The sequence below is a fragment of the Nocardioides sp. CER19 genome, from assembly GCF_029846275.1.
Lineage (GTDB): Bacteria > Actinomycetota > Actinomycetes > Propionibacteriales > Nocardioidaceae > Nocardioides.
In genome coordinates this window covers 681,712-737,087 of the sequence record NZ_JARVWS010000003.1, presented here as the reverse complement: position 1 = coordinate 737,087, position 55,376 = coordinate 681,712, and the positions used below count along the sequence as shown (strand labels likewise).

Here is a 55,376-nt window from a genome sequence, read left to right as displayed (position 1 = left end):
CCGCTGGCGGAGGAGGCTGGCCGGCTCGCGCCGGCCGGGACGACGTACACCTGGGTGCCGCGGGGCGCCAACAAGCACGCGGACCGGCTGGTCAACGAGGCGCTCGACGGCGTGCGCAGCGGTGTCACCGTCGCGGGTGGCGAGGACGCCTCGCTCATCGAGGAGCTCCAGGACCCCGCGCCCCCGCTCGCCCGGGAGGGCGAGGTCGAGCCCGGGGCGCCGACGACGCTCGTGCTGGTCCGGCACGGCGTCACGCCGCACACCACGGGCAAACGCTTCTCGGGCGGCCTGGCGAGCGCGAACCCGGGGCTGTCCGACGACGGCCGGTCGCAGATCCGGATGACGGCCGACTGGCTGGCGCCGCTGGCCGAGCGTGCCGCGGTCGTCGTGGCGTCGCCGGTCCGGCGGACGCTGGAGTCGGCGCAGATCATCGCCGAGACCCTCGGGCTGCCGGTCGAGACCGAGCCAGGGCTGGCCGAGATGGAGTTCGGTCGCTGGGACGGGCTCACCTTCGCCGAGGTCGCCGACCGGTTCCCCGAGGAGATGGAGCGCTGGCGCGGGTCGCTCGACGTCGCGCCCGAGGGCGGCGAGTCGTTCCGGGTCGTCGAGAAGCGGGTGGCCGACGCGGTTGCCCGCCTCCGGGAGCGGTACGCCGGCCGGACGGTCATCGTCGTCAGCCACGTCACGCCCATCAAGACGCTCGTGGCGCACGCGCTCGAGGCCCCGCTGGAGTCGCTGTTCCGGATGGAGCTCTCGCCGGCGTCGGTCAGCGTCGTCTCCTTCTACCCGAGCCCGGGCGAGCCCGACCGGGCCTCGCTGCGGCTCTACAACGCGCTCCCGCCGGGCCGCAGCGGGTTCGACCCGGCCACGACGACCTGGTGAGGCCGGTCAGAGCTCGCTGACGACCACGTCGAGCTGGGTGCCGGCCTTGCCCGGCCGGCCGATCTCGACGGCCCAGCCCAGGTCGCGCAGCGCGTCGGCGAGGGCTGCCGGCGTGCGCGGCGCGGCGCCGTCCTCCAGCAGTGCGCGCGTGATCCGGCCCTTGGTGGCCTTGTTGAAGTGGCTGACGACCTTCCGGGTCCCGTCGATCTCGTGCAGCACCCGCACGGTCGCGACCCGGCCGGCCAGGTCCGGAGCCGGCCGCCAGAAGGCGGCGTACGTCCCGGACCGCAGGTCGACGAGGAGGCCGCCGCCCAGCGCCTCGCGGGCCGCCTCGTCGAGGGAGGCGCGCCAGTGGGCGGCGACGCCCCCGAGGCCGGGAAGCGTCGCGTCACCGGACAGGCGGTAGGCGGGGATCCGGTCGGCGGGGGAGACCAGGCCGAACAGCGAGGACGTGACCAGCACGCGCGAGGACGCTCGCCGCTTGCCGGCCGGCGACAGCGTGGCGAACGAGAGGGCGTCGTAGACGACGCCGGTGTAGATGCGGTCGGCGCGCGCGGTCGGGGCGGTGCGCAGGGCGGCGTTGAGGCCGATGAGCTCCGGCTGGGTCTTCGGGATGCCGAGCGTCCCGGCCGCGACGTCGGGGTCGCCGCTGCAGTGGTCGACCAGGGCGTCGAGCACCGCCTCGCGGGCCTTGGCCAGCGTGGGCAGGGTGAGTGCGTCGAGGTCGAGCGGGGCGCCGCGCGACGGCGTCGACTTGCCCTCGGACGGCGGCAGCAGGATGAGCACGTCGATATCGTGCCGGTATGCCGAGCGGACAGGTCATCCGGGTCAGGACCGACGACGACGGCGTGGCGGCGGCCACGTTGCGCGACGGGATCGCCACCATCCAGCAGGAGCTGGGGGTGAGCGAGGAGTTCCCGCCGGACGTGGAGGCCGCGGCCAGCGCGGCCGCCGCGAACCCACGCCTGCCGGACCTCGACCGCACCGATCTCCCGTTCGTCACCATCGACCCGGCGACCTCGATGGACCTCGACCAGGCGCTCCACCTCGAGCACGCCGATGACGGCTACACCGTGCACTACGCCATCGCGGACGTCGCCGCCTTCGTGACGCCGGGCGACCCGGTCGACGTCGAGGCGCGCAAGCGGGGTGAGTCGCTCTACGGCGCCGACTCCAAGATCCCGCTCCATCCGAAGGTGCTGTCCGAGGACGCCGCGTCCCTCCTGCCCGACCAGGTGCGGCCCGCCCTGCTCTGGACCGTCTCACTCGACGCGACCGGCGAGATCACCGGCGCCCGCGTCGAGCGCGCCCGGGTCCGCTCGGTCGCCAAGCTGTCCTACGAGGGCGTGCAGCACATGTTCGACACCGAGGCCTTCGAGGGCCCGTACGCCGACTCGCTGCCGCTCCTCAAGGAGATCGGTGAGAAGCGGCAGCACCTCGAGGTGGCCCGCGGCGGCGTCAACCTGCCGCTGCCGGACCAGGAGGTCGCGATCGAGGGCGACCGCTGGCGGCTGGAGTACCGCCGCCTGCTGCCGGTCGAGGACTGGAACGCCCAGCTGTCGCTGCTCACCGGCTTCGGCGCCGCCGACCTGATGGTCTACGCGAAGGTCGGGGTGCTGCGCACGCTGCCGCCGCCGGACCCGCGCGACGTGCAGCGACTGCACCGCACCGCCCGCGCGCTCGGTCTCGACTGGCCGGCCGAGCAGCTCTACCCCGACTTCATCCGCACGCTCGACCCCGCCGACCCCCAGCAGGCGGCGATGGTCGTGGCCTGCACACGGCTGCTCCGCGGCAGCGGCTACGCCACCTTCGACGGGGAGCTGCCCGAGCAGACCGAGCACAGCGCGCTGGCCTCCGAGTACGCCCACGTCACGGCGCCGCTGCGCCGCCTCGTCGACAGGTACGCCGGCGAGATCTGCGTCGCGCTGTGCGCCGACCAGCCGGTCCCGGACTGGGTGCACGAGGCGCTGCCGACGCTGCCCGACACGATGCGCGAGTCCGGACACCGGGCCGGGGCCTACGAGGGCGCCATCCTCGACCTGGTCGAGGCCGGCGTGCTGGCACCGCACGTGGGGGAGACGTTCGAGGGGGTCGTCGTCGAGCTCGACGACCGCGACGAGGGGCGCGGCACGGTCACCATCCAGGAGCCCGCGATCGAGGCCCGTGTCACCGGGCCCGCCCCGCTGCCGCTCGGCGCCGACGTGTCCGTCGCGCTCACCCAGGCGGACGTCGCCACCCGGAAGGTGACCTTCGAGCTGGGCTGATCACTCCTGCCGGACGGTCCGCCGTCGACGTACGACGAGGACCTGCACAGCGACCACCACCAGCACGCCGAGGCCGACCGCCGCATAAGGCAGGTAGTCGCCCCAGTGGCTGGACGGCTCGTAGCGGAGCGTGCCCGTGATCTCGCCCTTCGTCGCGCCCACGAGGATCGGGATGTGCCAGGTGTTGATCAGGTGCGGCTCGCCGGGGTCGGCGGTGACGGCCGGCGGCTCCACGGCACCCATCCAGTGGATGCGGTGGTCGTGCCACTGGGCGCGGTGCCCGTCGCTCACCTGCGTCCAGTGCGGTGGCTGGCGGGCGTTGGCGTCGTCCGGGATGCTCCCGATCGTCTGCTCCTTGTTGAGGTAGACGGCAGGGGAGCGGTCGTTCTGCCAGACCCCGGCGCTGGTCACCTTGAGGTAGGGCTCGCCCTGGTAGCCCTCCACGATCACCGGCGCCGCCGAGGTGTTGCTCACGGTGATGGCCTCGCCGTTGGTCGGCGAGGTCGCCGTCACGCCCGCCGTCCCGGGTCGGAGGCCGGTCACGGCCGTGCGGTAGGTCGAGAACGTCCCGGCGTACGCCGGCAGCGCCGTGCCCAGGATCACCGCGGTCAGAAGCCCGACGAGCAGAGCGCGCCTGCTACGGTCCCGGCCGTGGACGACTGGACGCGGCTGGCGGTCGCGGCGCGCGACGGGCGCGACGAGCCGGCCGTGGAGGCCTTCGTCCGGGCCACCCAGGCCGACGTGTGGCGGCTCTGCGCCCACCTCGGCGACCGGGAGCACGCCGACGACCTGGCGCAGGAGGTCTACGCCCGCGTGCTGCGGTCGCTGCGCTCCTTCCGGGGCGAGTCCCCGGTGCGGCCGTGGCTGTTCAGCATCGTGCGCCGGGTCGTCGCCGACGACATCGCCGACCGCCAGCGCCGGCGCAAGGAGCCGCGCCCCGGTGTCCGCGCCATCCCCGACCACCAGGGCGAGGTGGTCCTGACCAGCCTGCTCGCGGGGCTCGACGAGGAGCGCCGACAGGCGTTCGTCCTGACGCAGGTGCTCGGCTACTCCTACGCCGACGCCGCCGAGCTGGTCGGTTGCCCGATCGGCACCATCCGCTCGCGCGTCGCTCGAGCGCGTGAGGACCTCGTCGGGATGGTCGACCCGGCCGCGCTCCGGCGTACCCGCCTGGCCTGAGCGCCCGCTCATGCGCGCCGGCGGACGACGGCGACGCCGGCCCCTGCGACCGCCACCACGAGCGCGACGATCGAGAGGATGAGCGGAGCCTTCGAGGCGCCCGAGTCGCCCGAGTCGCCCGAGGCGCCCGAGGCGCCCGCCGGGACGTCGGTCGACGTCCTCGCTGCGTCGTCGCGCGCGGCGGTGAGGCTGAGCACCGGAGCGGGGTGCTCCGGCTCGGGCTGGCCCGTCTGCGGCACTTCGATCCAGCGGACCACGGACCCGTCGGAGTAGGTCTGCAGCGCCTTGAAGGTGAGGCTGTCGGTCGTGGGCAGCGGACCGACCGAGATGTCGAACTCGTCGAACTCGCCCGGCCTGATCGCTGCGTCCTCGTCGGCCGTCCACGTGATCGCCGTGACCGCGTCGCCGGACCTCGACAGCGCGTAGGTCCAGCCGGCGTGCGGCTTCACCCGGGCCGAGGTCAGCTGCGCCGGCAGCATGACCTGGACCCGCGTCGTGGACGCGGTGTCGGACTCGGTCGGCACGCGGAAGGTCAGCTTCGTGTAGCTGCCCGGCGCGGCCTCGCCCGGGTTGACCGTGACGTGGGCGAACGCCGGACCGGCGAGCAGGACGAGACCGGCCGTGGTGGCGGCTGCTGCGACGGCGCGGACGGGGTTCCTCATGGTGTTCCTCTCCGGGGGTGGACTCGCTGACTGAGTGCCGTCGAGAGGCGCTTTGGTTCCCGCCGGGAACCAAGTGCCGAGCGAGGCCGACTCCTCCACCGTGGAGTGTTCTGAGGTACGGGAGGCGCTGTCGGCGTGGGCCGACGGCGAACGCGGCCCCGACGCCGGGCGCGAGGAGCCGAACGTCGAGGCGGCCGTGCGCGCCCACGTGGCCGGCTGTTCCGGCTGCGCCGAGTTCGAGGAGGCGATGAGGGGGCTGGTGGAGCTCAGCGGCCTGGTCGCTCAGGAGCCGGTCCCAGACCTGGCGGGGTCCGTCCTGGCCCGCCGGCGTCGACGCGGCGAGTCCCGGGTGTTCGTGCTGCGCTGGGGCATCGCGCTCATGGGCGGCGCCGAGCTGGTCAACGCGCTCTACAGCTTCGTCGCGCACGGCGGCCAGGAGGGCCACGCGACGCACGAGTCGCTGTCCTTCACCATCGCCATCTGCCTCGGGCTGCTGCTCGCCGCCTACCGGCCGGCCCTGGCGCGTGGCTACCTGCCGGTCATCGGCACCGCCGTCGGGCTGCTGCTGGTCACGGCCGTCCTCGACGTCTCGGGCGGGCGGACGTCGGCCCTCGACGAGCTGCCGCACGTCGATCTGCTGACCGGCTGCGTCCTCCTCTGGCTGCTGGCGCGGGAGCAGCCCGGTGGCCCCGCGCCCGCATGGCGCGGTCGGGTCCGGCGCCCCCGCCCGCCCACGTACGGCGGCCTGCGGGTCGTCTCGCGCTCGCTGGTCCGTCCCGCCCGGATCGGGCTCGGGACCGCGTTCGCGGCCGGGCTCGTCCTGCTGGCCGGCGGCCCGGCCTCCGCCCACGCCGTGCTCACGGACAGCGACCCGGCCCAGGGCGCGGTGCTGACCTCGGCGCCGACCCGGGTGTCCCTCACGTTCGACGAGAGCGTGACGACGCCGGCGGGAGCGGTGCGGGTCTTCGCGCCCGACGGGCATCGCGTCGACTCAGGCCGCGTCACGGCCGACGGTCCGCGGGTCAGCGTCGGCCTCGAATCCGCAGCGCGAGGCACCTACCTGGTCTCGTGGCGGGTCGTCTCGGACGACTCCCACCCGGTCAGCGGGGCCTTCACGTTCTCCGTCGGCGCGGCGAGCGCGGCCCCGACGGCGCCCACCGTCTCCACCGACGGCGGCGTCCAGACGGCCCTCGGCGTCGCGCGCTGGGTCGGCTACGTCGGCTCGGCACTCCTCGTCGGCGGCCTGCTGTTCCTCTGCGTCTGCTGGCCGGGCGGGTGGAGCACCAGGCGGGCGCCGCGGCTGGTGCTGGCCGGGGCGGTCCTGCTGGTCCTCGGGGCGGTGGCGTCGTTGCTCCTCAAGGGGCCGCTCGACGCGGGGCTCGGCTGGAGCGCCCTCGGCCGCGGAGAGCTGCTCCAGGAGGTGGTCGGGACGACGTACGGGCGGGCCACGCTGACGCGCGGGGTGCTCGGCCTGCTGCTCGGCCTGCTGGTGCTGGGTCGCGGGCGGCTGTCGGCTCGCGAGCTCGGCGTCCTGGGCGGCCTCCTCGGCGCCTGCGAGGCGGTGTCGTTCGCGCTCGCCGGGCACGCGGTCGCGGGCGACGTGAGGCTGCTGGCGATCCTGAGCGAGTCGGTGCACGTGCTGGCGATGAGCGTCTGGCTGGGTGGCCTGGCCGTGCTCGTCGTCGGCAGCGTGTGGCGCGACGACGGTGCGCGCCGCGTCGTCCTGCGCTTCTCCTCGATCGCGCTGGGCAGTGTCGTCGCCCTGCTGGCCACCGGGCTGTTCCAGGCCTGGCGGCAGGTCAGGTCGTTCTCCGCGCTGACGCCGACGACCTACGGCCGCGAGCTGACCATCAAGGTCATGCTCGTGGTGATGGTGCTCGGCGTCGCGGCGACGACGCGCGCCCTGCTGCGTCGACGCGGTGCGCTCTCGACCCTGCGCCGCGCGGTCGCCCTCGAGAGCCTCATCGTGCTGGCGGTGCTCGGCGTGACCTCGGCGCTCGTCGCGACCGAGCCGGCCCGGTCGGCGTACCGACCGACGGTCGCGGCCGACCTCTCGCTGGCCGGTGACGCCGTGCAGGTCTCCGCCGTCCCGGTTGGGGACCGGCAGTCGCAGCTGCACGTCTACGTGTTCGGCGCCGACGGGCAGCTCGCCGACCCTGCGGAGGTCCGGGCGAGCGTCACGCTGCCGGAGAGAGCGGTCGGCCCTTTGCCCGTGGCGCTGGGCACGGCCGGACCGGGCCACCGGCAGGCCCTGCTCAGCGTGCCCATGGTCGGCACGTGGCGGCTCGCGGTCACCGTCCGGACGTCCGAGGTCGACGAGGAGACCGGCTACGTCGAGCTGCCGATCCGATGACCTACTCGCCGGTCGCGACCGGCAGGTCGAGGTTGCTCCACTGCGACCACGAGCCGGGGTAGAGCGGGGCGTCGATCCCGGCGATGGCGAGCGCCGCGACCTCGTGGGCGGCGGTCACGCCGGAGCCGCAGTAGGCGGCGACGTCCCGGTCGCCGCCGACCCCGGCCGCGGCGAACCGCTCGCGCAGCTCCTCGGGCGTCCGGAACCGGCCGTCCGCGGCGAGGTTGTCGCTGGTCGGCGCGCTGACGGCGCCGGGGATGTGGCCGGCCTTCGGGTCCACCGGCTCGGTCTCGCCGCGGAACCGCTCGCCGGCGCGGGCGTCGAGCAGGACGCCGTCGAAGGCGGCAGCCTCCTCGGCGGTGATCGTCGCCAGTGCCCCGGTCGTGAGGGTCACCGTGCCCGGCTCGGGCGCCACGTCGTCGGTCGCGAGCGGCAGGCCGGCGGAGGTCCAGGCGGGCAGCGCACCGTCGAGCAGCCGTACGTCGGCCACGCCGGCCCAGCGCAGCAGCCACCAGGCCCGGGCCGCTGCGAGGTTGCCCTCGCCGTCGTAGACGACCACAGCATCGCCGTCGTCGATGCCCCAGCGGCGCGCGCTGTCCTGGAGGGACTCCCGGGTAGGGAGGGGGTGGCGGCCGTCGGTCGGGTCGCCGTGGGCGGCGAGCTCGGTGTCGAGGTCGACGTAGACGGCGGTGGGGACGTGGCCGCGCAGGTAGTCGCCGTGTCCCGGCGGGCCGCCCAGCCTCCACCGCACGTCGAGCACGACGGGCGGGCGGTCGGAGACGAGCGCGGTGGCGAGGTCGGCGGCCGAGATCAGAACGTCCACGCGACGCAGTGTGTCAGCCCTCACGGCGACGGGACGGGGGCCTGCTGGAATCCTGACCCCCGAGAACTGGTTACAGGACAGGTGTGGAGGCGATGACTGAGGTGCTCGAGGAGCAGTTCCGGGCGGCCATGCGGCATGTGGCGAGCCCGGTCGCGATCGTGACGACGTACGCCGGCGACCAACCGCACGGCAGCACCGTCAGTGCCTTCATGTCGCTGTCGATGCAGCCGCCGATGCTCCTCGTCTCCCTCGACAACCGCTCCGGGCTCCTGTCGCTGTTGTCCGTCGGGTCGCCGCTGGGCGTCAACATCCTCGCCAGCGGCCAGAGCGACATCGCCACGCTGTTCGCGACCCGCGGCGCCGACCGCTTCGGAACCGTCTCGTGGACGCTCCGCGACGGGTCGCCCGCGCTCGACGACACCCACGCGTGGGTCGCCACCCGCGTCGGCTCCCTCGTCGCGGCCGGTGACCACACGCTCGTGCTCTGCGACGTGCTCGGCGCCGCCCACGACACGCGCGCGCCGCTGGTCTACCACCAGCGCGTCTACGGCACGCACCTCCCGCACTGACCCGTCGCCCGGGTCGTGGCCGGGTCCTGGCCGGGTTCTGGCCGGATCGTGGCCGGATCGTGGCCGCTGGACTGGCGTGGCCGCTACCAGCCGATCGCCATCCAGATCAGCAGCTGGGTGACGAGGAAGCCGGTCACGTAGTTGAGCCACAGGAAGCGGCGCCAGCCGGCGTGCGCGCGCTCGCAGTCCTCGTCGCCGAGCCCGACATAGGGAGCGACGCTGGCGACGTAGGGGATCGCGAGCAGGGCCGCGAGTGCTGCGGGCAGCCCCACGGTCAGCAGCAGCAGTCCCGAGACGACGTACGCCGCCAGGGCGAGCCGGACCGTCCAGCGGGCGCCGAGCCAGGTGGCGACCGAGGCGATGCCGGCGGCCCGGTCGGCTCCGATGTCCTGGACCGCGCCGAAGGCGTGCGACGCCGCGCCCCAGACGAAGAACGCTGCGAGGGCGGCGGCGCCGGCCGCGAGGTCGCCGCCGGCCAGCACGACGCCGAAGACGGCGGGGCTGACGAAGTGGGTGCTGGAGGTGAGCGAGTCGAGCAGAGCGCGCTCCTTGAAGCGCAGCACGGGCACCGAGTAGGCGACCACGGCGAAGACGGAGACCGCGAGCACGGCCGTGGACGCGGCGTCGCCGAGCAGCACCAGCGCCCCGACGAACGGGACGTTGGTGAGGACGGCGAGGACGATCGTCAGCCGGTGGACGCGGCGGTCGAGCACGATGCCCTCGACGCCGCCCTTGCGGGGGTTCCTGACGTCGGACTCGTAGTCGAAGACGTCGTTCACGCCGTACATCAGCAGGTTGTAGGGGACGAGGAAGTAGAGCACGCCGAGGACGAACGCGAGGTCGACGCCGCCGCCGACGAGCAGGTAGGCAGCTCCGAACGGGTAGGCGGTGTTGACCCAGCTGAGCGGGCGGGACGTGCCGACGACCTGGGCGAGCGCCCGCGACGCACGCGGCTGCTGGACGGCGGTGGCGGTCATGCGGACCCCTCGTCGTCCGGCGCGCCGGACACGAGCAGGGCCAGCGCCGGCAGTCCGAGCGCTGCGGCCAGGGGCCACGCCAGGTCCTCCAGCGGCGCCCGGCCCAGGCGCACGCCGGTGAGCTGGGCGTCGTCGAAGCGGAACAGGCCGGCCGCGATCATCACGTTGTCGAAGACGATCGTGAGCGCGAGGAGCGCCACCACGGTCACCCCGGTCGCGAGCCACCAGCGGCGGCCCGGCCGGCGACGCACCGCGGCGACCAGGAGGACGAGGGCCGCGGCGCCCACGAACGGCAGGGCAAGGGTCGCGTAGCTCATCGGCGCACCTCCGTTCGCGCCCGGCGCTCAGGGGCCGAGGTGGAGGAGCGCCGGGCCAGCAGGAGCCGCGCCAGGCCGTGGACGACCATCGTGACGTAGCAGAGGAACAGGACGAAGACGATCTCCTCCAGCGGCAGCTCGTGGGCCACCTCGATGCCGGTCATCGCGGTCGAGTCGCCGCGCTCGTACATGCCCTGGCCGATCGCGACCAGGTCCCAGACGAGGAAGAACGCGGCGCCCGTCAGGAGCACCGTCCACGCCGTGCGGGGGCGCCCGGCGAAGAGGAACAGGCGCCAGCGGCGATCGACCAGCCCCATGCAGAAGGCCGGGATGAGCAGGCTGACGAGGTAGAGGAGGCTCATCGCGCCACCGGCTCGGGCAGGGCGCTCGTCGAGCGGTCGCCGCGGGTGCGCTTGAGCACCAGCTCGGCGCTGATCAGGCACATCGGCAAGCCGATCCCGGGGATGGTGCTCGCGCCGGCGTAGAGGAGGCCATCGATCCGCTTCGACGCGTTGCCGGCCCGGAAGAACGCGCTCTGGCGCAGCACGTGGGCCGGTCCGAGCGCACCGCCGGACCAGGAGTGCAGGTCGGTGGCGAAGTCGGCGGGACCCACCGTGCGGCGTACGACGATCCGTTCGGTGAGGTCGGGGACACTCGCCCACTCCGCGACCTGGGCGATCGCGGCGTCGGCGACCTTCTCGACCTCCGGGTCACCTGCACCGTCGCGACCCCCGTGACCGATGCCCGGGTCGGCGGGCACGGGGACCAGCACGAAGACGTTCTCGTGCCCTGCGGGCGCGACGGTCGGGTCGGTGGCCGACGGGCGGCACACGTAGGCCGACGCCGGCTGGGGGACGCGGCCGGGCCGGTCGAAGATGTCGTCGAAGTTCCGGCGCCAGTCCCGGGTGAAGAACAGGGAGTGGTGGGCCAGCTGCGGCAGCGTCCCCCGGACCCCGAGGCAGGCGAGCACGGCGCCGGGGCCGGGGTCGCGCGACCTCCACCAGGCGGCCGGGTAGGTGCGCAGGTCGTCGGGCACGAGCGTCGTCTCGAGGTGGTGCAGGTCGCCGGCACCGACGACGAGGTCAGCGGGAAGCGTGTCGGAGCGGCCGTCCTGCCCCGCGACCGTCACGCCGCTGACCCGGGCACCGGAGGCGCCGCGGTGGACCTCGACGGCGGTGGCCTCGGTGGCGAGGTGGAGCCGGACCCCGGCCCCCACCGCGAGCCGGGTGAGCGCGTCGACCAGGGTCCCGAACCCGCCGCGGGGGTAGTGGACGCCGTCCGCGAGGTCCATGGAGCTCATGAGGGAGTACATGCTGGGCGCGCGGTCGGGGGAGGTGCCGAGGAAGACGGCCGGGTAGCCGAGGACCTGACGGAGCCGGTGGTCGGTGAAGCGCGCGGCGACGTGGGACTCCAGGCTGCGGGTGAGGAGCGCGCCGAGCCGCGGTCCACGGCGCAGCACGTCAGCCGCCAGCAGGCCGGTCTTCGACTCGAACGTGCTGTAGAGGAACCGTCGCACGGCGAGCCGGTAGACCTCCCGCGCGTCGTCGAGGTAGGCGTCCAGCGCGGATCCGGCACCGGGCTCCAGGGCGTCGAACGCCGCCATGCTGGACGCCTGGTCGGAGCGCAGGTCGAGCGGGTCGTCGTACCCCTCGAAGAAGACGCGGTAGGCGGGGTCGAGACGGACCAGGTCGAGCTGCTCGGCCGTGCTGGTGCCGAGCAGGCGGAAGAAGTGCTCGAAGACCTCCGGCATGAGGTACCAGGACGGCCCCGTGTCGAACCTGAAGCCGTCGTGCTCCCACACGCCGGCGCGACCGCCGGGGCGCTCGTGCCGCTCGACCAGGTCGACCGACCAGCCGTCGTGGGCCAGGAGGGCGGCGCTGGCCAGCCCGGCGACGCCGCCGCCGATCACGACGGCGGCACCGGGGTGTCGGGTGGCTCGCCGGCTCATGCGACTCCCCGCACCAGGCAGCGAGCGACGACACGCGCCTTGACCCGCCCGGGTACGCGGACCCGCCGGCTGCGGATCTCCTCGACCGGGGTGGTCCGCAGGCGCCGGGCCAGCTCGGCGAAGAGGGCGTGCGCGGCGGCCACCGCGCGGCGGCTGTCGGCCGGCAGACCGGCGATCGCCGGGGTCGCCGCGAGCAGGTCCGCGTCGATGTCGTCGAGCAGGGCGTCCCGCTGCGCCTCGGTCAGTCGGGTCGGGTCGATGCCCGGGAAGTAGCAGCGGCTGAGGTCGTGGTGGTCGGCGGCGAGGTCGCGCAGGAAGTTGACCTTCTGGAAGCCGGCGCCCAGGCGGCGCGCGCCGGAGGCGAGCCGCTGGTAGTCGGCGGCGGGGGCGGGCCGGTGGTGGACGAAGGCGCGCAGGCACATCAGGCCGACGACTTCCGCCGATCCGTAGATGTAGTCGGCGAAGCTCTCGGCGTCGTGCTCCGTGCGGTCGAGGTCGACGCGCATGGACCCGAAGAACGGCACGACCAGGTCCGGCTCGATGCCGCAGGTGGCGGCGGTGCGGGCGAAGGCGTGCACGACGAGGTTCGCGCTGTGCCCGCGCTCCATGGCGGCGAGCGTCTCCTCCTCGAGGGCGCCGAGCAGTCGGCGGCGGTCGGCGGCGACTGCGCCGGGCCGGGGCGCGTCGACGATCTCGTCGGCCACGCGCACGAGGGCGTAGACGTTGCGCACGTGCGGGCGCACCGTCGGGCCGAGCAACCGGCTGGCGGTCCCGAACGAGGACGAGTACCGCCGGATCACGAGCGCGGCACTCTCGTCGGCGACCGCGTCGTAGCGGTCGGCGGCGGTGGTCGTCGTCGGCGTGCGGAGGTAGAGGAGGCTCATCCGGCCGCCGCCTCGGTCGGGACGGCGCACCGGTCCTGCAGCCCGGCCATCCACGCGAACATCTCCGGCCGGAGGCCGGCCGCGACGACCCGGTCGAGACCGGCGGCGAGGTGCTCGGCGGCCACCTGCTCGACGTACGCGCGCGACCCGCACCGCTGGAGCACCTCGCGCGCCGCGGCCGCGCGGGAGTCGGTGAGGTGCTCGTCGCCCCAGACGGGGGCGACCAGCGGCCAGGACGCCGTCGTGCGGGCGTGGGCGATGAGGAGCGTCGCCTTGCCCTCGCGCAGGTCGGCGAGGCTGCTCTTGCCCGTGGCCTCGGCCCGGCCGAACGTCCCGGCGAGGTCGTCGTAGAGCTGGAACGCAATGCCCAGCAGGAGCCCGCCCTCGCCGAGCTCGGCGACCGTCGCCTCGTCGGCTCCGGCCAGCAGGGCGCCGAGCTGCATCGGCAGCGCGAAGGAGTACCACGCCGTCTTGCGCTCGGCGACCGAGAGGACGTCGTCCGTGGACGGCCGTGCCAGCCTCGCCGCGAGCCGTACGTCGGCCAGCTCGCCGGCCGCCGACACCGCGATGGCCTCCGTCGCGAGGTCGAGGAGGCGGGCCCGCACATCGGGGCCCACCGGCGCCGTGGCGAACGCCCGCATGGCCAGGACCAGGGCGAGGTCGCCGGTCAGGACAGCGCCGGCGACGGCACGGGTCGCCGCCGAGCGGGGGTCGGCGTCCTCGGCCAGCGCGGCACGGCGGAACCGGCCGGGCACGCTGGGGGCGCCGCGGCGGACGTCGTCGCCGTCGATGACGTCGTCGTGGACGACGAACGCCGTGTGCAGCAGCTCGACGCCGGCACCGACCGCCGCGACGGCCGCTCGATCATCCCCACCCAGCGCGCGGTGCACGTCGGCCACCAGCCCGGGTCGGAACCGCTTGCCGCCCTGGCTCGCGGCGGCGAGGGCCGTCCGGAGGTCCTCACCGCTGGGCCCAGGGGGCAGGAGAGCCGCGAGCTCGTCGAGGTCGCGGGCCAGCCAGTCGTCCATCTCGCTCCGCCGAAGTAGAGTTCGCTAGAAAATCTAGCAATCGTTGATGGGACAGTACCCCCATGGACCAACCGGCATCCACCCCCGAGATGACTGCCTACGGGCCGGCCGAGCGCGAGCTCCTGCGCGCGCTGCGCGACTTCGTCGCTTCCGACGAGGCGGCGCGCCGGGCGACGGGACGGCGCATGGACCTGGGCGTGAGCGACCTGCGCGCGACCCGGTTCGTGATGACGGCCTGCAGCCGGGGCGAGCCGGTGACGCCCCGCGACGTGGCGCGCCACCTCGGTCTGACGACGGCGGCGACCACGACGGTCCTCGACCGGCTGGTCGAGGCGGGCCACGTCGAGCGACGCCCGCACCCGACCGACGGGCGCTCGAAGGTCCTCGTCGTGACCGACCACGCCAGGAACGAGGCGCACGACCTCCTCGCCGACATGCACGAGGAGATGCGCGCGGTCGCGGCCGCCGTGCCGGCCGACGCCCGGCCCGCACTGCTGACGTTCTTCGCGGACCTCACCGACGTGATGCGCCGGCACGCGTCCGGGCAGCAGGCCCGGGCGGTGCCCGAGGCTCACGCCCCCGGCAGCAGTACGCCGAACCCGTGACGTGCCAGCCGCAGCAGGACGAACCCGCCGCGGCTCAGGTCGCGCACCCGCTCGGCGCAGAGCGTCTCCAGCGCGGCGGTGCCGGCCGCCAGCGCGTCGTCGCCGCGCCGGCGGTCCCGGTCGAGCACCGCCGCGTTGCGCCAGACCTTCTCCCTGGCCTCGGTGAGGAAGCGCCGGCTGGCGGCCCGGTTCGCAGGCTGCAGGAGCCGGTCGAGCAGCGTCACCCGGGAGATCGCGTCGAGCTCGGTGCTCTCGGCGCCGACCCGTCCTTGCAGGACGGTGTCGATGTGACGGTGGTCGGCCTGCCGTGACATGAGAGTGCGCCGGTCGTCGAAGTCCTCCGGGCTGATCACCGCGAGGAGGGCCTGCGGGAGGTCGTAGTTGATGTGGGCGTTCAACCCCAGCAGGACGTGGTGCAGCGGAGCCGCGTCCGGCCGCCGGTCGGCCGTGCCGAAGGCGACCTGCCACGGTCCGGCCACGGGTCGCCCGTCCCGCTCGGCGTCCAGGGCGTCGAGGTAGAGCTCGGCGAACGCGACGTCCCAGCGGGCCACCCAGTCGGCGTCCGCGAACCCGCCGTGCTCGATCTCCGCACCGACCGCCTCGGTGGTGCGCAGGTAGGTCGCGTGGAAGAACCGGCGGGCGTCGCCGCGCGCGGTCAGATCCTCGAGGTCGGCGTACATCCGGGTGAGCAGGCCTGCCAGCGGGCCGGTGCGATCGGCCATGGCGTCATTGAAGCGGAGTTTGTGACCTGCGTCACCGGGCCACCGGAGAAGGCGGGAGGCGCACGATGACCACACGAGCACCGCAGAAGACCCGGTACGCGATCCGCACCGCCTTGGCCGCCGTACTCGGCTCGGCCCTGGCCATGACGGCGACGGGAGCGCCCGCCCAGGCGGTGGCGCTCGGCCAGCGCGCCGCACCAGGCGCCCCCGGCGCGAAGAGCACGTGGACCGAGGCCGACAAGGGCGGCTTCGGCACGTCCCGGACGCGAGGGAGCAACGTGTGGTTCACGCTCCAGCGAGGACGGGTGAGCGAGGTGTTCTACCCCGACCTCTCGACGCCCAGCGTGCGCAGTCTCGAGCTGGTCGTCACCGACGGGTCCACGTTCACCGACCGCCAGTCGCGGAGGACGGCGACCGTGACCCGCCCGGACCCGCGCAGCCTGCGCTACGTCCAGGTCAGCGGCCGTGCGGGCCGCTACCGGCTCACCGAGGAGGTCGTCACCGACCCCCGGCGCGCCACCGTCGTCCTTCGCATCCGGCTGCGGTCGCTCGACGGCGGACGGTACCGCGCCTACGTGCTCTACGACCCGGCGCTGGCCAACAACGGCATGGACGACACCGCCCGCAGTGCCGGCCGCACCCTGGTCGCCTCGGACGCGTCGGTCGCGAGCGCCCTGCGGTCGCGACCGGCGCTCGCCTCGCTCACCAACGGGTACGCCGGTCGCACCAGCGATCCGTGGCGCGACCTGAGCCGGCGCCACGGCCTGACCCGGCACTACCGCTCGGCGGGACCGGGCAACGTGGTGCAGGCGGCGCGGATCGGTCGGCTCGACGGCCGCCGCCGTCAGGCCGCGACCCTCGCTCTCGGGTTCGGCCGCACGGGCGCGGTCGCGCAGCGGGCGGCGCGTGGGACGTTGCGCTCGGGCTGGGGTCGGGCCTCCTCGGGCTACGACGCCGGCTGGCACGGCTACCTGCGGACGCTGCGGGTGCCGGCCAGTGCTGCGGCCGTCTCGCGGCAGTACCTCGCCTCCGCCCTCGTCCTCGCGGCCGCGGAGGACAAGCACCACCGCGGCGCGATCGTGGCCTCACCGACGGCGCCGTGGGTGTGGGGCGACGAGGTGCCCGACCTGTCGTCGCCCTCAGGCGCCTACCACCTGGTGTGGGCGCGCGACTCCTACGAGTTCGGCACCGCGCTGTGGGCGATGGGGGACCGGGCCGCCGCCCGGCGCGTCGTCGACTGGCTGTTCGGCGTGCAGCAGAAGCCGGACGGCTCCTTCCCGCAGAACTCCGACGTGAGCGGGACGCCGGTCTGGGGCTCGCTCCAGCTCGACGAGGTGGCGCTGCCGATCGTGCTGGCGCACCTGGTCGGCCGGACCGGCGCGCGCACCTGGCCCGGAGTCCGGAAGGCCGCCGAGTTCCTCGTCTCCTACCGCGACCCGGACACGGGCCGGGCGGCCCCGTTCACACCCCAGGAGCGGTGGGAGAACCAGTCCGGCTACTCGCCGAACTCCATCGCGGCCGAGGTCGCGGGCCTCGTGACCGCCGCCGACATCGCTCGGCGCAACGGGCACCCGGAGCTGGCGGACCAGTGGCTGCAGACCGCCGACCGGTGGGCGGCGAACGTGAAGGCGTGGACCGTCACCACCAACGGGCCGCTCTCGGCGTCGCCGTACTTCCTGCGGCTGACCAAGAACGGCGAGCCCGACACGGCGTCGCCCTACCAGATGGGGGACGGCGGCCCGACCTCGATCGACCAGCGTCGGGTCGTCGACCCGAGCTTCCTCGCGCTGCCGCTGATGGGCGTCCTCCCGGCCGACGACCCGGTCCTCGCATCGTCCCTGGCGGTGGTGGACCGGCAGCTCAAGGTCGTGACGCCCAACGGGCCGTTCTGGCACCGGTTCAGCTTCGACGGCTACGGCGAGACCCGGACCGGCGGCGAGTGGACGATCACCGACTCCGGGACCTTCACGACGCTGGGTCGCGGCTGGCCGATCCTGACGGCCGAGCGCGGGGAGTACGAGGTCGCGGCCGGCCGATCGGGTGCGGCCTACCTGGCCACGGTCGCCGCGGCGGCCAACGCGGGCGACATGATCTCCGAGCAGGTGTGGGACGGTCGGCCGCCGACCGGACGCCCCTGCTGCCGCGCGGGCGAGGGGACGAGGGCCGCCACCCCGCTGGTGTGGTCGCACGCCGCGCTGATCCGGCTGGCGTGGACGATCCAGACCGGTCGGCCGGTGGACGAGCAGGCGGTGGTCGCTGGGCGGTACGCCGGATGACGCTCGACGTGCCCGGCCGCGGCGCCCTGGCTAGGCCGACACCGGCGGGTCGGCAGCGTCCAGCGGCCGGCCACGCCGCCACGCCTGGTGGCGCAGGGCGTGGAGGATCCGGGACCCGTCGCTGCTGGCGGCGATCGGGAGCAGGTTGGCCAGCCCGTCGAAGAGCGCGAGCAGGCCGGCCCAGGCGAACGGCGAGGCCGAGCTGGTGCTGACCCCGAGGTAGGCCAGTCCGATCAGCCCGCTCGCGAGCGGTCCGCTCAGGGCCACCAGGCTCTCGGCCGGAGCGGTGGCGGCCCGGGAGCCGGGCGGCGCCTCCTCGATCCGGACCGCCGCACCCGCCTTCAGGACGAGCCCGACGGGCCGGCGGCCGAACGCCACGCCGACGAGGGCGTGCCCGAGCTCGTGGAACAACGCCGCGGTCACCGCCAGCACGGTGAAGGCGGCCGCGGTGGCGATGATCCCGTCGCGACCGGCGACGACGACGTGACCGCCCGCCGTCGCGGTGAGGATGCCTGCGACGGCGTACGCCGCCATGAGGCCCAGCCACGACCGCCTGACCTCGACCCGAAACCGCATGACGTCCACCGTGGCCGCCTCCCGAGCCGGCCCATGATCCATGTCTGGGAAGTTCCCCGAAAACGGGGTCGCGAAGCGCGCTTGTCCCGGGTCTGCGTCAGGTCTACCGTCCAAGGATGGGGTTCGGGCTCCCCGACGGCCCGATGCGCGGGCTGCTCGTGGTTGCGCTGATCACGCTCGTCGTGAGCGCGGTCCTCGGTGGCGTGCTCCACCTGGTCGAGGTCGGTCGCGGCCTGGCCCGCCTCGGGCGTCGCCTCGTCCCGCGCCCCGAGTCGCCGCAGGGCCTGCCGATCGAGCGGATCGCCCGCAACGCACGGCGGGTCCGTGCCGAGCTGGCGAGCGTCTCCTCGGGCACGCCCATGGCGCGGCGAGTCGCGCTCACCGGCGCGTACGACGACCTGCTGATCGACGCGTGCCGGGCGCTCGGTGTCCCCGACACCCTGAGCGGTGCGCCCGGCGGGCTGGAGCGGGACAGCGAGCGGCTGCACGTGGAGCAGGAGCTCGAGGCGGCCGGCCTGCGCCTGAGCGTCTGACCCTCAGCCGACGGTCCGGTGGGCGGTCTCGTGGCCTCGGGGGCGGATGCCGTTGGCGTCCTCGTAGTCCCACAGCGCCCACTCGAAGCCCGCGACGTAGGCGTCGTCCGCGCGCGGGTGGTCGAGGAGCCAGCCGTGCCCGGCGTCCGACGACCCGGTGCGGAGGCACAGCGCACGACCGGCCTCGTAGCCGGACAGGTAGCGCGCCTCGCCAGGTGTCGTCGTCACACCCCAAGTCGAACACGTGTTCGATCTCGGGTCAAGACGGGTCGGCCTCCGGAGCGCTCGGCGGACCGGTCGTCCCGCGCACGCGGAGCCGCGTCGGCAGGCGGAGCTCCTGTGTCGGCGGGTCCCCGTCGGACAAGAGCCGGAGCGCCAGCCGTCCCGCGAGCCGGCCCTGCTGCTCGACGGGCTGCTCGACGGTCGTCATGTCGAGGAGCTCGGCCAGCGGGTGGCCGTCGACCCCGACCACCGACACGTCCTCCGGGACGCGCAGGTGGGCGCGGCGCAGCGTCTGCACGATGGCCAGGGCCAGCTCGTCGGAGTAGGCGAACACCGCGGTCGGCGGCTCGTGCAGACTGAGCAGCCGCTCCGCCGCCTCCACGCCGCCGGCCAGCGTGTGGGGAACGGTGAGCAGGTAGTCGGGCCGTGGCTCCAGGCCGGCCTCGGCGAGGGCACGGTGGTAGCCGGTCGTCCGGTCGGCGTCGGCGAAGGACGTCTCGGTGGCGGGGTCGGTGCTGCGCACCATCGCGATCCGGCTGTGGCCGAGGGCGACCAGGTGCCGGACCGCCTGCAGCGCGACCTCGACGTCATCGATGAGCACGCGCGGGTAGTCGTGAATGCGCGCGCCGGTGAGGACGACACCCATGCCGAGGTCGGCGAGCCGCGCGGACTGGGCCTCGGTGAGGGGGAGCGTCATCGCGATCATCGCGTCGGCCTTGCGGCGTGCGGGGAGGTGGTCGAAGAAGGTGTCGCGGGCGGCGGCGCCGTCGACCTGGTAGACGAGCACGTCCGCACCGGCCTCCTGCAGCTCCGCCTGGGCGCCGGCGAGCATCGTGGCGAAGAACCAGCTGTCGAGCGTCGGCACGACGATCGCGACCCGTCCGGTCGACCCGCGGGACAGGTGCGAGGCCTCGGGGGAGACGACGTAGGACATCGACCGGGCCAGGGCCTGGATCCGCTCGCGGGTGGGCTCCGAGACGCCGGGCAGCCCGCGCAGGGCGCGGGAGACCGTGGCGACCGAGACGCCGGCCTCGCGGGCGACGTCGGCCATGTTGAGGTGCGCGGAGCCGGACACGGCGGCATCGTACTCAGGCCTGGCGGCGCAAACGGTTGAGGACGGCCGGATCGGGGCGCCCCGGCGTGGCCCGAGCCGAGCCTGGCTACAATCGCAGCGCAAACGTTTGCGTTGATGGAGGAGAGCATGCAGCACGAGACAGCCACCGCCGAGTGGTGGCGGACCGCGGTCGTCTACCAGGTCTACATCCGTTCGTTCGCGGACGGGAACGGCGACGGCCTCGGCGACATCGCCGGGCTGCGCGCCCGCCTGCCCTACCTGCACCAGCTGGGGATCGACGCGATCTGGATCAACCCGTGGTACCCGTCGCCGCAGATCGACGCGGGCTACGACGTCTCGGACTACCGCGCCATCGAGCCGGCGTACGGCACCACCGACGAGGCCGAGCTGCTCATCGCCGAGGCGCACGACCTCGGCATCAAGGTCGTCCTCGACATCGTCCCGAACCACACGTCGTGGGAGCACCCGTGGTTCGAGGCCGCGCTCGCCGGCGACGCGCAGGCGCGGGCGCGCTACCTCTTCCGCCCCGGCAAGGGCGTCGACGGCGAGCTGCCGCCCAACGACTGGGAGAGCATCTTCGGCGGACCCGCCTGGACCCGCTCGACGGCGCCGGACGGCACGCCGGGGGACTGGTACCTGCACCTGTTCGCCCCCGCGCAGCCCGACCTCGACTGGTCCAACCCGGAGGTCGTCGCCGAGTTCGAGGACGTGCTGCGCTTCTGGTTCGACAAGGGCGTCGACGGCTTCCGGATCGACGTCGCGCACGGGCTCGCCAAGCACCCCGAGCTCCCGGACGCTGGTCCGCGCACCGGGCGCAAGGACCGCAACGACCACCCCGGCTGGGACCAGGACGGCGTCCACGAGATCTATCGCGGCTGGCGTCGCGTCGCCGACGAGTACGCCGACCGGGTGTTCGTCGCCGAGGCATGGGTCGAGAGCAACGAGCGGCTGGCCCGCTACCTGCGTCCCGACGAGCTGCACACCGCGTTCCAGTTCGACTTCCTGCAGGCGCCGTTCGTCGCGTCGGTGATGAAGCAGACGATCGACGACGCCCGTGCCGCGGCCGACGCCGTGGGCGCGCCCGCGACCTGGGTGCTGTCCAACCACGACGTCGTCCGGCACGCGACCCGCTACGCGCGGTCGCAGCCGGAGCACGCCGTCTCCTCCATCTGGGAGCAGAGCCGCTGGCACGAGGGCGCCCCCGACCTGGCGCTCGGCCTGCGGCGTGCCCGGGCGGCGGCGCTGCTGACGCTGGGCCTGCCCGGGACGGCGTACGTCTACCAGGGCGAGGAGCTCGGCCTGCCCGAGGTCGAGGACCTGCCCGCCGAGGTGCGCCAGGACCCCGCCATCGCGCAGAGCGGCGGCGCGCAGATCGGCCGCGACGGCTGCCGGGTGCCGCTCCCGTGGTCGGGCGAGACGGCCCCCTTCGGCTTCAGCCCGGAGGGCGCGCCGGAGCCCTGGCTCCCGCTGCCGGACTCGTGGGCGCCCTACACGGCCGAGGCGCAGGAGGCCGACCCCGACTCGACGCTGTCGCTCTACCGCCGCGCGCTCGAGCTGCGGTCGAAGTGGCTGGTCGGCGAGGGCTTCGAGTGGGTCCCGTCGCCCGAGGGCACGCTCGCGTTCGCCCGCGGCGACGTCCAGGTCTGGCTCAACACCTCCGGCGCCCCCGTCGCCGTGCCCGGCGAGCTGCTGCTGGGCTCCGACCCGGCCGCGGAGGCCGGCACGCTGCCGAGCGACGCCGCCGCCTGGGTGCGCGTCTGACCGCTTCCGGTCTGACGACGTACGTCGCCCCCACCGGCGCTCGCTGGCGGGGGCGATGTGCGGGTGGGTGCCGGTGCGGGGCGGCGGTTGCGGCTGAGCGGTGAGTGGTCAACCGTCTGTTGTGGCTGCGGGGGTCATGGCTCACCGCTGGGCGGCAGCCCGCGGCGCGGGCTGACACGGCATCGGAAACAGATGGGCGGGGGCGACGAGAACCCGTCGCGAGATCGACCAACCCGTCGTCTTTTGGGGTTGCCCCAGGTCAGGCCGTGCTGCTCGGCACCGGTCGACTCATCGCCCATCGAATCGTGCCGGTCGCGCACGTGCCGAGCGCGCGGACGACGGTCCGCTCGGCGACCGGGAGCCACGGCAGCCCCAGCGGTCGGCGGCTCCAGCGCGGCATCAACCCGATCGCCGCAGACACGAGGACGCCGTACGGGACGCGTGCCGCCGCCGGAAGGGGCGGCCGCCACAGGAGGTAGCCGGTCGCCTCGCGCGCCTCGGGGGTGGCGCGCAGCTCGGGTCGGTACGACGCCAGCAGCTGCCGCAGCTCGCGCTCGGTCGTCGGCGGTTCGATGACACCGAGCCGCCGGGCGATCTCGGCCGTCTGGGCGACGTACTCATCGCGGCCGGCGGCGTCGAGAGGGCGCTTGCCGTAGGCCTGGTGCGCGACCAGGAAGCTGTCGATCTCGGCGGCGTGCACCCAGGCCAGCAGGTGCGGGTCGGTCGCAGTGTAGGGAGTGCCGTCGGGCATGGTGCCGTTGACGTGCTCGTGGATGCGCCGCACCAGGGCGACGGCCTCCTCGGCGTCGTCGGCGTGGCCGAACGTGGTCACGGCGATGAACCGGCTGGTGCGCGCCAGCCGCCCCCACATGTCGCCGCGGTAGCCACTGTGCTCGGAGACGCCGCGCATCGCCGCCGGGTGCAGCGACTGCAGCAACAGGGCGCGGATGCCGCCGATGAACATCGACGCGTCCCCGTGCACCCGGGTGATCGGGCTGCCCGGCTCGAACCACCGCGGACCCGGGCGATGGTGGATGCGCTGGTGCTCGCGGTCGCTGTCCGGCCCCGCCACGCGCTGCAGGATCGCGGTCGCGAGGCTCGTCCTGACCTGCTCCACGAGCGCCATGGCCCGAGCGTACGTCGGCGCGCCGGCGCGGCCCCGGCCCCGGACACGCGCCCGCCACGGCGTTTGGTTGGATCGGGAGCATGACGCCGCTCGGAGACCTGTCATGACCGCTGCCACCGACGCCGCCGAGCCGCTCGTCGACGCGCTGCACGGCGCGGTGACCGGCAAGGTCATCGTCGACCCGGTGAGCACCGAGCGGCTCAGCCACGACCGGGCCGACTGGGCGCCGATCGGGACCCCGGCCGCCGTCGTCGTCGCCGAGTCGGCCGAGGACGTACGCCGGGTGGTGCGGCTGTGCTTCGAGCGCGGCGTGCCCGTCGTGGCGCGGGGCGCGGGGACCGGGCTGTCGGGTGGCGCCAACGCCGTCGACGGCTGCGTCGTGGTCAGCCTCGAGCGGATGGACAAGGTGCTGCACGTCGACCCGGTCGAGCGCCTCGCCGTCGTCCAGCCCGGCGTCGTCAACGACCACCTGCGTGCGCGGGTGGCCGAGGACGGGTTGTGGTACCCGCCCGACCCGGCCAGCTCGCCCTGGTCGACCATCGGCGGCAACGTCGCGACCAACGCGGGCGGGCTGTGCTGCGTGAAGTACGGCGTGACCCGCGACTACGTCCTCGAGCTCGAGGTCGTCACCGGCAGCGGGGAGCTGGTCCGGCTCGGCCGGCGTACCGCGAAGGGCGTCGCCGGCTACGACCTGGTCAGCCTGATGGTCGGCTCCGAGGGCACGCTGGGCATCGTCACCGAGGTGACAGTGCGGCTGCGGCCGCTCCCCGCACCACGTCACACCGTCGCCGCCTTCTTCGACTCGGTCGTCGCCGCCGGCGACGCAGTCCGCCTCGTCGCCGAGCGCGGTCTCACGCCGGCCGTGTTCGAGCTCGTGGACCGGCACTGCCTCGAGGCGGTCGACGCGTGGAAGAACATGGGGCTCGCCGTGGACGCCAACGCGGTCCTCCTCGCCCAGGTCGACGAGCAGGGCTCGGCCGGCGAGCAGGCGGCCGACGGACTGCTCGCGGCGTTCGAGGACTCCGGCGCGAGCTGGGCCGGCCGGTCGGCCGACCAGGCCGAGGCGGAGGCCCTGTTCGCGGCGCGTCGGCTGGCCTACCCGGCGCTCGAGCGGCTCGGCCCGGTCCTCACCGAGGACGTGTGCGTGCCGAAGCAGGCCGTCACCCAGATGCTCGGCCGCATCGACGAGATCGCCGGCCGCCACGACATCCGGATCGCCAACATCGCCCACGTCGGCGACGGCAACCTGCACCCGCTCCTCATCGTCCCGACCGACGACGCGGCGGCGCCGCGGCGCGCCCAGGCGGCGTTCGACGAGATCCTCGCCGCGGCCCTCGCGCTCGCCGGTACCGTCACCGGCGAGCACGGCGTCGGCCTCCTCAAGCGTGGCGGCCTCAGCCAGGAGCTCTCGCCCGCGGTCCTCGACATGCACCGCGCGGTGAAGCGGGCCCTCGACCCGGCCGGCATCCTCAACCCCGGCAAGGTCTTCGAGACGGCCCCCGCCGCTGGTTGAGGTTCGAGCACCGCGAGCCTCGAAACCGAGGCGCCCAGACAGGCGTTCGCCCCTCCCGCACTGCTTCCAGCGCGGGAGGGGCGAGGTCGCCGACCTGGCTCAGGAGAGGGAGAAGGACGCCAGGCGGACGTCGTTGCCGAGCACCAGGTAGACGCTGTGCCGGCCACCGACATGGGCGAGCGGAGCGCTCACCGAGGTGTAGGTGTACTTGTCAGTGGTCGCCGGGACGTCGGCCGTCCCGAGCAGCCGGCCCGTGGGGGAGTCCAGCCGCACCTCGACCGTCGAGGCGGCGCCGGACGAGTTGGCCACTCGGGCGGTGAATGCCCGGGGGACGCGCAGCTGCGCGTCGGCGTACTTCACCCACTGGCCCGCCGCCGTCGCCCCCACCGCGGTGCCGCCGGTCTTCGACTCGTCGACCAGCGTGGTGCCGGAGTAGTCGTCGAAGTTCTGGGCCTGCGTCGTGCGGGAGAGGTCACGCGCCGGGATGATCTCGCCGCGCACGTTCACCGCCGCCGACTGCCGGATGGCGGTCGCCGACTCGCCGACCAGCAGGTCGTACGTCGACCGCTCGACGACCCACTTGCTCCGGGTGACGTCCCAGTGCGCCAGCTTGCTCGCCGGGAGCGCGAAGTGGACGACCGTCGAGCCTCCTGCCGCCAGGTGGACCCGCTGGAACGCCTGCAGGCGCTGGATCGGCTGCTGGTCGCGCGACGTGCGCTGGTGGGAGTAGAGCTGCACCACGTCGCCGCCGGCGCGCGTGCCCGTGTTGGTGACGCGCACCGAGACGTCGATCGTCCCGTTCTTCGCGACGGAGTGGTCGGCGCTGAGCTGCGAGTAGCGGAAGCTCGTGTAGGAGAGCCCGTGGCCGAAGGGGTAGAGCTCCCCACCCTGGTGGTAGAGGTAGGTCGCGCCGGTCTTGGCGATGTCGTAGTCGAGGATGCTCGGCAGCTGCGTGTCATCCGTCGTACCACGTCTGGGTCAGGTGACCGGACGGGTTGACGTCGCCGAACAGCACGTCGGCGATGGCATGGCCGGTCTCCTGACCCGCGTGCGTGGTCCACACGATGGCCGGCACGTGCTGCTGCTCCCAGGTGATGGTGTCCGGATAGCTCGTCTGCAGCACGAGCACGGTGTTCGGGTTGGCCGCCTGCACCGCCTTGACCAGCGCCTCCTGCCCCTCGGCGAGCGCCGTGCTGGTGCGGTCGTCGGCCTCGCGGCCGTTGATGAACGGCATGCTGCCGACCACGAGCACAGCGGTCTGCGCCTTCTTGGCGGCGGCGACGGCCTGGTCGATGCCGCTGCTGATCGTGTCCTTGCTGAAGTGGGCGGCCTTGGCGGCGGTGTCGGCCCCGACCACCAGCTTGCCGCCGGCACCGATCGTCACGTAGGTGTTCTTGCCGAACCAGCTCTCGTGCGTCTCGTTGCCCGCGTAGTGGAGGACATAGCTGCCGTCGGGCTGCCGCTCGAGCTTGAACTGCTGCTGGACGTACCAGCCGTTCGGCTGGGCGTCGTGCGTGACGAACCCGCCGCCGCCGGAGCCGACGACGTTGCCGTTGCCGGCGTTGCGCAGCGTGACGATGCCCTGGCCCCAGTCGAAGACGTCGAACTGGGCGTTGGCGTCGGGCTGGGCGGCGGTCGCGCTCACCGTGTTGCTCGTGCCGGTCCCGGTCGCGGTGACGTACTTGCCGGTGGCGACGTCCTTGAGCGCGATCCGGTCGACGCCCTCGGTACCGGTGACGTTCGCACCGCTGCCGAGCCGCTCCTTGATCCCCTGCAGCGCCGTCACCTTGTAGGGCAGGTTGCCGCCGTACCAGTCGCTGTAGACGGAGTCCTCGAGCTGGCCGATGACCGCGACGCTCTTGGTGCTGCTGGCGTTGAGCGGGAGGGCGTTCTTCTGGTTCTTGAGCAGGACCATCGCCTCGCCGGCCGTCTTGCGGGCCAGCCGCTGGTTGGCCGGGGTGTTGACCGCGTCGGCGCCGATCTTCCCGTACGGGCCGCCGTCGGGGTCGAACTCGCCGAGGCGGAAGCGGATCGAGAGCGCGTCCCGGTCCACACGGTCGATGGTGGCCTGGTCGATGAAGCCCTGCGCGAGGGCCGCCTTGACGTCGGCGATCATCGTGGCCGGCTTGTTGTCGTCCGCGACGTAGGAGTCGATGCCGGCCTTGAACATCGCGCCGTCCGCCTCGGGTGCGGTCGCGTAGTAGTGCTCCGAGCCGGTCAGGTTGTGCGGCGCGAAGGCGTCGCTGACGTTGAAGAGTGTCTTGCTGGACCAGTGGCGGATCTCGTTGAGGAGCGGGCTGACCGTGTTGGGCCGGCCGTTGACCAGGTTGTAGGAGGCCATCACGCCGGTGGCGGCGTCGGCTCGCAGCGTCGGCTCGAACGCCTGCTCGTCGTACTCGTGGAGGGTGCGGGGCGTGAGGTTGGAGGACGACGTGTCCCGGTTGACCTCGTTGTTGTAGGCCAGGAAGTGCTTCAGTGTCGGCGCCGCCTTGAGGTACGTCGGGTCGTCGCCCTGGATTCCGGAGCCGTACGCCGTCGCGATCTCGCTCGTCAGGGTCGGGTCCTCGGAGTAGCCCTCTTCGTTGCGGCCCCAGCGCGGGTCGCGCAGCAGGTTGACGACCGGTGCCCAGAGGTTGAGCCCGAAGACGTCGGGGTTCTTGGCGTGCATCCCACGTGCCTCGTCGCCGACGGCGGAGCCGACCTGCTCGATGAGGGCGGGGTCCCAGGTGCTGGCGAGGCCGACCGCCTGCGGGAAGGCGGTGGCGGTCGCGGTGACGACGCTGTTGTCCTGATAGCTGTTGGACCACGCCACACCGTGCAGGGCCTCGGTGCCGGCCTTGAAGAGACCGATGCACAGCCGGGGGATCGGCTGCTGGTACTGGTGCATCAGGCCGATCTTCTCGTCGAGCGTCAGCCGGCCCATCAGGTCGTCGAGCCGCGCCTGCATGCTCCGCGAGGTGTCGCGGAACGGAAGGCTGTTGCAGGTCGACGGGTCCGGGTCGGCGGCGACCGAGGTGGCCGTCGGGGCGAGAGCCGTGGCCCCGGCGGCAAGGGCAGCGGCGACGACGCCGAGGCGGCGTAGACGGCGGTGATGGCGTGCGGACATGAGGGCGCATCCTCCCGAGAATCGAAGCGCTTCGACGATGTGGCACACGTGACCGCAGTCACAACGTCGCGGATGGGGAGATGTTCGCCCGCCACCGGCGGCCGTGTCAACGGTGATCGGTGGCCAATTCGGCGAAGCGCTTCAACGCGCCTTGAGATCAGGCGTCGTGTCGCGGACGGTGAGGTCGGGGGCGAGCAGCCGGGTCTCGGCGGAGTTCTTGCCGGGCAGTCGGCTCATGACCATGTCGACGGCAGCCGTGCCGAGCTCGTCGGCGGGGATCGCGATGTTGGTGTAGTCGATGCCGTGGCTCGAAGCCATGTCGTCGGGGCAGATCGCCACGACGGCGACGTCGTCGGGCAGCCGGCGCTCACGCTCGAGGAGGACCTCGCGCAGCGCCGGCAGCACCGACTCGTTGTGCACGATCAGGGCCGTCAGGCCGGGCTGCTCGTCGAGCAGCTGGGTGACACTCGCACGGAGTCCGGCCATCGACGACTCGCAGGGCGCGACGGAGAGCGTGACGTCGTGCTCGGCGGCGGCGGTGTGGAGGCCGGTGAGCAGCCGCTCGGCGTAACCGGTGCCGCGCTCGTAGACCTTGGGCGGCTGACCGATGAAGCCGATCCTGCGGTGTCCGAGCTCGGCGAGGTGTTCGATGGCCCGACTGCCGGCTGCCGCGAAGTCGAGGTCGACCGCGCTCAGCCCGGTGGACCGCTCGGGGACGCCGATGAGCACCGCAGGCGTGTCGAGGCTGCGCAGCGCCGTCAGGCGCGGGTCCTTGGCCTGGACGTCCATGACGATGAGGGCGTCGACCAGGGCGGAGGCGGCCACGCGACGCAGACCGTCGACACCCTCGTCCTGGGTCAGCAGCAGGACGTCGTGGTCGTGCGACCGCGCCCTCGTCACGACCGCGGCGACGAACTCCATGACGACCGGCACGTTCTGGCCGGCGCGGAGGGGCACAACGAGGCCGATGATGTTGGTGCGTGCGCTGGCCAGCGCCCGGGCTCCGGCGTTGGGACGGTAGTCCATCTCCCGGATCGCGCGGTGCACCCGATCGGCCGTCTCCTTCGAGATCGTCCGCTTGCCGCTGAGCACGTAGGACACCGTGCTCGCGGAGACGCCGGCCGCCTTCGCGACGTCTGCGATGTTGGCCATCCCACCTCCGGTCGAAGCGCTTCGCTGCCTGAGTGCTGGGAGTCTAGTGGCCGCGCCACCGGCCCAATTCCGATGCGCGCCGGGGAGCGGCCGCCTAGCGTCGCCTCGTGGAGATCCGAGAGGCGACGTACGCCGACCTGCCCGCCGTCGAGGCGGTCGTGGCCGCGGCGTTCGACGAGGAGCTCGACGGCCGGACCGTCCTGATGATGCGTGCCCTCGCGGCCACGGGCGCCGAGCGCGCCAGCCTGGTCGCGGTGGAGGGCGACGAGGTCGTCGGGCACGTCGGCCTGTCCCGGGGGTGGGTGGACGCGCGCCGGGAGCTGGTCGAGGTCCTGGTGCTCTCGCCGCTGTCGGTGAGCCCTGACCGGCAGGGCGGCGGCATCGGTACGGCGCTGGTCGACGCTGCGCTGCGGAGCGCCGCCGAGCGGGGAGCGCCGGCGGTCTTCCTCGAGGGCGCCTGGTCCTACTACGGCGCCCGGGGATTCAGCCCGGGCGCGTCGCTCGGCTTCGAGCGCCCCTCGACACGGATCCCGGAGCGGGCCTTCCAGGTCGCGCTGCTGCCCGCGCACGAGCCGTGGATGACCGGCCGCCTGGTCTACTCGGAGGCGTTCTGGGCGACCGACACCGTCGGGCTCCGGGATCCGCTGCTCGCCCGTGTCGAGGAGCGCTCGGCACGCGAGCTGCCGTAGGTACGCGTTCGCAGACGGCGACCGCGCCGGTGAGCCCGACGCGGCCGCCGCTCCATCCTCCGGCGCAGACGAGGATGGTCATCCGGTGACGCCAGCCACCGCCGCTTCGATCAGCGCGACGACCTCCTCCGGGTGGGACACCATCGCGACGTGGCTCGACTCGATCTCGATCGTCTTGGCGCCCATGCGCTCGGCGAACGAACGCTCCGCGTCCGGCGGGATCGCCTCGTCCTGCGCGGCGACCAGGTACCAGGTGGGGAGGCCGCGCCACGCCGGCACGCCCATCACGTCGGTGAACGCCGACAGCGCGATGGGCTGCTGGACGGCGTACATGATCCGGGCCTGGGCCGGGTCGACGTCGGCTGCGAAGTGCCCGACGAAGTCGTCCTCCGGGAGCCAGCCGAAGCCCTCCTCGTCCGGTGTGAGGTGGGCCAGGGCCGCGCTCGGCGGACCGCTGCCGAGCAGGGCGCCGATCGACTCGCCCTCGTCGAGCCCGAAGGCGGCGACGTAGACGAGACCGGCGACGTTGGGCGCGTCGGTGCCGAGGGCGGTCATGATCTGGCCGCCGTAGGAGTGCCCGGCCACGATCGTCGGGCCGGTCTGTCGGTTGAGGACCTCGCGCAGGCGCGCCACGTCGGCGGCCAGGGAGGACTCGGGGAACTGCGGGGCGGTGACGTCGTACCCGCGCTCATGGAGCCGTCCGATGACGGAGCTCCAGCAGGAGCCGTCGGCCCAGGCGCCGTGGACGAGGACGATGTGGGGGAGGTCGCTCATCGGTTTCCCATCTCGAGGGGGTGGCGCCCGCGGCGGGCACCGTCTTCGACGCTAGCGGCGGTGGACACGCTCCCACGAGCCCCACATTTGGGGACGCTCGGTGAACCGTCGCCTCGATCTCGGTCGGTCCGAGACGAAGCGCCCCCGCACATCGGCCTCAACGGCCGATGACCTCGATGACGTACGCGTCGGGTCCGACGGCCGATCCTCGTCGTGACGCGCCGAATGCCGAGCCACGGCGCCAGGTCCCCGTCACGATGCCCGTTCCGGAAGCTGTGCCGCTAGCTGCCCAGCGTTTCGGCGGCACGCGTGGAACGTCGAGCTCGGCGCCTCCGCGTGTCCCGGGCCACGACGACGGCACTCACGCTCGCCGCGAATGCCTGCTCCGGGGTGCCGAGTCCGAAACCGCCCGCGAGCAGGCTCATCACCAACAGGACGGCGCACGTGAGAACGAGCCAGAGGACCAGCGACCGGAGCACGCGTGAACCGTAACTGCTGAAGACGCTCCGCCGACGTCGGATCGCCCGGCCGTGACCCCGCCCTCCTTGCGGCGCGTGGAGGCGCCTCCGGCGAGCGCGACTCGAGGCAGATCCGGTCGCTCCATCGATCGTGTCCCAGGCCTCAGCGTGTCAACGTCCGGTCGAGCGCCGCGAGCGCGTAGTCCCAGGAGTCGTCGCTCGGTGGGTCGCTGTGCGCGAAGCCGCCGCCCAGCTCCAAGGAGACGAAGCCGTGCACCACGCTGCCGATGAGCCGCACCGCATGCACCGTGTCGCCCTCCGCGACGGGGTAGTGGTCCAGGACGTTGCGCAGCAGGTCGGCGTGTCGTCGTCCCGCCCCCAGCGCGGCGACGGCCGCATCCGTACCGGACGACGGCACCGCCTGCCGGGTCGCGGCGTAACGGCCGGGGTGCCGTCGGGCGAACTCGCGCCACGCGTCGGCGAGCGCCGCGAGTGCCGTGCGTCCCGACAGCGACGCGATGGCCGCGGTCGCGAGATCCGCCGCCTCGTCGAGCGCCAGGGCGGTCACCCGCAGACGTAGATCAGCGTTGCCGTCGACATAGGTGTAGAGGCTCGGGGTCTTGACCTCGAGACGCCGGGCCAGGGAGGACACCGTCAGTGTCTCCAAGCCGTCGTCGTCGGCCAGGTCTGCGCCCGCGCGCGTCACGACCTCGACACTCAAGCCGGCACGGCCCATGACGATCCCTCCCATTTGCCTAACACCATTAGGCAGCCTATCGTCGCAGACATGTCGCCGTTGTCCGAGTCGCAGGTACGCAGATCCTTCGTGAACCTGACGGCGGGGGAGGCCAAGCGCGCCAACCTTCCGGGCGACCTGGCGACCAGGTCCTGGGATCAGCTCGACTACCTCGGCTGGCGGGACCCCAAGTCGCCGCAGCGCGCCTATCTCGTCGTCGAGCGCGCCGCAGGCGTCTGCGGCGTGGGACTGAGGCGATCGACGCAGCCCGCTGGGCCTCGCAAGACGATGTGCTCGCTCTGCCTCACGGTCGGCGACGTCGCACTCATGGTGGCGCCGCGCGCCGGCCGATCAGGGCTGGCCGGGAACTCGGTCGGCACCTACATCTGCGCCGATCTCGTCTGCTCCCTGTATGCCCGCGACCTGCTTCGCACCGGCGATGCCATCGCCTACGAGACGCTGGGGGTCGAGCAGAAGGTCGCGCGGCTCAGGGCCAACCTGGACGCGTTCATCGGCCGCGTGGTCGGCCCTCGCTGAACGCGGCAGGCCCCCCAACGCTTCCAGACGCCGTCGAGCGGCTCCGTCAGAGTCGGTCGTCGACCTCGCCGTGGAACGTCCGGTACGTCGCGCCGCAGCCCTGGGCGTGCTCGGCGGTCGCGGCCCGCTCCGGGGTGCCGGCCGACGCCTTGAAGGCGGCCTCGTCGTCCCACCACAGCTCCGCGACGAGGTACGGCGTGCCGTCGCCGCCCTTCGGGTGGCTCAGCGTGAACCGGGCGAGACCGGGGATCTGCTGCACGAGCGCGACGTGCTCGTCGGTGTAGCGGGTCTCGAACGCGGCCACGTCGGCGGGGGCGTCGTACTCGACGGTCAAGCGGTACACGGGACCTCCACGGGCCGGGATGTGACCCGCTCACGCTAGCGGACCCCGCCGAGATCGCCGGGCCTACTGGTCCGCCGGTCAGACACGGCACCCGAGAGCGACATCACGCGCTCCGTGGCGGCCGGAATCCACAGCGTCGCCGCAGCCAGCAACAGCAACGGCGCCGTGACGGCCTCTGACCAGGGTGCCGTGTCGTAGGAGCTGTAGCTGGCGGCCGCGGGTCCGAGGATCAGCAGCGTGGGTAGAGGCGTCGCGCCTGCGACCAGGAGCGCAGACGCGAGGTCGCCACGCGACCTCCCACCCGGTTGTCGGAGCAACTGCGCACCAGCCCACATCGTCAGCGCGAACGGCCAGGCCAGCAGCCAGACCGCCACCGCCCACGGGAGGAACGGCACTCCGACAACGTGTCCGGCCCGCCCGGACAGGAACGTCTGCGCTCTCACGAGCGCGAGGCTCGCCGCGGGCACGAGGGCGACGAGCGATCGCAGCACCCGGTGCGACGGGGGCACGAGGGCCAGGGGGAGGAGGAGCGCTGCGCCGGCCAGCAGGATGAGCCCGATGCCACCGAGCTCGGCGGCGCCCCCGACCGGGGTCCACGGATCCGACGGCACCAGGTAGTCGTACTCGTGGTCCTGCAGCCGCACGCAGCGGGCCACGTCGAACCGCCCCCGATGGCAGGCGGGCCACCACCGCTGCCACGCCGCCGCGAACGTCGCCGAGGCGGACGCGGTCAGCAGCAAGGATGCACCCAGCCTCGCCGGTGTGTGGACCACGTCCCGACCGAACCACCGAGGTCGTGGACGTGGTGAGGCCCGGACGGCGGATCTACCCGAAACCGGTCAGCTCCGCGGGAGCGGGCCGCGGCCGCCGGGGGCGCGCGGGGGCCCGAATTCCAATCATTGACAGGTATGTGACGCACGCCATACGCTCGGTGTACCAGGTCGTTGAATCGTTTCAATTCGGCGTGGATCCACGGTGTCGGGTCGCGGCACGTGGAACTCGGGCGTCGTCGGCATCGCCGGCGCGGCAGGAAGTGAGCATCACGTGCGCTCTCTCGGACCGGCGTTGGTCGCCGGAATCGCAAGTGTTTCGCTGCTCGGGGCGGGCCTGATCGCGCCCTCGAACGCACAGGCGACGGGCGGGGCGCCTCGCGCGACCGCGCTCAGAACCGATCATCTGATCGATCCGATCGGGATCGATGACAAGGCGCCACTGCTGAGCTGGCAGACCATCGGAACGTCTCGCCAGTCGGCCTACGAGATCCGGGTGGCCGACTCGGTCGGCGATCTCCGCCGGGGGCGCATCGAGGGCACGACGGGCAGGGTGGTGTCCGGCGAACACGACAACATCGCGTTCACCGGCCTCGACCTGGAGTCGCGCCAGACCGTGGCCTGGCAGGTCCGGATCTGGGACGACCAGGGCCGGATCTCGGCGTGGAGCAGGCCGGCCACCTGGGAGATGGGCCTGATCGGTAACGACGCGTGGACTGCTCGCTGGATCGAGAACCCCCACTACGACTACACCCAGCCCGACGGCACCGAGACGCCGCTGCCGGTTTTCGGCACGTCGTTCCACGTCGACAAACCGGTCGCTCGAGCGCGGCTCTACATCACGGGCCTCGGGATGTACGCCGCCACCGTGAACGGAAAGCCCGCCGGTGAGGCCGTCCTGGAGCCCGGGCAGACCACGTACGCCGACGAGGTCGGCTACCGCACCTATGACGTCACCAGCTCCCTCGAGCGCGGTGCGAACGTCGTCGGCGTCGAGACCGGCAGCGGCACCTACCAGAGGGTCAAGACGCCCGGGCACTACTTCTTCGGCGGCGGACTGGAGAAGTACACCGTCTACGGCGAGCCGAAGGTGATCGCCCAGCTCGAGATCACCTACGCCGACGGCCGTCGTCAGGTCGTCGCCTCGGACGGGAGCTGGAAGACCGCGCTCGGGCCGACGACATACTCCTCGTGGTGGAGCGGCGAGGAGTACGACGCCCGCCGCGCCGCCACCGACCCGAGCTCGGCGGCGAGGCTGGCCGGCCACGACTGGACCAACGCCGCCCCGGCCCCACTCTCCGGCACGACGACTCCGCGCACCGACACGCCCTTGGTCGCCAACCCGCGCCCGCCTGTGACCGTCGCCGAGCGGGTCCGCCCGAAGGCGATCTCCAAGGTCGGCGACTCCTGGGTCCTCGACTTCGGCGCGAACCGGTCCGGGTGGCCCGACGTCTCCCTCGAGGTGCCGGCCGGCACCACCGTCACCATGACACCGGCCGAGCAGCTCAACCCTGACGGCACGATCAACACCGCCAGCACCGGCGCCAGCGCCACCAAGGGCGCGATCGCCTACAAGTACACCGCCGCCGGCCACCGGAGGGAGACGTGGCACCCGCAGTTCACCTACAGCGGGTTCCGCTACCTGCGCGTCGACGGCCTGGCGCAGCGGCCGAGCCGGGACACGGTGACCATGCTCGTCGTCCACGCGGCCAACCCCCGGGCGTCCTCGTTCAGCTCCTCGAGCCACGTGCTCAACGACATCCACGCCATGACGGTGCGCTCGACGGAGAGCAACATGATGTCGGTCCTGACCGACTGCCCAGACCGTGAGAAGGGCCCCTACACCGGGGACAACCTGCACAACATCGACGCCCTCCTCACCCAGTTCGACATGTCCGCCTACGAGCCGCAGCTGGTGCGCAACATGGCGACGGCGCAGCGCAAGGCCGGTGACGAGTCGCCCGGCCTCATCGCCAACATCGCCCCGGAGTTCCACCGGGTCGCGCCGGTCAAGCTCAACTACCCGCAGGGCGTGATCGAGTTCCTCGACGAGGTCAACTGGGGCGGCGCGATCATCCGGATCCCGTGGAAGCTCTACACCACCTACGGCGACACCCGCACCATGTCCCGTTACTACGACAACATGGTGAAGTGGCTGGACTACGAGGCCGCCAACCGCGCCGAGAACAACGGCGACATCCCGGGTCTCGGGGACTGGTCGGCCTCCGACAACACCACGCCGATGCAGCTCGCGATCTACGCCGGCTACTACACCGCCGCCGATGAGATGTCGAAGATCGCCGGCGTCCTCGGAAAGCAGGCCGACCAGGCGAAGTACCGCGCGCTCGCCGACGAGCTCGCCCAGACCTTCAACGCCCGGTTCCGGCACACCGACGTCACCGGGGTCTACTACGGCAGCGACAGCGAAGCATCCAACGCGATGGCTCTCGACGCCGGGCTGGTCGCCGACGCAGACCGGGAAGCGGTGACGGCGCGCTTGGTCGCCGCCGTACGCCGTAGCGGCAACCACATCACCACCGGCTCGGTCGCCCTCGGCCCCCTGTTCCGGGCACTGCAGACAGCCGGGCGTGACGACGTCGTCTACGACATGGTCACCAACAAGACGGCGCCTGGCTACGGCTACCTCGTCGCCACCGGTCACACGACCCTGTCGGAGGACTTCAGCGGTGGCGGCTCGCAGAACCACCACTTCCTCGGGCAGGTCGACAGCTGGTTCGTCAGCGGCCTCGCCGGCATCCAGCAGGCAGCCGGGTCGATCGGCTATCGCAAGCTCGTCATCAAGCCGGCATTCGTCGGTGACCTGACCGATGCCAGGGGCACCTACGAGACGCCTCAGGGCCGCGTGGCCAGCTCGTGGCACAAGTCGCGTTCCGGACACATCACTCTGCGCGTCGACGTGCCGAGCGGCACCACCGCATCGGTCGAGCTGCCCCGAGCGGCGGTCACACACGTGACCGGCGACGCGCAGCGGGCGGGCACCGCTTACACGGTCGGCGCCGGGAGCCACGTCTTCGACGTGCTCCTGCGATGACCTGACGAAGGGGCGATCGAGCTCGGCGCGGCCACCTGTGCGTGGCCCCGCCGAGTTTCCCGTCTCCACAGCGTGCCGGGACGCGCATCTTCTACGATGCCGGAATGTCAGCGCGAGGCTCGTACGCCAAGGGCGCTGCCACGCGTGAGCAGATCCTCGACGTGGCCATCGAGACGTTCGTCCGCAACGGCTACGACAAGACATCGTTCCGGGAGATCGCCCGGGAGAGCGGTCTCAGCCAGGCCGGCCTGCTCCACCACTTCAGCAGCAAGCAGGAGCTTCTCGTCGCGGTGCTGCGTCGCCGTGACCGCCGCGACCAGGATCGCTACGACGCGATCACCGACCGTCGACACACGGCCGAAGGGCTGATCGCAGCCGTTCGGCACAACGCGGAGGAGCCTGGCCTGGTCCGTCTCTTCGTCGCGATGTCCGCTGACTGCATCGACGAGGAGAGCCCGTCTGCCGAGTTCCTCGCCGACCGATACCGCTCGATCATCGGCGACGTCGCGGACGACATCGGGCGCCGGCAGGCCGACGGTGAGGTCTCGAAGCAGCTCGACGCCGAGACGGTCGCCTCACTCCTCGTCGCTGCAGCCGACGGCCTCCAATTGCAGTGGCTGACCAGTGACGCAGGCGATATCGACATGGGCGAGCGGCTTGGCCTGCTGTGGAGCCTGCTCCGCACGCTCCCCTGAAATGACGCGCCGCCAGGCAGATGCTGATCGTCCGCGCTCCACTCCGGGCGCGCGGTGGGTACTGAAGGCGCGTGACGACGACTCAGATCCAGACGCTGGTGGTGCTGGGCGCGGACGGAGACCTGACGGGCAGGCTGCTCTTACCGGGCCTCGCGTCCCTGCTGGGCAGTGACTGGAACGAGCGCAGGTCCATCCACCTGCTCGGTGCCGGGTTGTCGGACCTCAGTGACGAGCAGTGGCGACAGCGTGTCGAGGACGCCTTCGCGTACGGTGGCAGCGGCCCACGGGTATCGACCACGGCGCGGCGCAGCCGCTACCGGAGGTGCGACGTGACCTCGGGGGAGGAGCTGAGGTCGCTGCTGGCGGAGTGCGACGGGGCGCCCGCACTGTTCTTCGCCCTGCCGCCGGCGATCACTGCTCGTGCCTGCCAGGCGTTGCAGCTGGTCGAGCTGCCGGAGGGGACGGTGCTGGCGTTGGAGAAGCCGTTCGGCACCGACCGTGCGAAGGCTCGTGAGCTCAACGAGCTCGTCACCACCCTCGTGCCGGAGAACCAGGTGTTCCGGATCGATCACTTCCTGGGGCGCAGCGACGTCCTCAACATCCTCGGTACACGCTTCGCGAACAGGCTCCTCGAGCCGGTGTGGAACAACCAGCACGTCGAGTCCATCGAGATCGTCTACGACGAGTCGCTCGGGCTGGAGGGGCGTGCCGGCTACTACGACAAGGCGGGGGCTCTCGTCGACATGCTCCAGAGCCACCTGCTGCAGGTCATGGCTCTGCTGATGATGGACCCGGTCAGCCGGGTGGACGAGCGAGAGGTTCGCGACGCGAAGGGCGAGGTGCTGCGCGCCACGCGGCTACGAGGTACGCCGCGGGAGGCCTCGCGTCGCGCCCGCTACACGGCCGGCGTCCTCGGCAACCGCAAGCTGGCGGCGTACAGCCGCGAGCGCGGAGTCGACGCCTCCCGCCGAACGGAGACCTTGGCCGAGCTGACCGTCGAGGTCGACACCTGGCGCTGGGCCGGGGTGCCCGTCACGCTGCGATCCGGCAAGGCGCTCGGTCGACCACGCAAGGAAGCCGTGGTCACGCTCAAGGCGACCCCGCACCTGCCCGAAGGGCTCCGTGGCAACGACTCCAGGGACCAGATCACGATCGGTTTCAAGCCGGCTCGGCTGGCCCTCCACCTCGACGTCTCCGGGCCCGGTGACCCGTTCGACCTCGAGACTGCCTCCCCGGTCGCCGAGCTGGCCGATGGGGATCTCCTGGCGTACGGCGAGGTCCTGGCCGGCATTCTCGACGGTGACCCTCTCCTCGCGGTTCGGGGCGACAACGCCGAGGAGTGTTGGCGCATCGTGGAGCCGGCCGTCGACGCCTGGCGCGAGGGCAAGGTGCCGCTGGACACCTACGCCGCCGGCTCCAGCGGGCCCAGCTCCTGGAAATGATCGATCCTCCCGGCCCTGAAGGCGCACGACCTGGGATGCGCCTTCGACTCCTTCCGGCACCAGGCTGAGCACTCGGCTCAGCCCGGCCGAGCAGGATCACCGCGCCACCACGGCTCGGCTGTACACCTGCGGACCTGGCAGGGGCGTCTGAGGTCAGCGGATGACGATGGCGTCCCCGACGGGCCGCTCTCCGGTCGCATCGGAGGGGTGCGAGACGACGCCGCCGTCGACGACAGCCGCCGTCGATCCGCCACCGTCGAGGTTCATGGCGTCGACGAGACCGAGCGCCCTGGCGACGTCGGCCGTCTCGGGGATCGAGAGGCCGTCCTGGTCGAGCTGGCGGCCGTCGACGGTGACGAGGACGGTCCGGCCCTGGCGGTCGACGCCGGCGAAGGTGCGTGGGTTGCGCTGCAGCACCCATCCGTAGGCGAACGACGGATCACCGGGGTGCACCATCCCGTCCGCGGCCTGGGTGATCCGCTCGCGGCCATGGGCGAGCAGCAGCGGCCCGCCGTTGACGACGGAGACGCCGGGTCGGTCGAGCCGGCGTCCCGTTCCCGAGTACAGGTGCGTGCGCGGGTCGAGCCGGTCGCCGACTGCGAGGCCGGCGAGCTCGGGGACCCGGTCGCCGGTGGCCTGGAGCGATCGCTGGCCGGGCTTCAGCGCGATGCCGCGCACGTCAGCGATCGCCACCACGCGCCCGCGCCGGTCCGTCACGACCTCACGTCCGGGGCCGCCGGGCGTGCGCGCGCCGAACTGGGTGTCGAACGCGACCAGCTCGCCGGCGTCCGTGCAGGTGGTGTCGTGCAGCGGGTGGTCGGTCGGGGAGTCGCCGATGCCGCCGCAGTTGCGGATCAGGCCAGGGACGCGGTCGAGGCCGTCGAGCACGGCCGTGCCGCCCGCCAGACGCACCGTGCCGCGCCACACCGGGCGGGTGATCTGCGTCGAGCGGGCGTCGTCACGCAGCGCCAGCACGGGGCGGCGTCCGACCGGCTCGGAGGCCAGTCTGCCGTCGTACACCCCGGCGCCGGCGGGGTCGCCCTCGGCGCCGGCGGCAGGGTCGAGCACGAAGAATCCGGCGTTCACGGCGGCCGTCGCATGCTCGTACGCCGCCAGGGCGGACGTCGTCTCCCGCTTCTCGATGTCCGGGCCGTAGGTCGCGCGCAGGTCGCCGCGGAAGCGGTGCGGGTCGATGGTGAGAACCTCCAGCGACCAGTGACCGGCCGCTGGGTTGCCGCCGTCCCAGCCGGCGTACCAGCTGCGCGAGGTGAATCCCTGGCCGCGGAGCGTGGCGACCTGGGCGTCCGCCTCTGCCTTGGTGGCGTAGGTCGCGGCCAGGCGGACGCGGAAGCCGATCACGCCGGCGGGCACGTCGGCGGTCGCGGGCTGCTCGACGGGTTGGGTCCGGGCCGACACGCCGGCGGCGGCCAGCCGGGCCACCAGGGCGTCGGCCGAGGCCCGGTCCTGCACGGAGCGCGGGGGAGCGTCCGGGTCGGGGCTGGACTCGGACGACGGGATGCTGAACTCCACGACCCACCGCACGTCGGGACTGACCGCGCCCCGCTCGATGTGGGTCCACGTGACTCCGCGCTCGAGCGTCGTGGTCGTGCGCGTCTCGGGCAGGCCGGTTGGTCCGAGCGGCAGCCGCGAGACGCCGTGGTGGGTGGCCGTCCCGCGGGACGATGCCGCGCCGCTGGCGGGCGGCGAGGCCCCGGGGCCGAGGCTGAGGGAGGTGACGAGGCCGACGGCGGCGAGTCCGGCCGCGGCGGTCCTCGCAGAGCGGTGGTGGGACGCGTACCCGAGAAGGTCCATGTGGTCAGGCTCGTCCACGTGGGCCACGTCGGCAAGGGTGCGCGGTGGTCGATCTGCTGAAGAGGCGCCGGCGGACAGACGCACGTGGGCGGGGTCGGTCGCAGCGGCCGCGGTCCTGCCGAGTCGGCTGGGTGGGTGGGGACGGAGGTTCGCGGGATCCGCTCCGTCGAGCATGGAGGGGTCACAGAGTGGTGATCAGGCCGCCGTCGATGACGAAGTCGCTGCCGGTGATGTTCGCTGCCCGGCGACTGGCGAGGAACAGCGCGAGGTCGGCGATCTCGTTCGGGTAGGTGAAGCGGCCGGTGGCGGCCTGCGCCTCCTGCTGCCGGATGATCTCGGCGGGGTCGGCACGGTTCTCCTGGCCGACGGTTGCCGCGACGCCGTTGCTGCCGAGCCACAGGTCGGTCCGCACGGGCCCGGGACTGATCGTGTTCACACGGATCCCTGGTCCGAGTTCCTTCGACAGCGACTTGCAGAGATTGGTCAGCGCGCCCTTGGCGGCGCTGTAGTCGATGACCCCGGGATCGGGAAGGAACGCGTTGACCGAGCTGATGGTGACGATGCTGGCGCCCGGCCGGCCGACCATGTGGGGGATCGCGCTGCGCATCGTGCGGACGGCGGCCAGGAAGTTGATGGTCAGGCTCCACTCCCAGTCGTCATCGGTCAGCGCGGCGAACCCCTGGAGCCGCGGCCGGACCGCGCCGACGTTGTTCACGAGGATGTCGATGCCGCCGTACGTCGTCGCCGCCGCTGCGACGAGCTCCTCAGGGCCGGCGGCCGTCGTGAGGTCGACCGAGACCGCGTGCACGTCGGCGGTTCGAGTCAGCTCGTCGAGCTCGCTGCTCCCTTTCAGGGCCCCGGCGACGACCGATGCGCCCTCGGCGGCGAGGGCACGCGTGATGGCGAGCCCGATGCCCTTGCTGGCCCCGGTGACGAGGGCGGTCCTGCCCGCGAGCTCGAGGTCCATGCTCACAGCCCCTGCTCCTTGAGCCACGAGAGGCAGGTGTCGGCGATCTCAGGCCAGCCTCGGTCGATGGTGAGCGAGTGCGCGCGGTCGGAGAACTCCAGGAGGTCGGTGGTCGCCGCGCTGTGGCGATACTGCTTCAGCGTGGCCTTGGTGACCGCCTCGGGGACCGTGTGGTCCTGACCGCCCATGATCAAGAGCAACGGACCTCGGCCCGCGTTGTCCGTGTCCACCTTGGCGGGGGAGTGGGGGTTGAAGTTGGCGGCCGCGGCCTCGAAGAGGGGCTTGCCGGGCGCGGGGATCGCCCATCGTTCGAAGAGCTCGTCCGACTCCTCGGACGCGATCGCGTTCCCGAAGGCGAACCGGAACTGCTCGGCGGTCAGCGAGACAGCTCGACGCCGGTTGGCGGGGTTCTTGAAGACCGGCAGCGTCGCCCTGAGCGCGGAGAGGGGAAGGGGGAGCACGCCCTTGATCTGTGCGGCGTCGATGGCGACGGCCGCAGCCGCCAGGTCCTCGCCAAGAAGGCGCTGGGCGATCATGCCGCCGAAGGAGTGCCCGATGAGGATGGGCTTCGTCGGGAGTCCCTTGATGATGTCTGCGTAGTGGGCGACGACGTCGTCGATGCCGTGATCGGCGATCGCCTCCGGGTGCGCCCGCGCCTCGAGCACCGTGTCCGGGTCGCCCGGCCACCCGGGCGCGGAGGCGACGTACCCGGCGGCGGTGAAGTGATCGATCCAGGGATTCCAGGACGTGGCATGCAGCCACAGGCCGTGGATGAACAGGACGGGCGCGTGCTCGGGCATTCGCATTCTCCGCTCGACTGGGTAGACCGACCGATCTACCTACCTGCGGGCTAACCTAGAACCGCAGTCGACGTCCTGACAAGGGTCGGGACAGCGTGAGATGGGAGCTGAACGGCGTTGAACGACCCCGCACCCGCACCTGCCCTCGGACCGTCCGCGTCAACCGGTCGGCGCCGTACCTCGGCAGCGCGGGAACGCATCCTCCTCACGGCGGACCGGCTGTTCTATGAGGAGGGCATCCACGCGGTGGGCGTCCAGCGCATCATCGCGGAGTCGTCGGTCACCCGCGTGACGCTCTATCGCCACTTCCCGTCGAAGGACGACCTCATCGCGGCCTACCTGGATCGACGCGCCACCGCCGACCACGCCCAGGTCGACGCCATCATCGACGCTCACCGCGACGACCCCCGGCGGGCGCTCTCCGAGCTCGCTGCCGTGCTCACCCGCGACGACTTCGCCGCAGTGCGGCGCGGCTGTCCCTTCATCAACGCGTCGGCGGAGTTCACCGGATCCCATGCGGCCCGCGTCCGCGCCCGAGAAATCCGTCGCTGGGTCACCGCGAGGCTCGAGGAACTGCTGCGACTTCTCGACCACCGCGACCCGCGGGCCGCGGCACAACAGCTCATGATGGTACGCACGGGCGCCGTCGTCTCGGGTGCACTCGACGACAACGGCCACCTCAACGAGGACTTCCTGCACTGCTGGGAGCAGCTGATCGACGACGGCCTGCCGTCCGAGCTGCGCCGGTGAGGGCAGCCCGACAAGAGCCACGGCGTACGTCGACCGGCGACCGGCCTCGCGCTATTCCGTCGATGAGAGCGGAGAGATCGAGTTCAGTGGGGGCGTGATACGCGGTCCGGTGAGCCCATCTCCTGTTCGGACGGTTCTGTCGCAAGTGCCCGGCAGCGGCGACCCCCGACGCATGCGGCTCGACGCCGAGGTCGATCGACGGTAGCTCCCTCGACCCGTTGGCGCCGTCCTCGGCGGTGCCCGGAGATGGGCACGCCGGTCTGGCGTTGCCCGGCGGTTGCAGGCGGCAAGCGCCACGAGCCCCACTTGATGGCCGCTTGATGGCCGCGGGCAAGATGAGGGGAGCCGTCGGGTACCGCCCCAATGTCCGGTCCGAGGAGAGAAGGCAGTTGATGCGCGCCATCGTGCACGAGTCGTTCGGGGAACCGTCCGAGGTCCTGACCGTCCAGGAGGTCCCCACCCCCGAGCCCGGGCCGCGCGAGGTGCGGGTCCGGACGTTGGCCTCTCCGATCCACAACCACGACCTGTGGACGGTCCGGGGCAGCTACGGCTACAAGCCGGAGCTGCCCGCCCGGGCCGGAACCGAGGCGGTCGGTGTCGTGGACGCAATGGGCGCGGAGGTCACCGGCCTCCAGGTCGGCCAGCGCGTGGTGACGGGCGGGACGTTCGGCGTCTGGGCCGACTACTTCGTGGCGAAGGCGGCCGCGCTGATGCCTGTGCCCGAGGGGCTCCCGGACGACACGGCCGCACAGCTGGTCGCGATGCCGTTCAGCGCGATCAGCCTGCTCGACACACTCGACCTGCAGCCCGGGGACTGGCTCGCCCAGAACGCCGCCAACGGCGCCGTCGGTCGCCTCGTGGCCCAGTTGGCGCGGGCACGTGGTGTCAACGTCCTCGGCCTCGTGCGCCGGGCTGCCGGCGTCGACGAGCTGCGGGCCCTCGGCATCGACGACGTCGTGGCGACCGACAGCGACGACTGGCGTGATCGCGTCACGCAGATCACCGGTGGCGCGCCCGTGCGCGTCGGGATCGACTCCGTCGGAGGCAGCGCCACTGGCGACCTCGTGTCCGTGCTCGCGGAGCAGGGCACGCTCGTGGTCTTCGGCGCGATGGCGTCGTCGACCATGCAGATCCCGTCCGGCGACGTGATCTTCAAGGACGTGACGGTCAAGGGCTTCTGGGGCAGCAGGGTCAGCGCGGCCATGGATGCCGACAAGCGGGCGGCGCTGATGGCCGAGCTCTACCAACGCATCACGAGCGGTTCGCTCACCCTCCCGGTCGAGGAGAGCTACTCGTTCGAGCAGGTCGCCGACGCGGCTCGAGCAAACTTCGCGCCCGGCCGGTCTGGAAAGATCCTGCTGCATCCTTAGGCACAGACCGCAACGACAGGACAGTGCACTCGTCGCGGCAGATCCGGTCGGTCGGCGATGAGATCTTCGCTGGTCAGCCGAGCGTGATGCCGGTGATCGGCGCACCCGGCGGGAGGGACCTCACCTGGTCGTGGATCTGGCCAGTGAGGCGCGCCGCCCGGCGTGCACCGGCGCCGATCCGCAGCGGGACCGGCGCCGGCACGCGCGTGGTCAGTCGGCGATGAAGGCGAGGAGGTCGTCGGTGAACTGCTCCTCGTACGCGCCATGGAGGCCGTGGGGCGCACCCTCGTAGACCTTGAGGGTGGCGTCCTTGACGATCTCGGCGGTCTTCAGGGCCGAGGCCGCGATCGGGACGATCTGGTCGTCGTCTCCGTGCGCGACGAGCACGGGGACGACGATCTTCTCGAGGTCCGCGGTGAAGTCGACCGCCGAGAACTGCTCGACGCAGTCGTACGCCGCGGCGAGACCCGCCTGCATCCCCAGGCGCCAGAACTGGTCACGGGCGCCCTGGCTGACCGTCGCGCCCTCCCGGTTGGCGCCGAAGAAGGGGACGCTCAGGCCCTGGTAGAACGCCGAGCGATCGCCGAGGACACCCGCCCGGATGTCGTCGAAGGCCGCGAGCGGTGTGCCCTCGGGGTTGCCGTCGGTCTGCAGCATGAGCGGCGGCACAGCGCCGAGCAGGACGGCCTTGCGCACGCGGGCGGACCCGTGTCGCCCGAGGTAGTGCGCCACCTCGCCGCCGCCGGTCGAGTGACCGACGAGCACGACGTCGCGCAGGTCGAGCGCCTCGAGCAACGCGGCGAGGTCGTCGGCGTAGTGGTCCATGTCGTTGCCGGCGTAGGTCTGGGTGGACCGGCCGTGGCCGCGGCGGTCGTGGGCGACGCCGCGGTAGCCGGCGTCGGCGACGGCCTTGAGCTGGCGGTCCCAGGCGTCGGCGTTGAGTGGCCAGCCGTGGCTGAAGACGACGGGGCGCCCCGAGCCCCAGTCCTTGTAGAAGATCTCGGTGTTGTCGGAGGTGGTCACGTACGGCACGGGATGCCCTTTCTCGTGGGGAACTTGCCGGACGAGTCTTTCCGGTTCCGCGTGCCCCGCGAATCAGTCACCTCACTGCACTTCGTCGTCGGTTCCCCACTCGTCGACGACGTCACGGAGCTGTCCGCGCCCGGTGATCCCGAGCCGGGGAAACGCCCGGTAGAGGTGCGATGCGACCGTGCGCGGCGACAGCACGAGCCGCTCGGCGATCTCCGGGTTGGACAGGCCACGGGCAGCCAGCCGGACGATCTCCTGCTGCTGGGGCGTGAGGTCTGCGAGACGGCCGCCCATCGTCGCGCCACGTACGCCGAGGGCCCGGAGCTCGGTGGCCGCGGTCCGCTCCCAGGGCGTGGCGCCGATCCGCGCGAAGGCGTCGTGGGCGTCGACGAGGTGCCGTCGGGCCTCGGTCTTGCGACGCTCCCGGCGTAGCCAGATGCCGAGGTCGAGCTGTAGGCGGGCGCGCTCGAACGGCCACAGGGCGCCGTCCGGCGCGTCGACCGCGCGTCGGAACGCCTCCTCGGCCTCGGCGCGAGCGTCGGCGGTGCCCCGCGAGGCCGCGACCAGCGCGGTGGCGTGGAGCACGTGCTGGCGTAGGCGCACGGACCCCTGGCCCGCACGATCGCGCAGCTGTTCGGCGACGTCGGCGGCCTCGTCCGGCCGCCCGGTGCGTAGGGCCGCGGTGACCAGGTCGGCCATCACGTAGAGGGCCTGCCGACCGTGCAACGGCGCACCCTTGTCGTCCACCACGCCGCGGAGCGAGTCGTACGCCTGGTCGTGGTTGCCCTCGCCCAGCGCCGCCAGGCCGCGAGCACCGCGGGCGAGCACCGCGACCGACAGACGTGGGTCGTGGTCGAGCCCGGCGACAGCCCGGTTCGCCAGCTCCGCGGTCCGGGCGTGGTCGCCCCGACCGGCGGCGAGCTGCGCGAGCCGCGCCACGCTGACCCTGCGCACCATCTCCATGCCGTTCGCCTCGGCGATGCGCGCGGAGTCGCGGAACGACGTCTCCGCCTCGTCCCACCTGGCCAGGTCGAGCAGGACCGACCCGAGCGTTGCGGTGACCAGCGCGTGTGCGCCCCGTTCCGGTGCTCGGCTCTGCCGGTCCAGGAAGGCGCGCAAGGCGGTCAGCGCGAAGTCGGAGCGGTCGATGATCCACGCCGCGCCGCCGAGCTGGTTGAGCGTGAGCTGGTCGAGGTCGGCGATGTCCTCGACGGCGTCCAGCGCCGCCCCCACCTCGGCGGCCGCGCCGACCGGGTCGAGCGAGGCCGCCAGCCAGTACCGCTGCGGCCGGGCGTCGATCGAGGTCTCTGCCAGTCGCACGACGTCGTACGCCGCCGCCACCTGCTCGTGCAGGTCGGGTCGGCCGGCGTAGTAGGCGGCCACCGCAGCAGGTGCGAGCGCGGACCACGCGATGTCGAGCTGGCCGGCGCCGACGGCACGGACGGCGTTCGTCGTCAGCAGCGCCACCGCCTCGGTCTGCCGCAGGGTGCAGGCCATGGCCCATCCACGTCCGACCGACGCCTCGAGCGAGACCGACGGGTCGTCCGCGAGCTCGGCGGCCCGGTCGCCGAGCCGTGCCACCCAGGCGCTGTCGCCGGCGTACCTCGCCGCGCGCGAGGCCAGGACGTAGCGCCGCGCCGCCACGCTGCGGTCGACCGACAGGTCCGCGGCCCGCTCCAGCATCTGCGCCTCGGCCGGCCAACCGCCGTAGCGCCGGCCGACCTCCGCGGACTCCTCGAGCTGCGAGGCCACCTCCTCGTCCGGCCCCAGCTGCGCGGCAGCGCGGTGCCATGCCCGCCGGTCGGGACGGAGTGCCAGGGCGTCGGACAGCGCAAGGTGGGCCTTGCGCCGGTCGACGAAAGGAGCAGCGTCTCGCAGCGCCGCTGGCAGACCAGGGTCCGCCCAGCGCAGAGCAACGCCGTCGGGTTCCCCGAGGCGGACGAGGCCCGCGGACTCGGCCGCGACCCAACCGGCCATCTGCTGGTCGTCCATGCCCGAGAGGAAGAGCCGCAGGTCGTCCGAGCCGTTGGCAGACGAGGCGCACGCCGCGACGAGGAGCAGGTGCCGCGTGGCCGCCGGGAGACCACCGATCTGAGACATCAGGTCATCGATCGGCACGACCGCATTCTGTCCCGTCGGTTTTCGGGCGTAGGCGACCGGGGTAGGGGCAAGGCTGACGCCGGGGCGGAGGCGTCAGGCCGCGGTGGGCTGTGGGGGCAGAGTCGGCAGCGCCCGCCGGCACAGGGCGGCTGCGGTGTGCGCGTAGGCGTCTTGCATGGTGGCGGAGTCGACGACGCTCAACGCGTAGGCGCCGAGATTGAGCGGTGCGTGGGTCTCGAGCTCGATGGTGCGCCCCATGAAGTCCCGCAAGCTGCCGACGCCGAGCTCGGCGAGGTGCTCGGTCAAGACGTCGATGGTGTCGTCGTCGGTCTTGACCTGACGCACGGCGGCCTGGATGGCGTGGACCGCTTCGGCCTCGGTGACCTGGTGGGTGGCGGCGATGGTGTGCACGAGCGGGAGCGCGTCCCACAGGCGGTAGTTCAGGCCGTTGCCTCGGTCGCGCGGCTCCCAGCGCTGGGTGCGAGCGGGCGCTGTGCCGAGCAGATCGCTGAGGAGGTCCAGCGCGGTGGCGACCTGTGCCGCCCCGGGTGCGAGGGAGCCGAGCGGGTCGGTCGCGAGGTTGTCGAGCTCGTCCATGAGGGAAGTCCTTTCGGCGCTGGCGTGCGGGGTGCGGATGCGACGTACCCAGGCCCGGGCGTGCACACGCCCAGGCCCATGGGGACGTTCACCGAACCAGGGCTCCGGTCACGTGTAGCCACCCGCATCGGGTGAACCCGCCGCACCCGTCGGCAGGCACGCTCGAGGAGGTAAAGCGCCGTGACGGCCGGCTCTCCAGCGGCAGGTCGCGCGGACGAGACGACCAGGCACGAGAGGTGAGGCGCGGTGACGAGCAAGAGCGACTTCGATGACGAGGCTTGGGCGCGCATCGTGCGTGCGCCGTTCGTGGCAGGGATGGCGATCTCGGTCGCCGACCCGGGCGGCCCGTTCGAGGCAGGGAAGGAGACGATGGCGACTCTCAGGGCAGCAACCAACCCGCCGACCCGTGAGCAGCTCCTCACGGACGTCGCCTTGGACCTGCAGACGATGACGCAGCAGCACCACAACCCACTGAAGGGGTTCAAGCCCAACGCAGGCAGCCCGGTGGGGGACCAGGTCGTCGACGAGCTCCGGACCGTGTCGACGATCGTCGCCGCCAAGGCCGACCCCGCGGAGGCGGAGGCGTTCGGACGCTGGCTGGTGCAGGTCGCTCAGGCAGCGGCTGACGCCGCCAAGGAAGGCGGCTTCATGGGCTTCAAGGCTGAACAGGTCAGTGCTCGCGAGAAGGACATGCTCGACAGGGTCGGGGAGGCAGTGAGGCCCGGGCCCGGGTGAGACGACGCCCAGCGGCCCTCGCGGAGACCCAGCCGTCCTGGTCCTGTCGGCCACCGTGCCGTGCCTAGTCTGGGGGCGTGCCCGACCCCGCCGAGATCGATGAACGGATCGACCGCGCGAGCGCGCGACCGTTCGGACAGCGGTTCCACCTGCGCGGGCGCGAGCGGGCCACGGCTGAGCTGCGCGGTCCGCAGACGATGCGGGCTCACGCCGCGGAGATCATCGCGGAGCGGCTGGCGCCGGCCGAGCCGCGCAACGACGGCCGGCAGACCCCCTACCGCAACCACCCTGTCTTCGTGGCCCAGCACGCCACCGCGACCTGCTGCCGCAGCTGCCTGGAGACGTGGCACGGCATCGCCAAGGGGCACCGGCTCGACCGCGGCGAGCGGGCCTACGTGGTCGAGGTGATCGGCCGCTGGATCGACCGCGAGCTGGCGGCGCCCCTCGAAGGTCGGGACCCCGGGAGCTCACGCTCGCGGCTCTCGTCGGCTCGAAAGCACCGCGGGCCATCGAGCACTAGGAATGGGGATGTTCCTCGGTGATGGTGAGGCCGGCGAGCTTCACCGGATCGAGAACGAGGTCGATCTCGATGATGCGTTCGCTGATGACGGTCATGCCGACGACCGCCAGCACTCCGTGCGGAGTCGTGGCGATCACTCCGGCTGCGCCGTTGACCAGAGCCGGTCCGCACAAGGTGGCGAAACGCGGACCGTGGAGAGCAGCATGCTGGGCGACGTCGGCCCGACCCCGCAGCAGTGCCGGCGCCAGACCCGAGCGCGCCCCGGCATCGACACGGAAGACCACCTCGGGATCGAGTACCTCCAAGAGCGCCGCGAAGTCGCCCGCCCTGGCGGCGACCAGGAACGCATCGACGACACGACGCTGCGTCGGCAGGTCGGCATCACTGACTGCCGATGACCCGCGAAGCCTGCGTCGCGCCCGGCTGGCGAGCTGACGAGCCGCAACGGGGCTGCGGCCGACGATCGGGCCGATCTGGTCGAAGGGGACGCCGAACATGTCGTGAAGCACGAATGCGAGACGCTCATGAGGGTCAAGGGTCTCCAGCACGACGAGCAGCGCCATGCCGACCGAGTCGGCGAGCAGGGTTGCATGCTCGGGGTCGAGGGTGTCGTCGGTGCTGACGACTGGCTCGGGCAGCCACCCGACGACGTCCTCGCGACGCGCGCCACGCGAGCGCAGCATGTCCACGCACACGCGCCCGACCAGGGTGATGAGCCAACCATCGACGTTCTCGATGGTGCTCCTGTCTGACCTGGTGGTTCGGATCCAGGCTTCCTGCAACGCGTCGTCGGCGTCGGTCAGCGACCCGAGCATCCGGTAGGCGACCGCGCGCAGGCGCGGCCGATGCTCCTCGAACCTGTCCGCGAACCACTCCATGCCACCGGTCTCGATGCGAGCGCGCTCATCGGGCACCTCGAATCACCTCAACCTGGTGGCGTTGCGGTACGTCGGCTCCCACCGCACCCGGTAGAGGAGACGTGCGGGCGCAGGCAACATCCTCAGCACCTGCTGCTGGATCTGGTCGGTGGCCCCGTCGAGCACCCACGGAAGATACTCCGATGCGCCTTTGATGCCGCCCTGCTGGTGGCGGATCTCCTGGGTGAACGCGGTCCAGCCTGCCTGCCCCAGACGTCGTTCCAGGAGTGGAAGCGCCTCGCTCTCCTCGTGCACCATGTGGGCTGCCAGCTCCTCGGCCAGCGTCTGGAGCGCGTCGGCCAGCTCAGCGTCGCTCGCGCGCTTCATCGAGGCCTCGATCTGGTCGAGGCGCGGGTCGATGGAGGCGTGCTCGGTCTCCATCTGCGCGAGCACGCGACTCTCGGCGGGATCCGCGACAGCACCGGCCAGACGAGGCCACAGCGCCTTGTCTTCCGCATGGTGATGGGTCTGCAGGTGCTTGGCGAAGCTGCGCCACGTCGCCTGCGCCGGTGGTGAGCTTCCCTGGCCGGCGTCGGCGGCGGCGATCAGCCGCGCCATGTCGCGGTTGAACGCATCGTGAGCGATGTACATCATCGTGAAGTCGACCTCGCCGACTATTGACGCGCGGCGCGTCCAGGCGTCCGCCCGGGACTCGGCATACGTGCTCATCGTCTTGTGCTCCTTTGACTTTGTCGTTGACGTTTCTCGGCGGTGGCGGGCCCTGGTGGGTCAGTGGCCCCCGAAGGCCTCGCGGCGGATCATCTGCAGCAGCGTCGGGACGCCCGTGACGGTGTTGACGGCGACGTACTTCCGACTCCAGGTGCTACTGCTCGCCTGCGCCAGCACGCTCGCGGCGAGGTCGACACGGCTGGTGAAGACACGCTCGGAGCTGTCTTCGTGCAGTTCGTAGTCGCTGACGAGGTCGGCGTCGAACAGTCCTCCGGGCCTCATGACGGTCCAATCGAGGAGGCCGGACCGGAGGTGTTCCTCCATGGCCCGCATGTCGGCGTACGTCGTCTTGCCGATGGTCCTGGTGATCATCGGCTGCATGACGCGGTTGAGCAGGAAGCCGCCGTCTGCATGCCGGATCGGCTCGGTGGCCGAAGAGCTCACCACGACCACCCGGGTCAAGCCGTGCTTTCCCATCGCCTCGGTGATGCTGGCGATGCCGTCGCTGTAGAGGCTGATCGGCTTGCGGGTGAACGGCACGCCCAGCGTGGAGAGGACGACGTCGGCCTCCGCCATGACCTCTGCGGTGGCGCGGCGGTCGTGCACGTCGCCCTCTGCCACGGTCAGCCGTGGATGCTCGATCGGGAAGGTGACCGGGTGCCGGGTGACCGCGACGACGTCGAAGCCGGCGTCGAGCGCTTGCCGGGTGAGCAGGCGGCCGGTCGCGCCGTTCGCGCCGAAGATGACAACTCGCACGGTGACCCCGTTTCGTCCGACTCGGCACGGCTCTCCGTGCCCTCACCCCTAGGTCGGATCTCGCGGCCCATGTGTGACCAGCGGTCTCGTCGAGGACCTGTGCGAGGGCTTGTGAAGGGGAGCCGTGGAAGCCCGCTACCTTCGCGACGTGGAGATCATCCAGCGGATCAGATCGGGTCACGGTGACTTCGTGCTCTTCGCGATCACCCCTCCGAGGCAGTCCACCCCTGCGGAGCGGCTCCCGGAGATCGCGCGCGCCACCGTCGAACGGCTGGACCACCTCGACCTCGACGGCCTGGTCCTTTACGACATCGACGACGAGAGATCCCGCAACCCGGTCGAGCGCCCGTTCCCCTTCAGCCCGACCGTCGACCCGTCCGCCTACCGGGCAGAGCACCTCCAGGTGTGGCGAACGCCGGCCATCGTCTACCGCGCGGTGAGCAAGTACCAACGGGAAGACCTGCGAACGTGGCTCACCGAGCAAGACCCCCGGCGAACATTGACGGTGCTGGTCGGTGCTCCCTCCAGCGGCACCACCCCGGCCCTGTCCCTCGCCGAAGCCCAGGCGCTGCGGAGAGAGCTGAACCCGGAGCTGCTGCTCGGAGGAGTGGCGATCCCCGAGAGGCACAGCCGCCGCGAGAACGAGCACCTGCGCCTGATGGCGAAGCAGGAGGCTGGCTGCCGGTTCTTCGTCTCCCAGGTCGTCTACGACCTCAACGCCGCCAAGAACCTCGTCTCCGACTACCGCTACGAGTGCGAGACTCGGGGACTGGCCCCGGTCCCGATCGTGTTCACGTTCTCCGTATGCGGCTCGATGAAGACCCTCGAGTTCCTTCGCTGGCTCGGGATCGACGTCCCTCGGTGGATCGAGAACGACCTGCGCCACTCGACCGACCCGTTGGCGGCTTCCCTGAAGCAGGCGCAGGCGGCGGCCGTCGAGCTCATCGAGTTCTGCCGCCGCCTCGGAGTTCCCTTCGGGCTCAACGTGGAGAGCGTCTCCATCCGACGCGACGAGATCGCAGCCTCCGTGGACCTCGCTGCCCGGTTGGCGGCCTACGTTCGGGCGTAGCCGAGGTGTCTCCGGACCCCCGAAGCCACGGCCAGGAAATCGTTAGATCGCGTTGGTGAGGCGCCGGCCGAGCGACCCGGCCGGCGCCTCAGCGGAGGAGAACTCAGGCGGCGTCCTCGTGCGGCTCGAGCCGGGTGGGCGCTTCGACCACCTCCGCGGTGCTGCGGCTGAGCGCGAGGCCCCCCGTGGCGACCACTGCGCCGACGATCGAGACTGCGGCTGCGAAGACGAGCCCCGGCCGGAATCCGTCGAGCACCGCTTGGGGTGATGCGCTCGTCTCCGGAGTCGAGGCGATCAGCGCGCTCGTGACGGCGAGGACGATCGCGGCGCCCACCTGCATCGCGGTCTGCAACACACCGGCGGCGAGACCCTGCTCCTCATCGTCGATCCCGCTCGTGGCGAGGATGTTGACGGCCGGGAAGCCGACCCAGCCGATGCCGATGAGGAGCACGGCGGGCAGGAGCATCGTGGGGTACGACGGCGCGGTGTCGATCCGCAGGAAGGCCAGGTAGCCCACGGCCATCACGGAGAGGGTCACTGCGATGATCCGGCCCGGACCGAACCTGTCGACGAGCCGGTCGGAGAAGACCGCCGAGCCCGCGACCATGACGCCGACCGGCAACAGCGCGAGCGCGAGGTGGAGCGGACTCCACCCCAGGGTGTCCTGGAGGAACAGCGTGACGATGAACTGCCAGCTGAAGTAGGAGCCGGCTATCGCGACAATGGCGAGGCTGGCACGCAGCAAGGTCGACTTCCGCAGGATGCCGAGCCGGACCAGGGGATGACGCACCCGGCGCTCCACGGCGACGAAGGCGATGAAGAGCGCGACCACGAGCACGAACGAGGCGAGCGTCCTTGCCGAGCTCCAGCCCACGCTCGGGGCGCTCACGACCGTGTAGACGAGCAGCAGCATGGGCGACGCGGCCAGTGCGGCACCGACGAGGTCGTGGCCTCCTCCCTCTGCCGGACGGTCGTGGGGGAGCAGTCGCCACGCGGCGCCGAGCGCGGCCACCGCGATCGGCACGGGGAGCAGGAAGGTCCAGCGCCAGCCGATCCCGGTCATCAGGCCGCCGAAGAGCAGGCCGGAGGAGTAGCCGCCCGCGCCGAAGACCGTGTAGATCGAGAGGGCGCGGTTGCGGGCCGGCCCCTCGGCGAACGTGGTCGTGATGATGGAGAGCCCGGTCGGCGCCGTGAAGGCGGCGGCCAGGCCCTTGACGAAACGGGTGAGGATCAGCAGCGGCCCGGAGCTGACCAGGCCACCGGCGAGCGAGGCGACCGCGAAGACGCCGAGGGCGATCAGGAAGACCCGTCGCCGGCCGACCAGGTCGGCGGTGCGACCGCCGAGCAGCAGCAGTCCGCCGTACCCGAGGACGTAGCCGCTCACGAGCCACTGGAGGGTGGAGGTCGACAGGTCGAGCTCGGTGCCGATCGAGGGGAGCGCGACGCCGATCATCGACACGTCGAGCCCATCGAGGAAGAGCACGATGCAGAGGGTGATGAGCATGGCCCAGGTCCGACCGGTCCAGTTGGGCGTGGCCACGGTCCCCGGGGTGCTCGTGGTGAGGGAGGGCGGATTCATGACCATGACGCTTCCATGCACGTGCATTCAATGCAAGCGCAATTAATGTTGTTGCATAGAACTCTTGTGGGTCGCTAGGATGCCCGCATGACAACGAGGTCGGAGGTCGCGCTTGTCGGCGAGTGGCGCACGCTCCTCGATCGTCATGCGGCCGTGAGCTGCGCGCTCGAGCGCGAGCTCCACGAGCGGCACGGCCTCGGACTGAGCGAGTTCGAGGTGCTCGACCGACTGGTCGACGCCAACTGCGGCAGCTACCGCATGCACGACCTCGCCAAGGACATCCACCTCAGCCAGAGCGCGCTCTCCCGCGCGGTCGCTCGGCTGGAGAAGGACGGGCTCGTCACCCGCGGGGCCTGCGAAGACGACCGGCGAGGTGTGTCGGTGTGCCTGACCGGCAAGGGCGCTAGGACCCATGACGAGGCGCTGCCGACACACCGGGAGGTCCTGCGCGCGACGTGGGACGCAGCGGACCGCTGACGCCTCGCCACGCGTCGTACGTGAGCGGCTCGTCCGCCCGTGAGGAGCGCAGTCGCCTGACGATCACGTGGCGCCCTGGTGTGAGAGCATCGCCGCTGCGATCTGGTCGGCTTGGGCTGCGGGGATCGAGTGGTGACTGGCCGACTCGAGATGGGCGACGGTGACGGCTGGGTAGCTGGCCGCGGTACGCGCCAGCGCAGCAGGGTCGTGTGCTCGGCCGCGGTCCGCCACGAGGACCAGTGTCGGGCATGACATGCCTGCGAGCTGGTCATGGGTCGGCCGGCGCGGTCGGACGACGCGGGCTCGGGGCAGCGAGGTCGCCAGACCCGCGACCTCGGCCCACCGTCGGTCGACGCTCGTGCCGGCGGTCTCCCACGTGAGGAAGGAGTGCCACCGGGCGGGCGAGGGCCGCAGCAGGAACGGAAGGGCGCGCAGCACGTAACGCGCCGACAGGCTGCCGAAACAGTTGGTGGGATCGACCAGCACGAGACGGTCCACGATCTCCGGCCTGGAGAGCGCGTAGGAGCAGGCAAGCCAGGCTCCGTAGGAGTGACCCACGAGGCCGACCCTGGACCGGCCGGTCCACCGCACCACGTCGTCGAGCCATCCGAAGAGGTCCTCGGGCCGACGCGGAGGACGGTCGGCCTGAGAGCGGCCGGCGTCGCCGATCAGATCGATCGCGTGCAGCCGCTGGGTGCGTGCCAGGTGCGGCACCAGCGGTGCCCACGATCCGGAGGTGGCGCCGTGACCGTGCAGGAGGACCGTCGCCGGGGCCGTCTCGGGTCCCCAGCTGGTGACTCGGGTGCGGCCGGCCCCGGTCGGGACGTCGTCGACATCGGTGGGCAGGCCGGTCGAGTCGAGCAGCGCATCGAGGGCGGCGAAGAAGTCGACATGGCTCGTCATGCTCGACAGATTACCTCACTCAGTGAGGTAATCTGTTCGACATGGGAGACGTGGTCGAGCCTGACGGACCGAGACGACGGGAGCCGCCGCGGGTGGTCCACCTCCTCCGGGCCTTCGCGTTCGCCTACGCGGACCGGACGTCCGCGATCGCCGCGGACATCGGCCTGCACCCCACGGACCTCCGAGCGCTCGTGGAGCTTCTCGACGCGGAGAGGCAGGGGCGCCAGCTCACGGCGGGCGGGTTGGCGCAAGCACTGGGGATGACGACGCCGGCCAC

The 55,376-nt window shown here is 72.3% G+C and carries 56 protein-coding genes (2 of these 56 only partly in view); 22 read left to right on the top strand and 34 right to left on the bottom strand.

The window, feature by feature from the left end; translation table 11 throughout:
- Positions 1-882: the 3' portion of a bifunctional RNase H/acid phosphatase gene (locus tag QDS12_RS18995; protein ID WP_279882004.1), read on the top strand. It extends 309 nt beyond the left edge of the window; only the last 882 of its 1,191 coding nucleotides appear in the window; its start codon lies off the left edge, out of view; its stop codon occupies positions 880-882.
- Between the two features lie 6 nt (positions 883-888).
- Here the strand turns inward: QDS12_RS18995 and yaaA are convergent, their stop codons facing one another.
- Complete coding sequence (gene yaaA / locus QDS12_RS18990; protein ID WP_279882001.1) at positions 889-1,668, bottom strand: peroxide stress protein YaaA; 780 nt, start codon at positions 1,666-1,668, stop codon at positions 889-891.
- A gap of 17 nt (positions 1,669-1,685) precedes the next feature.
- Between yaaA and QDS12_RS18985 the strand changes: the two genes are divergently transcribed.
- Positions 1,686-3,146, top strand: coding sequence for an RNB domain-containing ribonuclease (locus QDS12_RS18985; protein ID WP_279881998.1), 1,461 nt, complete (start codon positions 1,686-1,688; stop codon positions 3,144-3,146).
- On the opposite strand, the gene QDS12_RS18980 is transcribed toward QDS12_RS18985, so the two are convergent.
- Positions 3,147-3,749, bottom strand: a complete 603-nt coding sequence (locus tag QDS12_RS18980) for a hypothetical protein (protein ID WP_279881995.1) — start codon at positions 3,747-3,749, stop codon at positions 3,147-3,149.
- A gap of 48 nt (positions 3,750-3,797) precedes the next feature.
- Here QDS12_RS18980 and QDS12_RS18975 point away from each other — a divergent pair, with 48 nt between their 5' ends.
- Positions 3,798-4,325, top strand: coding sequence for a sigma-70 family RNA polymerase sigma factor (locus QDS12_RS18975; RefSeq protein WP_279881992.1), 528 nt, complete (start codon positions 3,798-3,800; stop codon positions 4,323-4,325).
- 8 nt (positions 4,326-4,333) lie between these two features.
- On the opposite strand, the gene QDS12_RS18970 is transcribed toward QDS12_RS18975, so the two are convergent.
- Positions 4,334-4,987 (bottom strand): YcnI family protein, encoded by a 654-nt coding sequence (locus tag QDS12_RS18970; RefSeq protein ID WP_279881989.1) that lies wholly within the window; start codon positions 4,985-4,987, stop codon positions 4,334-4,336.
- Positions 4,988-5,087: 100 nt separating this feature from the next.
- Between QDS12_RS18970 and QDS12_RS18965 the strand changes: the two genes are divergently transcribed.
- Positions 5,088-7,340 carry a copper resistance protein CopC gene (locus QDS12_RS18965; protein ID WP_279881987.1) on the top strand — a complete coding sequence of 751 codons (2,253 nt, stop codon included), beginning with the start codon at positions 5,088-5,090 and terminating at the stop codon, positions 7,338-7,340.
- Between the two features lies 1 nt (position 7,341).
- Here QDS12_RS18965 and QDS12_RS18960 read toward each other — a convergent pair whose 3' ends face one another.
- A complete protein-coding gene (locus QDS12_RS18960) occupies positions 7,342-8,163 on the bottom strand; it encodes a sulfurtransferase (protein ID WP_279881986.1) in 822 nt (273 codons plus the stop codon).
- A 92-nt stretch (positions 8,164-8,255) separates the two neighbouring features.
- On the opposite strand from QDS12_RS18960, the gene QDS12_RS18955 reads away from it, so the two are divergent.
- Positions 8,256-8,732 carry a flavin reductase family protein gene (locus QDS12_RS18955; protein WP_279881983.1) on the top strand — a complete coding sequence of 159 codons (477 nt, stop codon included), beginning with the start codon at positions 8,256-8,258 and terminating at the stop codon, positions 8,730-8,732.
- Positions 8,733-8,815: 83 nt separating this feature from the next.
- On the opposite strand, the gene QDS12_RS18950 is transcribed toward QDS12_RS18955, so the two are convergent.
- From QDS12_RS18950 to QDS12_RS18925, 6 genes are read right to left on the bottom strand one after another with little or no spacing between them, the layout of a single operon-like run.
- Positions 8,816-9,709: a prenyltransferase gene (locus QDS12_RS18950; protein WP_279881980.1), complete on the bottom strand. Its 894-nt coding sequence runs from the start codon at positions 9,707-9,709 to the stop codon at positions 8,816-8,818.
- A complete protein-coding gene (locus QDS12_RS18945) occupies positions 9,706-10,026 on the bottom strand; it encodes a lycopene cyclase domain-containing protein (protein ID WP_279881977.1) in 321 nt (106 codons plus the stop codon). Before QDS12_RS18945 ends, QDS12_RS18950 begins: the two co-directional genes overlap by 4 nt.
- On the bottom strand, positions 10,023-10,388 hold the full coding sequence (locus QDS12_RS18940; RefSeq protein ID WP_279881975.1) for a lycopene cyclase domain-containing protein: 366 nt from the start codon (positions 10,386-10,388) through the stop codon (positions 10,023-10,025). The genes QDS12_RS18945 and QDS12_RS18940 overlap by 4 nt, the downstream gene beginning before the upstream one ends.
- Positions 10,385-11,974, bottom strand: a complete 1,590-nt coding sequence (gene crtI / locus QDS12_RS18935) for a phytoene desaturase family protein (protein ID WP_279881972.1) — start codon at positions 11,972-11,974, stop codon at positions 10,385-10,387. The genes QDS12_RS18940 and crtI overlap by 4 nt, the downstream gene beginning before the upstream one ends.
- Positions 11,971-12,858: a squalene/phytoene synthase family protein gene (locus QDS12_RS18930; protein WP_279881969.1), complete on the bottom strand. Its 888-nt coding sequence runs from the start codon at positions 12,856-12,858 to the stop codon at positions 11,971-11,973. Before QDS12_RS18930 ends, crtI begins: the two co-directional genes overlap by 4 nt.
- Positions 12,855-13,886, bottom strand: a complete 1,032-nt coding sequence (locus QDS12_RS18925) for a polyprenyl synthetase family protein (RefSeq protein ID WP_279881966.1) — start codon at positions 13,884-13,886, stop codon at positions 12,855-12,857. The genes QDS12_RS18930 and QDS12_RS18925 overlap by 4 nt, the downstream gene beginning before the upstream one ends.
- Positions 13,887-13,948: 62 nt before the next feature.
- Between QDS12_RS18925 and QDS12_RS18920 the strand changes: the two genes are divergently transcribed.
- Positions 13,949-14,491, top strand: coding sequence for a MarR family transcriptional regulator (locus QDS12_RS18920; protein ID WP_279881963.1), 543 nt, complete (start codon positions 13,949-13,951; stop codon positions 14,489-14,491).
- Here QDS12_RS18920 and QDS12_RS18915 read toward each other — a convergent pair.
- Positions 14,458-15,213, bottom strand: coding sequence for a DUF5995 family protein (locus tag QDS12_RS18915; RefSeq protein WP_279881961.1), 756 nt, complete (start codon positions 15,211-15,213; stop codon positions 14,458-14,460). The two genes, QDS12_RS18920 and QDS12_RS18915, sit on opposite strands and share 34 nt — an antisense overlap.
- A 65-nt stretch (positions 15,214-15,278) precedes the next feature.
- Here QDS12_RS18915 and QDS12_RS18910 point away from each other — a divergent pair, with 65 nt between their 5' ends.
- On the top strand, positions 15,279-17,489 hold the full coding sequence (locus QDS12_RS18910; protein ID WP_279881958.1) for a glycoside hydrolase family 15 protein: 2,211 nt from the start codon (positions 15,279-15,281) through the stop codon (positions 17,487-17,489).
- A 30-nt stretch (positions 17,490-17,519) separates the two neighbouring features.
- On the opposite strand, the gene QDS12_RS18905 is transcribed toward QDS12_RS18910, so the two are convergent.
- Entirely contained in the window at positions 17,520-18,065 is a 546-nt protein-coding gene (locus QDS12_RS18905; RefSeq protein WP_279881955.1) for a hypothetical protein, read from the bottom strand.
- A gap of 116 nt (positions 18,066-18,181) precedes the next feature.
- On the opposite strand from QDS12_RS18905, the gene QDS12_RS18900 reads away from it, so the two are divergent.
- Positions 18,182-18,598, top strand: coding sequence for a hypothetical protein (locus QDS12_RS18900; protein ID WP_279881952.1), 417 nt, complete (start codon positions 18,182-18,184; stop codon positions 18,596-18,598).
- Between the two features lie 3 nt (positions 18,599-18,601).
- On the opposite strand, the gene QDS12_RS18895 is transcribed toward QDS12_RS18900, so the two are convergent.
- Together QDS12_RS18895 and QDS12_RS18890 are read right to left on the bottom strand one after the other, a co-directional pair.
- Entirely contained in the window at positions 18,602-18,826 is a 225-nt protein-coding gene (locus tag QDS12_RS18895; RefSeq protein ID WP_279881949.1) for a hypothetical protein, read from the bottom strand.
- Positions 18,827-18,857: 31 nt separating this feature from the next.
- Positions 18,858-19,895 carry a LacI family DNA-binding transcriptional regulator gene (locus QDS12_RS18890; RefSeq protein ID WP_279881946.1) on the bottom strand — a complete coding sequence of 346 codons (1,038 nt, stop codon included), beginning with the start codon at positions 19,893-19,895 and terminating at the stop codon, positions 18,858-18,860.
- Positions 19,896-20,021: 126 nt separating this feature from the next.
- On the opposite strand from QDS12_RS18890, the gene QDS12_RS18885 reads away from it, so the two are divergent.
- Positions 20,022-21,656, top strand: a complete 1,635-nt coding sequence (locus QDS12_RS18885; RefSeq protein WP_279881943.1) for a glycoside hydrolase family 13 protein — start codon at positions 20,022-20,024, stop codon at positions 21,654-21,656.
- 259 nt (positions 21,657-21,915) lie between these two features.
- Here QDS12_RS18885 and QDS12_RS18880 read toward each other — a convergent pair whose 3' ends face one another.
- Positions 21,916-22,782, bottom strand: a complete 867-nt coding sequence (locus QDS12_RS18880) for an oxygenase MpaB family protein (protein WP_279881938.1) — start codon at positions 22,780-22,782, stop codon at positions 21,916-21,918.
- 103 nt (positions 22,783-22,885) lie between these two features.
- Here QDS12_RS18880 and QDS12_RS18875 point away from each other — a divergent pair, with 103 nt between their 5' ends.
- The gene (locus tag QDS12_RS18875) at positions 22,886-24,295 is read left to right on the top strand and encodes an FAD-linked oxidase C-terminal domain-containing protein (RefSeq protein WP_279881935.1); all 1,410 of its coding nucleotides are present in this window, start codon (positions 22,886-22,888) and stop codon (positions 24,293-24,295) included.
- A 99-nt stretch (positions 24,296-24,394) separates the two neighbouring features.
- Here QDS12_RS18875 and QDS12_RS18870 read toward each other — a convergent pair whose 3' ends face one another.
- The 3 genes from QDS12_RS18870 to QDS12_RS18860 all read right to left on the bottom strand — a co-directional run bounded on the left by QDS12_RS18870 (position 24,395) and on the right by QDS12_RS18860 (position 28,553).
- Positions 24,395-25,075, bottom strand: coding sequence for a carbohydrate-binding protein (locus tag QDS12_RS18870; protein ID WP_279881932.1), 681 nt, complete (start codon positions 25,073-25,075; stop codon positions 24,395-24,397).
- Positions 25,076-25,250: 175 nt separating this feature from the next.
- On the bottom strand, positions 25,251-27,401 hold the full coding sequence (locus tag QDS12_RS18865; RefSeq protein WP_279881929.1) for a glycoside hydrolase family 3 C-terminal domain-containing protein: 2,151 nt from the start codon (positions 27,399-27,401) through the stop codon (positions 25,251-25,253).
- A 141-nt stretch (positions 27,402-27,542) separates the two neighbouring features.
- Complete coding sequence (locus QDS12_RS18860; protein WP_279881926.1) at positions 27,543-28,553, bottom strand: LacI family DNA-binding transcriptional regulator; 1,011 nt, start codon at positions 28,551-28,553, stop codon at positions 27,543-27,545.
- Between the two features lie 107 nt (positions 28,554-28,660).
- Here QDS12_RS18860 and QDS12_RS18855 point away from each other — a divergent pair, with 107 nt between their 5' ends.
- Complete coding sequence (locus QDS12_RS18855; protein WP_279881924.1) at positions 28,661-29,242, top strand: N-acetyltransferase; 582 nt, start codon at positions 28,661-28,663, stop codon at positions 29,240-29,242.
- A 78-nt stretch (positions 29,243-29,320) separates the two neighbouring features.
- Here the strand turns inward: QDS12_RS18855 and QDS12_RS18850 are convergent, their stop codons facing one another.
- Complete coding sequence (locus QDS12_RS18850) at positions 29,321-30,016, bottom strand: alpha/beta hydrolase (protein WP_279881921.1); 696 nt, start codon at positions 30,014-30,016, stop codon at positions 29,321-29,323.
- Between the two features lie 621 nt (positions 30,017-30,637).
- The gene (locus QDS12_RS18845) at positions 30,638-31,180 is read right to left on the bottom strand and encodes a TetR-like C-terminal domain-containing protein (RefSeq protein ID WP_279881918.1); all 543 of its coding nucleotides are present in this window, start codon (positions 31,178-31,180) and stop codon (positions 30,638-30,640) included.
- Between the two features lie 81 nt (positions 31,181-31,261).
- On the opposite strand from QDS12_RS18845, the gene QDS12_RS18840 reads away from it, so the two are divergent.
- Positions 31,262-31,747: an FBP domain-containing protein gene (locus QDS12_RS18840; RefSeq protein WP_279881915.1), complete on the top strand. Its 486-nt coding sequence runs from the start codon at positions 31,262-31,264 to the stop codon at positions 31,745-31,747.
- A 46-nt stretch (positions 31,748-31,793) separates the two neighbouring features.
- On the opposite strand, the gene QDS12_RS18835 is transcribed toward QDS12_RS18840, so the two are convergent.
- Both QDS12_RS18835 and QDS12_RS18830 read right to left on the bottom strand, forming a co-directional pair.
- Positions 31,794-32,090, bottom strand: a complete 297-nt coding sequence (locus QDS12_RS18835) for an EthD family reductase (RefSeq protein ID WP_279881912.1) — start codon at positions 32,088-32,090, stop codon at positions 31,794-31,796.
- Positions 32,091-32,125: 35 nt separating this feature from the next.
- A complete protein-coding gene (locus QDS12_RS18830; RefSeq protein ID WP_279881909.1) occupies positions 32,126-32,830 on the bottom strand; it encodes a hypothetical protein in 705 nt (234 codons plus the stop codon).
- Between the two features lie 526 nt (positions 32,831-33,356).
- On the opposite strand from QDS12_RS18830, the gene QDS12_RS18825 reads away from it, so the two are divergent.
- The 3 genes from QDS12_RS18825 to QDS12_RS18815 all read left to right on the top strand — a co-directional run bounded on the left by QDS12_RS18825 (position 33,357) and on the right by QDS12_RS18815 (position 38,049).
- Positions 33,357-35,912 carry an alpha-L-rhamnosidase gene (locus tag QDS12_RS18825; RefSeq protein ID WP_279881906.1) on the top strand — a complete coding sequence of 852 codons (2,556 nt, stop codon included), beginning with the start codon at positions 33,357-33,359 and terminating at the stop codon, positions 35,910-35,912.
- A gap of 104 nt (positions 35,913-36,016) precedes the next feature.
- A complete protein-coding gene (locus QDS12_RS18820; protein ID WP_279881903.1) occupies positions 36,017-36,607 on the top strand; it encodes a TetR/AcrR family transcriptional regulator in 591 nt (196 codons plus the stop codon).
- Positions 36,608-36,678: 71 nt separating this feature from the next.
- Positions 36,679-38,049: a glucose-6-phosphate dehydrogenase gene (locus QDS12_RS18815; protein WP_279881901.1), complete on the top strand. Its 1,371-nt coding sequence runs from the start codon at positions 36,679-36,681 to the stop codon at positions 38,047-38,049.
- Between the two features lie 153 nt (positions 38,050-38,202).
- Here the strand turns inward: QDS12_RS18815 and QDS12_RS18810 are convergent, their stop codons facing one another.
- The 3 genes from QDS12_RS18810 to QDS12_RS18800 form a co-directional block, all read right to left on the bottom strand.
- Positions 38,203-39,861: a phosphodiester glycosidase family protein gene (locus QDS12_RS18810; RefSeq protein WP_279881898.1), complete on the bottom strand. Its 1,659-nt coding sequence runs from the start codon at positions 39,859-39,861 to the stop codon at positions 38,203-38,205.
- Positions 39,862-40,042: 181 nt separating this feature from the next.
- Positions 40,043-40,828, bottom strand: a complete 786-nt coding sequence (locus QDS12_RS18805; RefSeq protein WP_279882215.1) for an SDR family oxidoreductase — start codon at positions 40,826-40,828, stop codon at positions 40,043-40,045.
- A gap of 2 nt (positions 40,829-40,830) precedes the next feature.
- Positions 40,831-41,628 (bottom strand): alpha/beta fold hydrolase, encoded by a 798-nt coding sequence (locus tag QDS12_RS18800; RefSeq protein ID WP_279881895.1) that lies wholly within the window; start codon positions 41,626-41,628, stop codon positions 40,831-40,833.
- A 198-nt stretch (positions 41,629-41,826) separates the two neighbouring features.
- Here QDS12_RS18800 and QDS12_RS18795 point away from each other — a divergent pair, with 198 nt between their 5' ends.
- Together QDS12_RS18795 and QDS12_RS18790 are read left to right on the top strand one after the other, a co-directional pair.
- Positions 41,827-42,378 (top strand): helix-turn-helix domain containing protein, encoded by a 552-nt coding sequence (locus QDS12_RS18795; protein ID WP_279882213.1) that lies wholly within the window; start codon positions 41,827-41,829, stop codon positions 42,376-42,378.
- 392 nt (positions 42,379-42,770) lie between these two features.
- Positions 42,771-43,748 (top strand): zinc-binding dehydrogenase, encoded by a 978-nt coding sequence (locus tag QDS12_RS18790; RefSeq protein WP_279881892.1) that lies wholly within the window; start codon positions 42,771-42,773, stop codon positions 43,746-43,748.
- A gap of 73 nt (positions 43,749-43,821) precedes the next feature.
- On the opposite strand, the gene QDS12_RS18785 is transcribed toward QDS12_RS18790, so the two are convergent.
- From QDS12_RS18785 to QDS12_RS18770, 4 genes are all read right to left on the bottom strand, one after another.
- On the bottom strand, positions 43,822-43,950 hold the full coding sequence (locus QDS12_RS18785) for a hypothetical protein (RefSeq protein WP_279881889.1): 129 nt from the start codon (positions 43,948-43,950) through the stop codon (positions 43,822-43,824).
- A gap of 8 nt (positions 43,951-43,958) precedes the next feature.
- Positions 43,959-44,771, bottom strand: coding sequence for an alpha/beta hydrolase (locus QDS12_RS18780; RefSeq protein WP_279881887.1), 813 nt, complete (start codon positions 44,769-44,771; stop codon positions 43,959-43,961).
- 81 nt (positions 44,772-44,852) lie between these two features.
- Positions 44,853-46,895, bottom strand: coding sequence for a LuxR C-terminal-related transcriptional regulator (locus QDS12_RS18775; protein ID WP_279881884.1), 2,043 nt, complete (start codon positions 46,893-46,895; stop codon positions 44,853-44,855).
- 75 nt (positions 46,896-46,970) lie between these two features.
- Entirely contained in the window at positions 46,971-47,474 is a 504-nt protein-coding gene (locus tag QDS12_RS18770) for a hypothetical protein (RefSeq protein WP_279881881.1), read from the bottom strand.
- A gap of 246 nt (positions 47,475-47,720) precedes the next feature.
- On the opposite strand from QDS12_RS18770, the gene QDS12_RS18765 reads away from it, so the two are divergent.
- Both QDS12_RS18765 and QDS12_RS18760 read left to right on the top strand, forming a co-directional pair.
- Entirely contained in the window at positions 47,721-48,209 is a 489-nt protein-coding gene (locus QDS12_RS18765) for a hypothetical protein (RefSeq protein ID WP_279881878.1), read from the top strand.
- 77 nt (positions 48,210-48,286) lie between these two features.
- Positions 48,287-48,751 carry a DUF4186 domain-containing protein gene (locus QDS12_RS18760; protein WP_279881875.1) on the top strand — a complete coding sequence of 155 codons (465 nt, stop codon included), beginning with the start codon at positions 48,287-48,289 and terminating at the stop codon, positions 48,749-48,751.
- Here QDS12_RS18760 and QDS12_RS18755 read toward each other — a convergent pair.
- From QDS12_RS18755 to QDS12_RS18745, 3 genes are read right to left on the bottom strand one after another with little or no spacing between them, the layout of a single operon-like run.
- Complete coding sequence (locus QDS12_RS18755; RefSeq protein ID WP_279881872.1) at positions 48,726-49,643, bottom strand: sigma-70 family RNA polymerase sigma factor; 918 nt, start codon at positions 49,641-49,643, stop codon at positions 48,726-48,728. The two genes, QDS12_RS18760 and QDS12_RS18755, sit on opposite strands and share 26 nt — an antisense overlap.
- Positions 49,644-49,649: 6 nt before the next feature.
- A complete protein-coding gene (locus tag QDS12_RS18750) occupies positions 49,650-50,315 on the bottom strand; it encodes a hemerythrin domain-containing protein (protein ID WP_279881869.1) in 666 nt (221 codons plus the stop codon).
- Between the two features lie 60 nt (positions 50,316-50,375).
- Positions 50,376-51,071 carry an NAD(P)H-binding protein gene (locus QDS12_RS18745; RefSeq protein WP_279881866.1) on the bottom strand — a complete coding sequence of 232 codons (696 nt, stop codon included), beginning with the start codon at positions 51,069-51,071 and terminating at the stop codon, positions 50,376-50,378.
- 148 nt (positions 51,072-51,219) lie between these two features.
- Between QDS12_RS18745 and QDS12_RS18740 the strand changes: the two genes are divergently transcribed.
- Complete coding sequence (locus QDS12_RS18740; RefSeq protein ID WP_279881863.1) at positions 51,220-52,140, top strand: methylenetetrahydrofolate reductase; 921 nt, start codon at positions 51,220-51,222, stop codon at positions 52,138-52,140.
- A 103-nt stretch (positions 52,141-52,243) separates the two neighbouring features.
- Here the strand turns inward: QDS12_RS18740 and QDS12_RS18735 are convergent, their stop codons facing one another.
- A complete protein-coding gene (locus QDS12_RS18735; RefSeq protein ID WP_279881860.1) occupies positions 52,244-53,719 on the bottom strand; it encodes an MFS transporter in 1,476 nt (491 codons plus the stop codon).
- Positions 53,720-53,806: 87 nt separating this feature from the next.
- Here QDS12_RS18735 and QDS12_RS18730 point away from each other — a divergent pair, with 87 nt between their 5' ends.
- On the top strand, positions 53,807-54,196 hold the full coding sequence (locus QDS12_RS18730; RefSeq protein ID WP_279881858.1) for a MarR family transcriptional regulator: 390 nt from the start codon (positions 53,807-53,809) through the stop codon (positions 54,194-54,196).
- A 63-nt stretch (positions 54,197-54,259) separates the two neighbouring features.
- Here QDS12_RS18730 and QDS12_RS18725 read toward each other — a convergent pair whose 3' ends face one another.
- The gene (locus tag QDS12_RS18725) at positions 54,260-55,099 is read right to left on the bottom strand and encodes an alpha/beta fold hydrolase (protein ID WP_279881856.1); all 840 of its coding nucleotides are present in this window, start codon (positions 55,097-55,099) and stop codon (positions 54,260-54,262) included.
- 41 nt (positions 55,100-55,140) lie between these two features.
- On the opposite strand from QDS12_RS18725, the gene QDS12_RS18720 reads away from it, so the two are divergent.
- A protein-coding gene (locus QDS12_RS18720; RefSeq protein ID WP_279881854.1) for a helix-turn-helix domain-containing protein crosses the window boundary here: on the top strand, positions 55,141-55,376 show its beginning. The gene runs 256 nt beyond the window's last position; the window shows 236 of its 492 coding nt (coding positions 1-236); its start codon is at positions 55,141-55,143; its stop codon lies off the right edge, out of view.

Excerpts from the sequence above, each read along its gene's own strand:
- QDS12_RS18905 (WP_279881955.1), bottom strand. The coding sequence starts at position 18,065 with ATGCGGTTTCGGGTCGAGGTCAGGCGGTCGTGGCTGGGCCTCATGGCG.
- QDS12_RS18920 (WP_279881963.1), top strand. The coding sequence starts at position 13,949 with ATGGACCAACCGGCATCCACCCCCGAGATGACTGCCTACGGGCCGGCC.
- QDS12_RS18925 (WP_279881966.1), bottom strand. The coding sequence starts at position 13,886 with ATGGACGACTGGCTGGCCCGCGACCTCGACGAGCTCGCGGCTCTCCTG.
- QDS12_RS18915 (WP_279881961.1), bottom strand. The coding sequence starts at position 15,213 with ATGGCCGATCGCACCGGCCCGCTGGCAGGCCTGCTCACCCGGATGTAC.
- QDS12_RS18730 (WP_279881858.1), top strand. The coding sequence starts at position 53,807 with ATGACAACGAGGTCGGAGGTCGCGCTTGTCGGCGAGTGGCGCACGCTC.
- QDS12_RS18820 (WP_279881903.1), top strand. The coding sequence starts at position 36,017 with ATGTCAGCGCGAGGCTCGTACGCCAAGGGCGCTGCCACGCGTGAGCAG.
- QDS12_RS18955 (WP_279881983.1), top strand. The coding sequence starts at position 8,256 with ATGACTGAGGTGCTCGAGGAGCAGTTCCGGGCGGCCATGCGGCATGTG.
- QDS12_RS18985 (WP_279881998.1), top strand. The coding sequence starts at position 1,686 with ATGCCGAGCGGACAGGTCATCCGGGTCAGGACCGACGACGACGGCGTG.
- QDS12_RS18850 (WP_279881921.1), bottom strand. The coding sequence starts at position 30,016 with ATGAGCGACCTCCCCCACATCGTCCTCGTCCACGGCGCCTGGGCCGAC.
- QDS12_RS18810 (WP_279881898.1), bottom strand. The coding sequence starts at position 39,861 with ATGGACCTTCTCGGGTACGCGTCCCACCACCGCTCTGCGAGGACCGCC.
- QDS12_RS18860 (WP_279881926.1), bottom strand. The coding sequence starts at position 28,553 with ATGGCCAACATCGCAGACGTCGCGAAGGCGGCCGGCGTCTCCGCGAGC.
- QDS12_RS18750 (WP_279881869.1), bottom strand. The coding sequence starts at position 50,315 with ATGAGCACGTATGCCGAGTCCCGGGCGGACGCCTGGACGCGCCGCGCG.
- QDS12_RS18865 (WP_279881929.1), bottom strand. The coding sequence starts at position 27,401 with ATGTCCGCACGCCATCACCGCCGTCTACGCCGCCTCGGCGTCGTCGCC.
- QDS12_RS18910 (WP_279881958.1), top strand. The coding sequence starts at position 15,279 with ATGACCACACGAGCACCGCAGAAGACCCGGTACGCGATCCGCACCGCC.
- QDS12_RS18950 (WP_279881980.1), bottom strand. The coding sequence starts at position 9,709 with ATGACCGCCACCGCCGTCCAGCAGCCGCGTGCGTCGCGGGCGCTCGCC.
- QDS12_RS18800 (WP_279881895.1), bottom strand. The coding sequence starts at position 41,628 with ATGCCCGAGCACGCGCCCGTCCTGTTCATCCACGGCCTGTGGCTGCAT.
- QDS12_RS18875 (WP_279881935.1), top strand. The coding sequence starts at position 22,886 with ATGACCGCTGCCACCGACGCCGCCGAGCCGCTCGTCGACGCGCTGCAC.
- QDS12_RS18930 (WP_279881969.1), bottom strand. The coding sequence starts at position 12,858 with ATGAGCCTCCTCTACCTCCGCACGCCGACGACGACCACCGCCGCCGAC.
- crtI (WP_279881972.1), bottom strand. The coding sequence starts at position 11,974 with ATGAGCCGGCGAGCCACCCGACACCCCGGTGCCGCCGTCGTGATCGGC.
- QDS12_RS18945 (WP_279881977.1), bottom strand. The coding sequence starts at position 10,026 with ATGAGCTACGCGACCCTTGCCCTGCCGTTCGTGGGCGCCGCGGCCCTC.
- QDS12_RS18940 (WP_279881975.1), bottom strand. The coding sequence starts at position 10,388 with ATGAGCCTCCTCTACCTCGTCAGCCTGCTCATCCCGGCCTTCTGCATG.
- QDS12_RS18735 (WP_279881860.1), bottom strand. The coding sequence starts at position 53,719 with ATGAATCCGCCCTCCCTCACCACGAGCACCCCGGGGACCGTGGCCACG.
- QDS12_RS18885 (WP_279881943.1), top strand. The coding sequence starts at position 20,022 with ATGCAGCACGAGACAGCCACCGCCGAGTGGTGGCGGACCGCGGTCGTC.
- QDS12_RS18840 (WP_279881915.1), top strand. The coding sequence starts at position 31,262 with ATGTCGCCGTTGTCCGAGTCGCAGGTACGCAGATCCTTCGTGAACCTG.
- QDS12_RS18900 (WP_279881952.1), top strand. The coding sequence starts at position 18,182 with ATGGGGTTCGGGCTCCCCGACGGCCCGATGCGCGGGCTGCTCGTGGTT.
- QDS12_RS18770 (WP_279881881.1), bottom strand. The coding sequence starts at position 47,474 with ATGGACGAGCTCGACAACCTCGCGACCGACCCGCTCGGCTCCCTCGCA.
- QDS12_RS18970 (WP_279881989.1), bottom strand. The coding sequence starts at position 4,987 with ATGAGGAACCCCGTCCGCGCCGTCGCAGCAGCCGCCACCACGGCCGGT.
- QDS12_RS18880 (WP_279881938.1), bottom strand. The coding sequence starts at position 22,782 with ATGGCGCTCGTGGAGCAGGTCAGGACGAGCCTCGCGACCGCGATCCTG.
- QDS12_RS18805 (WP_279882215.1), bottom strand. The coding sequence starts at position 40,828 with ATGGACCTCGAGCTCGCGGGCAGGACCGCCCTCGTCACCGGGGCCAGC.
- QDS12_RS18725 (WP_279881856.1), bottom strand. The coding sequence starts at position 55,099 with ATGACGAGCCATGTCGACTTCTTCGCCGCCCTCGATGCGCTGCTCGAC.
- QDS12_RS18790 (WP_279881892.1), top strand. The coding sequence starts at position 42,771 with ATGCGCGCCATCGTGCACGAGTCGTTCGGGGAACCGTCCGAGGTCCTG.